This is a genomic window from Leifsonia sp. 1010, assembly GCF_031455295.1.
GTDB lineage: Bacteria > Actinomycetota > Actinomycetes > Actinomycetales > Microbacteriaceae > Leifsonia.
In genome coordinates this window covers 396,505-453,392 of sequence record NZ_JAVDSL010000003.1, presented here as the reverse complement: position 1 = coordinate 453,392, position 56,888 = coordinate 396,505, and the positions used below count along the sequence as shown (strand labels likewise).

General features: G+C 70.0%; 55 protein-coding genes (2 of these 55 only partly in view). 44 read left to right on the top strand and 11 right to left on the bottom strand.

What is annotated here, in order from left to right:
• Positions 1–142, top strand: the 3' portion of a protein-coding gene (locus J2Y42_RS15725; RefSeq protein WP_309860378.1) for an MFS transporter. 1,160 nt of this gene lie to the left of the window's left edge; 142 of the gene's 1,302 nt are visible here — the last part of the coding sequence; its start codon lies off the left edge, out of view; it ends in the stop codon at positions 140–142.
• A 73-nt stretch (positions 143–215) separates the two neighbouring features.
• Here the strand turns inward: J2Y42_RS15725 and J2Y42_RS15720 are convergent, their stop codons facing one another.
• The gene (locus tag J2Y42_RS15720; RefSeq protein ID WP_309860342.1) at positions 216–2,660 is read right to left on the bottom strand and encodes an ATP-dependent DNA ligase; all 2,445 of its coding nucleotides are present in this window, start codon (positions 2,658–2,660) and stop codon (positions 216–218) included.
• A gap of 99 nt (positions 2,661–2,759) precedes the next feature.
• Between J2Y42_RS15720 and J2Y42_RS15715 the strand changes: the two genes are divergently transcribed.
• Together J2Y42_RS15715 and J2Y42_RS15710 are read left to right on the top strand one after the other, a co-directional pair.
• On the top strand, positions 2,760–3,692 hold the full coding sequence (locus tag J2Y42_RS15715) for a Ku protein (protein ID WP_309860340.1): 933 nt from the start codon (positions 2,760–2,762) through the stop codon (positions 3,690–3,692).
• The gene (locus J2Y42_RS15710; protein ID WP_309860338.1) at positions 3,689–4,660 is read left to right on the top strand and encodes a DNA topoisomerase IB; all 972 of its coding nucleotides are present in this window, start codon (positions 3,689–3,691) and stop codon (positions 4,658–4,660) included. Before J2Y42_RS15715 ends, J2Y42_RS15710 begins: the two co-directional genes overlap by 4 nt.
• A 93-nt stretch (positions 4,661–4,753) precedes the next feature.
• Here the strand turns inward: J2Y42_RS15710 and J2Y42_RS15705 are convergent, their stop codons facing one another.
• Positions 4,754–6,175: an MFS transporter gene (locus J2Y42_RS15705; RefSeq protein WP_309860376.1), complete on the bottom strand. Its 1,422-nt coding sequence runs from the start codon at positions 6,173–6,175 to the stop codon at positions 4,754–4,756.
• Between the two features lie 307 nt (positions 6,176–6,482).
• Here J2Y42_RS15705 and J2Y42_RS15700 point away from each other — a divergent pair, with 307 nt between their 5' ends.
• Positions 6,483–7,394 (top strand): sigma-70 family RNA polymerase sigma factor, encoded by a 912-nt coding sequence (locus J2Y42_RS15700; protein WP_309860336.1) that lies wholly within the window; start codon positions 6,483–6,485, stop codon positions 7,392–7,394.
• Positions 7,395–7,461: 67 nt separating this feature from the next.
• Here J2Y42_RS15700 and J2Y42_RS15695 read toward each other — a convergent pair whose 3' ends face one another.
• A complete protein-coding gene (locus tag J2Y42_RS15695; protein ID WP_309860334.1) occupies positions 7,462–7,803 on the bottom strand; it encodes an ATP-dependent DNA ligase in 342 nt (113 codons plus the stop codon).
• Between the two features lie 91 nt (positions 7,804–7,894).
• Between J2Y42_RS15695 and J2Y42_RS15690 the strand changes: the two genes are divergently transcribed.
• On the top strand, positions 7,895–9,475 hold the full coding sequence (locus tag J2Y42_RS15690) for an SDR family oxidoreductase (protein WP_309860374.1): 1,581 nt from the start codon (positions 7,895–7,897) through the stop codon (positions 9,473–9,475).
• Here J2Y42_RS15690 and J2Y42_RS15685 read toward each other — a convergent pair.
• Complete coding sequence (locus J2Y42_RS15685; protein WP_309860332.1) at positions 9,363–10,010, bottom strand: MarR family transcriptional regulator; 648 nt, start codon at positions 10,008–10,010, stop codon at positions 9,363–9,365. The genes J2Y42_RS15690 and J2Y42_RS15685 overlap by 113 nt on opposite strands.
• Positions 10,011–10,168: 158 nt before the next feature.
• Between J2Y42_RS15685 and J2Y42_RS15680 the strand changes: the two genes are divergently transcribed.
• From J2Y42_RS15680 to J2Y42_RS15655, 6 genes are read left to right on the top strand one after another with little or no spacing between them, the layout of a single operon-like run.
• Positions 10,169–11,242, top strand: a complete 1,074-nt coding sequence (locus J2Y42_RS15680; protein ID WP_309860330.1) for a polyprenyl synthetase family protein — start codon at positions 10,169–10,171, stop codon at positions 11,240–11,242.
• Entirely contained in the window at positions 11,239–12,162 is a 924-nt protein-coding gene (locus J2Y42_RS15675) for a phytoene/squalene synthase family protein (RefSeq protein WP_309860328.1), read from the top strand. The genes J2Y42_RS15680 and J2Y42_RS15675 overlap by 4 nt, the downstream gene beginning before the upstream one ends.
• Positions 12,159–13,751 carry a phytoene desaturase family protein gene (gene crtI / locus J2Y42_RS15670; RefSeq protein ID WP_309860326.1) on the top strand — a complete coding sequence of 531 codons (1,593 nt, stop codon included), beginning with the start codon at positions 12,159–12,161 and terminating at the stop codon, positions 13,749–13,751. The genes J2Y42_RS15675 and crtI overlap by 4 nt, the downstream gene beginning before the upstream one ends.
• The gene (locus J2Y42_RS15665) at positions 13,748–14,107 is read left to right on the top strand and encodes a lycopene cyclase domain-containing protein (RefSeq protein WP_309860324.1); all 360 of its coding nucleotides are present in this window, start codon (positions 13,748–13,750) and stop codon (positions 14,105–14,107) included. The genes crtI and J2Y42_RS15665 overlap by 4 nt, the downstream gene beginning before the upstream one ends.
• Positions 14,104–14,442, top strand: a complete 339-nt coding sequence (locus tag J2Y42_RS15660; protein ID WP_309860322.1) for a lycopene cyclase domain-containing protein — start codon at positions 14,104–14,106, stop codon at positions 14,440–14,442. Before J2Y42_RS15665 ends, J2Y42_RS15660 begins: the two co-directional genes overlap by 4 nt.
• A 5-nt stretch (positions 14,443–14,447) precedes the next feature.
• Positions 14,448–15,320, top strand: coding sequence for a prenyltransferase (locus J2Y42_RS15655; RefSeq protein ID WP_396427166.1), 873 nt, complete (start codon positions 14,448–14,450; stop codon positions 15,318–15,320).
• Positions 15,321–15,429: 109 nt separating this feature from the next.
• Here J2Y42_RS15655 and J2Y42_RS15650 read toward each other — a convergent pair whose 3' ends face one another.
• Complete coding sequence (locus J2Y42_RS15650) at positions 15,430–15,810, bottom strand: glyoxalase superfamily protein (RefSeq protein ID WP_309860318.1); 381 nt, start codon at positions 15,808–15,810, stop codon at positions 15,430–15,432.
• A gap of 147 nt (positions 15,811–15,957) precedes the next feature.
• Between J2Y42_RS15650 and J2Y42_RS15645 the strand changes: the two genes are divergently transcribed.
• Together J2Y42_RS15645 and J2Y42_RS15640 are read left to right on the top strand one after the other, a co-directional pair.
• Entirely contained in the window at positions 15,958–16,905 is a 948-nt protein-coding gene (locus tag J2Y42_RS15645) for a DnaJ domain-containing protein (RefSeq protein ID WP_309860316.1), read from the top strand.
• Positions 16,906–16,950: 45 nt separating this feature from the next.
• Positions 16,951–17,340 (top strand): VOC family protein, encoded by a 390-nt coding sequence (locus J2Y42_RS15640; RefSeq protein ID WP_309860314.1) that lies wholly within the window; start codon positions 16,951–16,953, stop codon positions 17,338–17,340.
• A gap of 20 nt (positions 17,341–17,360) precedes the next feature.
• On the opposite strand, the gene J2Y42_RS15635 is transcribed toward J2Y42_RS15640, so the two are convergent.
• Positions 17,361–17,660 (bottom strand): hypothetical protein, encoded by a 300-nt coding sequence (locus tag J2Y42_RS15635; RefSeq protein WP_309860312.1) that lies wholly within the window; start codon positions 17,658–17,660, stop codon positions 17,361–17,363.
• A 102-nt stretch (positions 17,661–17,762) separates the two neighbouring features.
• On the opposite strand from J2Y42_RS15635, the gene J2Y42_RS15630 reads away from it, so the two are divergent.
• From J2Y42_RS15630 to J2Y42_RS15595, 8 genes are all read left to right on the top strand, one after another.
• Positions 17,763–18,605, top strand: coding sequence for a DUF1295 domain-containing protein (locus J2Y42_RS15630; RefSeq protein ID WP_309860310.1), 843 nt, complete (start codon positions 17,763–17,765; stop codon positions 18,603–18,605).
• Positions 18,606–18,647: 42 nt separating this feature from the next.
• Positions 18,648–19,130, top strand: coding sequence for a hypothetical protein (locus J2Y42_RS15625; protein WP_309860308.1), 483 nt, complete (start codon positions 18,648–18,650; stop codon positions 19,128–19,130).
• Between the two features lies 1 nt (position 19,131).
• Positions 19,132–19,533 carry a S4 domain-containing protein gene (locus J2Y42_RS15620; RefSeq protein ID WP_309860306.1) on the top strand — a complete coding sequence of 134 codons (402 nt, stop codon included), beginning with the start codon at positions 19,132–19,134 and terminating at the stop codon, positions 19,531–19,533.
• Positions 19,533–20,363 carry a DUF72 domain-containing protein gene (locus J2Y42_RS15615; protein ID WP_309860305.1) on the top strand — a complete coding sequence of 277 codons (831 nt, stop codon included), beginning with the start codon at positions 19,533–19,535 and terminating at the stop codon, positions 20,361–20,363. The genes J2Y42_RS15620 and J2Y42_RS15615 overlap by 1 nt, the downstream gene beginning before the upstream one ends.
• A 10-nt stretch (positions 20,364–20,373) precedes the next feature.
• On the top strand, positions 20,374–21,006 hold the full coding sequence (locus J2Y42_RS15610) for a CDP-alcohol phosphatidyltransferase family protein (protein ID WP_309860303.1): 633 nt from the start codon (positions 20,374–20,376) through the stop codon (positions 21,004–21,006).
• Positions 20,999–21,505, top strand: coding sequence for an FHA domain-containing protein (locus J2Y42_RS15605; protein ID WP_018191396.1), 507 nt, complete (start codon positions 20,999–21,001; stop codon positions 21,503–21,505). The genes J2Y42_RS15610 and J2Y42_RS15605 overlap by 8 nt, the downstream gene beginning before the upstream one ends.
• Positions 21,505–22,197 carry a MerR family transcriptional regulator gene (locus J2Y42_RS15600; protein WP_309860301.1) on the top strand — a complete coding sequence of 231 codons (693 nt, stop codon included), beginning with the start codon at positions 21,505–21,507 and terminating at the stop codon, positions 22,195–22,197. The genes J2Y42_RS15605 and J2Y42_RS15600 overlap by 1 nt, the downstream gene beginning before the upstream one ends.
• Before the next feature lie 132 nt (positions 22,198–22,329).
• Positions 22,330–22,881 (top strand): MerR family transcriptional regulator, encoded by a 552-nt coding sequence (locus J2Y42_RS15595; RefSeq protein WP_018191394.1) that lies wholly within the window; start codon positions 22,330–22,332, stop codon positions 22,879–22,881.
• Positions 22,882–22,985: 104 nt separating this feature from the next.
• Here the strand turns inward: J2Y42_RS15595 and J2Y42_RS15590 are convergent, their stop codons facing one another.
• Complete coding sequence (locus J2Y42_RS15590) at positions 22,986–23,795, bottom strand: ParA family protein (RefSeq protein WP_026307211.1); 810 nt, start codon at positions 23,793–23,795, stop codon at positions 22,986–22,988.
• A 79-nt stretch (positions 23,796–23,874) separates the two neighbouring features.
• On the opposite strand from J2Y42_RS15590, the gene J2Y42_RS15585 reads away from it, so the two are divergent.
• The 5 genes from J2Y42_RS15585 (at position 23,875) to J2Y42_RS15565 (ending at position 31,255) form a co-directional block, all read left to right on the top strand.
• Complete coding sequence (locus J2Y42_RS15585; RefSeq protein WP_309860298.1) at positions 23,875–27,279, top strand: pyruvate carboxylase; 3,405 nt, start codon at positions 23,875–23,877, stop codon at positions 27,277–27,279.
• 88 nt (positions 27,280–27,367) lie between these two features.
• Entirely contained in the window at positions 27,368–28,738 is a 1,371-nt protein-coding gene (locus J2Y42_RS15580) for an AAA family ATPase (protein ID WP_309860297.1), read from the top strand.
• Positions 28,739–28,776: 38 nt separating this feature from the next.
• Complete coding sequence (gene def, locus J2Y42_RS15575) at positions 28,777–29,268, top strand: peptide deformylase (RefSeq protein WP_309860294.1); 492 nt, start codon at positions 28,777–28,779, stop codon at positions 29,266–29,268.
• A 35-nt stretch (positions 29,269–29,303) separates the two neighbouring features.
• Entirely contained in the window at positions 29,304–30,149 is an 846-nt protein-coding gene (locus J2Y42_RS15570; protein WP_309860292.1) for an NAD(P)-dependent oxidoreductase, read from the top strand.
• A gap of 173 nt (positions 30,150–30,322) precedes the next feature.
• Positions 30,323–31,255 carry a hypothetical protein gene (locus J2Y42_RS15565; protein ID WP_309860290.1) on the top strand — a complete coding sequence of 311 codons (933 nt, stop codon included), beginning with the start codon at positions 30,323–30,325 and terminating at the stop codon, positions 31,253–31,255.
• Positions 31,256–31,268: 13 nt separating this feature from the next.
• Here J2Y42_RS15565 and J2Y42_RS15560 read toward each other — a convergent pair whose 3' ends face one another.
• Positions 31,269–33,098 (bottom strand): AMP-dependent synthetase/ligase, encoded by a 1,830-nt coding sequence (locus tag J2Y42_RS15560; protein WP_309860288.1) that lies wholly within the window; start codon positions 33,096–33,098, stop codon positions 31,269–31,271.
• Positions 33,099–33,246: 148 nt separating this feature from the next.
• Here J2Y42_RS15560 and J2Y42_RS15555 point away from each other — a divergent pair, with 148 nt between their 5' ends.
• The 3 genes from J2Y42_RS15555 (at position 33,247) to J2Y42_RS15545 (ending at position 36,358) form a co-directional block, all read left to right on the top strand.
• The gene (locus tag J2Y42_RS15555; protein WP_309860286.1) at positions 33,247–34,197 is read left to right on the top strand and encodes an ROK family glucokinase; all 951 of its coding nucleotides are present in this window, start codon (positions 33,247–33,249) and stop codon (positions 34,195–34,197) included.
• 28 nt (positions 34,198–34,225) lie between these two features.
• Positions 34,226–34,915, top strand: coding sequence for a 1-acyl-sn-glycerol-3-phosphate acyltransferase (locus J2Y42_RS15550; RefSeq protein ID WP_018191385.1), 690 nt, complete (start codon positions 34,226–34,228; stop codon positions 34,913–34,915).
• Positions 34,916–35,023: 108 nt separating this feature from the next.
• Positions 35,024–36,358, top strand: a complete 1,335-nt coding sequence (locus tag J2Y42_RS15545) for a class II 3-deoxy-7-phosphoheptulonate synthase (protein WP_309860372.1) — start codon at positions 35,024–35,026, stop codon at positions 36,356–36,358.
• A 165-nt stretch (positions 36,359–36,523) separates the two neighbouring features.
• Here the strand turns inward: J2Y42_RS15545 and pknB are convergent, their stop codons facing one another.
• Both pknB and J2Y42_RS15535 read right to left on the bottom strand, forming a co-directional pair.
• The gene (pknB, locus tag J2Y42_RS15540) at positions 36,524–38,425 is read right to left on the bottom strand and encodes a Stk1 family PASTA domain-containing Ser/Thr kinase (protein ID WP_309860283.1); all 1,902 of its coding nucleotides are present in this window, start codon (positions 38,423–38,425) and stop codon (positions 36,524–36,526) included.
• A gap of 86 nt (positions 38,426–38,511) precedes the next feature.
• Positions 38,512–39,645 carry a LysM peptidoglycan-binding domain-containing protein gene (locus J2Y42_RS15535; RefSeq protein ID WP_309860281.1) on the bottom strand — a complete coding sequence of 378 codons (1,134 nt, stop codon included), beginning with the start codon at positions 39,643–39,645 and terminating at the stop codon, positions 38,512–38,514.
• 150 nt (positions 39,646–39,795) lie between these two features.
• Between J2Y42_RS15535 and J2Y42_RS15530 the strand changes: the two genes are divergently transcribed.
• Positions 39,796–40,137 (top strand): Rv2175c family DNA-binding protein, encoded by a 342-nt coding sequence (locus J2Y42_RS15530; protein WP_018191377.1) that lies wholly within the window; start codon positions 39,796–39,798, stop codon positions 40,135–40,137.
• 24 nt (positions 40,138–40,161) lie between these two features.
• Here the strand turns inward: J2Y42_RS15530 and J2Y42_RS15525 are convergent, their stop codons facing one another.
• Positions 40,162–41,292: a polyprenyl synthetase family protein gene (locus J2Y42_RS15525; RefSeq protein ID WP_309860278.1), complete on the bottom strand. Its 1,131-nt coding sequence runs from the start codon at positions 41,290–41,292 to the stop codon at positions 40,162–40,164.
• A gap of 80 nt (positions 41,293–41,372) precedes the next feature.
• Between J2Y42_RS15525 and J2Y42_RS15520 the strand changes: the two genes are divergently transcribed.
• The 14 genes from J2Y42_RS15520 to ftsZ form a co-directional block, all read left to right on the top strand.
• Entirely contained in the window at positions 41,373–41,753 is a 381-nt protein-coding gene (locus tag J2Y42_RS15520; protein WP_309860276.1) for a DUF3040 domain-containing protein, read from the top strand.
• Between the two features lie 239 nt (positions 41,754–41,992).
• Positions 41,993–42,424: a division/cell wall cluster transcriptional repressor MraZ gene (gene mraZ, locus J2Y42_RS15515; RefSeq protein ID WP_018191374.1), complete on the top strand. Its 432-nt coding sequence runs from the start codon at positions 41,993–41,995 to the stop codon at positions 42,422–42,424.
• A gap of 115 nt (positions 42,425–42,539) precedes the next feature.
• Positions 42,540–43,544 carry a 16S rRNA (cytosine(1402)-N(4))-methyltransferase RsmH gene (rsmH, locus tag J2Y42_RS15510; protein WP_309860274.1) on the top strand — a complete coding sequence of 335 codons (1,005 nt, stop codon included), beginning with the start codon at positions 42,540–42,542 and terminating at the stop codon, positions 43,542–43,544.
• A complete protein-coding gene (locus J2Y42_RS15505; protein ID WP_309860272.1) occupies positions 43,541–44,212 on the top strand; it encodes a hypothetical protein in 672 nt (223 codons plus the stop codon). The genes rsmH and J2Y42_RS15505 overlap by 4 nt, the downstream gene beginning before the upstream one ends.
• 20 nt (positions 44,213–44,232) lie before the next feature.
• On the top strand, positions 44,233–45,975 hold the full coding sequence (locus tag J2Y42_RS15500; RefSeq protein ID WP_309860270.1) for a penicillin-binding protein 2: 1,743 nt from the start codon (positions 44,233–44,235) through the stop codon (positions 45,973–45,975).
• 27 nt (positions 45,976–46,002) lie between these two features.
• A complete protein-coding gene (locus J2Y42_RS15495; protein ID WP_309860269.1) occupies positions 46,003–47,547 on the top strand; it encodes a UDP-N-acetylmuramoyl-L-alanyl-D-glutamate--2,6-diaminopimelate ligase in 1,545 nt (514 codons plus the stop codon).
• Positions 47,548–48,987, top strand: a complete 1,440-nt coding sequence (murF, locus tag J2Y42_RS15490; RefSeq protein ID WP_309860268.1) for a UDP-N-acetylmuramoyl-tripeptide--D-alanyl-D-alanine ligase — start codon at positions 47,548–47,550, stop codon at positions 48,985–48,987.
• Positions 48,984–50,099, top strand: coding sequence for a phospho-N-acetylmuramoyl-pentapeptide-transferase (gene mraY, locus J2Y42_RS15485; protein WP_018191368.1), 1,116 nt, complete (start codon positions 48,984–48,986; stop codon positions 50,097–50,099). The genes murF and mraY overlap by 4 nt, the downstream gene beginning before the upstream one ends.
• Positions 50,096–51,676, top strand: coding sequence for a UDP-N-acetylmuramoyl-L-alanine--D-glutamate ligase (murD, locus tag J2Y42_RS15480; protein ID WP_309860267.1), 1,581 nt, complete (start codon positions 50,096–50,098; stop codon positions 51,674–51,676). Before mraY ends, murD begins: the two co-directional genes overlap by 4 nt.
• A complete protein-coding gene (gene ftsW / locus J2Y42_RS15475; protein WP_309860266.1) occupies positions 51,639–52,925 on the top strand; it encodes a putative lipid II flippase FtsW in 1,287 nt (428 codons plus the stop codon). Before murD ends, ftsW begins: the two co-directional genes overlap by 38 nt.
• Positions 52,922–53,989: a UDP-N-acetylglucosamine--N-acetylmuramyl-(pentapeptide) pyrophosphoryl-undecaprenol N-acetylglucosamine transferase gene (locus tag J2Y42_RS15470; protein ID WP_309860265.1), complete on the top strand. Its 1,068-nt coding sequence runs from the start codon at positions 52,922–52,924 to the stop codon at positions 53,987–53,989. The genes ftsW and J2Y42_RS15470 overlap by 4 nt, the downstream gene beginning before the upstream one ends.
• 167 nt (positions 53,990–54,156) lie before the next feature.
• Positions 54,157–55,584, top strand: a complete 1,428-nt coding sequence (murC, locus tag J2Y42_RS15465; RefSeq protein WP_309860263.1) for a UDP-N-acetylmuramate--L-alanine ligase — start codon at positions 54,157–54,159, stop codon at positions 55,582–55,584.
• A gap of 11 nt (positions 55,585–55,595) precedes the next feature.
• Positions 55,596–56,636 carry an FtsQ-type POTRA domain-containing protein gene (locus J2Y42_RS15460; protein ID WP_309860262.1) on the top strand — a complete coding sequence of 347 codons (1,041 nt, stop codon included), beginning with the start codon at positions 55,596–55,598 and terminating at the stop codon, positions 56,634–56,636.
• A 142-nt stretch (positions 56,637–56,778) separates the two neighbouring features.
• Positions 56,779–56,888, top strand: partial view of a cell division protein FtsZ gene (gene ftsZ, locus J2Y42_RS15455; RefSeq protein ID WP_309860260.1) — the 5' portion only. 1,072 nt of this gene lie beyond the right edge of the window; only the first 110 of its 1,182 coding nucleotides appear in the window; the start codon lies at positions 56,779–56,781; the stop codon falls past the right edge of the window.

Sequence of the window (56,888 nt, the reverse complement as noted above, 5' to 3'; positions counted from 1 at the left end):
CTACATCGGTGTGCTCGCCGTGACCGGAGCCCTCTGGTTCCCGCCGCTCCTCGGCGGCCTGCTGATCGTCGTACTGGTCGGAGTGATCGCCCGCATCCAGGGCTCGTTCCGCCGCTACGACGCGCTCGCGCCCACCCCCTGAATCCCTCGTCGAAGTGCACGTAGTGGTCGCTACTCGCGCGAAATAGCCGCCACGACGTGCACTTCGACGGTGGTCAGGACTCGCGCACGACCTGGTCGGGCCGCTTGTCGGGGCGGAGTCCGCGCCAGGACGGCTGGCGCAGCCGCCCAGGGCCGGTCCACTCGGCGAACTCGACCTCGCCGACGAGCTCCGGCCGCACCCAGTGCGCGCCCCGTGCGTCGGCGGACGGCACGCCCTCCAGCGGCGGCGTCTTGCGCTCGTGCGCTCCGAGCTTGGCGGCGAGATCGTCCAGCACCCGGTCGGTGAACCCGGTCCCGACCTTGCCGACGTAGCGCAGGGTGTCGCCGTCCGGGATGCCGAGCAGCAGTGCGCCGATGGTGTTCGCGCGGCGGCCGTTGCCCGGCGTCCACCCGCCGATGACGACCTCCTGCGTGAGATGGTGCTTGATCTTAATCCAGGAGCGCGAGCGGCGGCCGGTCGCGTAGGTGCTGTCGCGACGCTTGGCCATGACTCCTTCGAGCCCGAGTTCCCGGCTGGATGCGATGGCGTGGTCGAGGTCGCCGTCGAACGCCGGCGGCACCTGCACCGGGTCGCCTCGACCCGGCCGCAGCACCTCGGTGAGGAGCTCGCGACGCTCGTCGTAGGTGTCGCGTGTGTGCTTCTTCCCGTCGACCTCCAGGACGTCGAACACCATGTAGTGCGCGGGCGCCCGCTTGAGCGCGGCCTGAACGTCGCCGGGCCGGGTCAGTCCCATCCGCGTCTGCAGCAGCCCGAAGTCGGGCCGCCCTTTCGGATTGAGGGTGACGATCTCGCCGTCGAGGACGAGGTCGTGGTCGCCCGCGAGGTCGACGAGCCCGGCGAGGTCGGGATAGGTCACGGTCACGTCGTTGCCGTTGCGGGTGGTCAGCCGCAGCCGGCCGCCGCGCACCTCCGCAATGGCCCGGATGCCGTCCCACTTCATCTCGAACGCCCACTCGTCCTCGTCTGTCACGTCCGCCTGCGAGCCGAGCGTGGCGAGCATGGGGGAGACGGGGTCGCCGGTGATCGCGGGGCCGGGGTCGCGCGAGGAGGCAGCGGAGGAACGCTTCGGCTCCGACTCCGGCTCCGCGTGCCCGTCCTGCCCCTCCGTCTTCATGAGGTGGATGAGCCAGTTCTTCTCGTCGCCGCCCTGCGCCGTGCGGATGAGCGCGAACTTGCGCGGCTCCCCGCCGAGCCCGCCGTCCGGCTGGCCGTGCAGCGTGGCGATCACCTCGTCGTCGCGCCACTTCTCCAGCTCGTAGTCGCCCTGGTCCCAGATGTCGACGTGGCCGGCCCCGTACTCGCCGTGCGGGATGTCGCCCGCGAAGCTCCCGTACTCGAGCGGATGGTCCTCGGTGTGCACCGCGAGGTGGTTCTGCTTGGTGTCGGTCGGTGTGCCCTTCGGCAGCGCCCAGCTGACCAGCACGCCGTCGTTCTCGAGCCGGAAGTCCCAGTGCAGGCGCCGGGCGTGGTGCTCCTGGATGACGAACGAGCGTCCCTCCCGGGCAGCGGGCCGCTCGGCCGGCACCGGCTCGGGCGTCTTGGTCGCATCCCTCATCGAGCGGTAGGTGGACAGCCGGTCGGGCTCCGACGCGTGGCTCCCGTGGCCGGCGGAGAGCTCCGCCAGCGGGTCGCCGCGGCGCTTGAGGCGCTGCATGACCTCGCGATAGTCGAGGTGCTCCAGGCTCTTGGAGGCGAGTTCGCGCCAGGTGCGCGGGGCCGCCACGGTGGGATGGAACCGGCCGCGCAGCGAGTACGGCGCGATCGTCGTCTTCGCGCCGTTGTTCTGACTCCAGTCGACGAGCACCTTGCCCGCGCGCAGCGACTTCTTCATGTCGCTCACGACGAGGTCGGGATGGTCGGCTTCGAGAGCGCGTGCCAGCTCGTGCGCCACCGCACTGATCTGGTCGCTGGTCTGCGACCCGTCGAGGGCGGCGTAGAGGTGGATGCCCTTGGAGCCGGACGTGACCGGCATCGGGTCGAGCCCCATGTCGGTGAGGATGGCGCGGGCCAGCCGGGCGACCTCCGCGCAGTCGACGAGGGTGACGCCTTCGCCGGGATCGAGGTCGAGCACCAGGCGGTCGGGGTTCTTCCGCTCGCCGCCGCGCCCGACCCGCCACTGCGGCACGTGGATCTCGAGCGACGCGATCTGCGCCAGCCAGATGAGCGTCGCACGGTCGTTGACCAACGGGTACGTGTTGGTGCTGGTCTTGTGCGTGATGGACGCCTGGCGCACCCAGTCCGGGGTGGAGGACGGGTCGAGGTTCTTCTGGAAGAACACCTCCGCCGGGTCGTCGGGCGTCCCCACCCCGTGCACCCAGCGCTTGCGGGTCGCGATCCGGTCCCGGATGTGCGGGATCATCGCGTCGGCGACGGCGTTGTAGTAGCCGAAGATGTCGGCCTTCGTCGTCCCCGTCTCCGGGTACATGACCTTGTCGAGGTTGGTCAGCTTGAGGCGGTGGCCGTCGATTTCGACGACCTCGGTGTCCTGGGCGGCCATGCCCTCACCGTACGCCCGGGCCGTGCGGTCGCGGATGCGTTCCGGCGCATTCCCTGATCATGGCTTGAAAATGCGACACTTGCCGGACACGATGGGCACATGAGGGCCATTTGGACGGGCGCGATCACCTTCGGTCTGGTCAACGTTCCGGTGAAGGTATACAGCGCGACCGAGGATCACGACGTCCCGTTGCACCAGGTGCACGACGCGGACGGCGGCCGCATCCGCTATCAGCGGCGCTGCGAGATCGACGGCAAGGTGATCCCGTACGAGCACATCGTGAAGGCGTACGACGACGGGGAGCGCACCGTCATCCTGACCGCCGAGGATATGGCCTCGCTGCCCTCGGAGCGCAGCCGTGAGATCGATGTGGTGGAGTTCGTCCCGAACGACCAGCTCGACCCGCTGATGTTCGACCGCAGCTACTACCTGGAGCCGGACTCCAAGTCGCTGAAGGCGTACGCGCTGCTGCGGAAGACGTTGGAGGACGAGGAGCGCACCGCGATCGTGGAGTTCGCCCTCCGCCAGAAGACCCGGCTCGGCGCCCTGCGCGTTCGCGGCAACGTGCTCGTGCTGCAGACGCTGCTCTGGCACGACGAGATCCGGGCGGCCGACTTCCCGGCGCTCGATCAGACCCCGCGCATCTCGGACCGCGAGCTGCAGCTGTCGAGCGCGCTGATGGAGAGTTTCGCCGGCGACTTCCAGCCGGAGAAGTTCAGCGACGAGTACCAGGACGAGCTGCGCAAGCTCATCGACGCCAAGCTGGAGCAGGGGGAGAGCGTCGACACCGCCGCCACCTTCGGCGAGGAGGAGGAGAAGAAGGGCGGCGGCGAGGTCATCGACCTGATGGAGGCTCTGCAGCGCAGCGTCGAGCGCAGCCGCTCGTCGAAGTCCTCCGGCGACAAGTCCGGCGAGAAGAAGCCGGCGGCGCGGAAGAGTTCCGCCTCCGGGTCGAAGTCCGCCTCGTCGAAGTCGTCCACCGCATCCACGCGCAAGGCCCCGGCCAAGAAGTCTGCGAAGAAGCCCGCGTGACGCGGCTGAAGCGCAGCAACCCGTCCGGCCCCGGCTACCACCGGCGGATGACGGATTCGGGACCGGTGTACGAGGACGAGGCGGGCAACACGATCGTCGACGAGCGGGAGCTGGAGCGCATCCGGTCGCTCGTGCTCCCTCCCGCCTGGCAGGATGTGTGGATCTCGCCGGACGCCCGCGGGCACATCCAGGCGGTCGGCACGGACCAGGCCGGCCGCCGCCAGTACCGCTATCACGACTCGTGGAGGCTGCACCAGGACCGCGTCAAGTTCGAGCGGGCCGCGCAGCTGGCCGAGACCCTCCCGTCGGCGCGCCGCAAGGTGACCATGGACCTCCGTGAGGAGGGGTTCGGCCGCGACCGCATCCTCGCCGCCGCCTTCCGCATCATCGACCTCGGCAGCGTCCGGATCGGCAGCGAGGAGTACCTGCACGCCAATGGCAGCCGCGGGCTGACGACCCTGCTCTGCCGTCACGCGCGCATCGAGGACGACGACATCACGCTGACGTTCCCCGCGAAGTCGGCGCAGAAGTGGACGAGCACGATCACCGACGCCGACCTGGCGGAGCTGCTGCGGCAGATCCAGGCGCTCCGCGGCCAGCGCTCGCGGCTGCTGTCGTGGAAGGACACCACCTGGCACGCGATCCGCCCGGCGTCTCTGAACGAGTACATCCGGCGGCAGACGCGCGGCGAGTTCACCGCGAAGGACTTCCGGACGCTGCACGGCACGATCGTCGCGGCGGAGGCGCTCGCCGAGCTGGGTGTCGCCGGCTCCGACTCGCAGAGGAAGAAGCGGATCAGCGCCGCCGTGAACGAGGCGGCCGCCGCCCTCGGCAACACCCCGGCGATCGCGCGGAACAGCTACATCGACCCGCGCATCTTCGACCGCTATCGCAGCGGCGAGGTCATCGACACGTCCGGTGGCCGCGCTCCCGAGCCCGCCCTCCTCGAGCTCCTCTCGACCAGCTGACACGCCCCTCACACGCCAACAGCTCCTGAGTTTTTCCTCGCGACACGCCGTCGCGGGGGCGAAAAACTCAGGAGCTGGCGGCTGGGGACGGGGTCAGCGCTTGGAGGGCTCCTGCGCCTTCGTCGAGGCGGAGAGCGGGGACGCGATCTCCTCGAGCGACTTGCCCTCCGCGTTCACGCCGAGGAACAGTTCCACGAGCCCGGCCGCGATCATCAGCCCGGCCCCGATGTAGTACCCGATCACCACCGAGTGGATGCCGCCCTCGATCAGGTTCCCGAACAGGATCGGGCCGATGATGCCGCCGATGCCGGTTCCGACCGCGTAGAAGAACGCGATCGCCATGGCCCGGGTCTCCATCGGGAAGATCTCGCTGACGGTGAGGTACGCCGCGCTGGCACCGGCCGACGCGAAGAAGAACACGACCATCCAGCACGCGGTGAGCCAGAACGCGTCCAGCACCCCGGAGTCGAACAGGATGGCCGTCCCGACCAGCAGGACGCCGCTGCCGACGTACGAGAGGGTGATCATGAACTTCCGGCCGACCGTGTCGAACAGGTGCCCGAGCAGGAACGGCCCGAGGAAGTTGCCGATCGCGATCGGGACGAGCGCCCAGGGCGCCACGTCGTCCGGCACGTTGAGCAGCTTGGTGAGCACCAGCGAGTAGGTGAAGAACACGGCGTTGTAGAGGAACGCCTGGCCGATGAACAGCGAGAGTCCGAGCACGAACCGCTTCGGGTACTGGGTGATCGCGACCCGGACGATCTCGCCGAAACCGGTGGACCGGCGCTGGTGGATCTCGATCTCGCGATCGCGGGGCACGGCCTCGAGCTTCTGGTGGGTGTCCTTCTCGACGCTCTCCTCGATCTCGTCGACGAGCTTCTCGGCCTCCTCGTCGCGGCCGTGGATGAACATCCACCTCGGCGACTCCGGCACATTGCGGCGGACCAGCAGGATGACGAGGCCGAGCACCGCGCCGAGACCGAACGCGATCCGCCAGCCGATGTTCGGGGCGAAGATGTCGGTGTTCAGCAGGAACACGGTGAGGATGGCGCCGAACGCGGTGCCGAGCCAGTACGACCCGTTGATGGCGAGGTCGACCAGTCCGCGCCGGCGGGCGGGGATGAGCTCGTCGATCGCGGAGTTGATGGCCGCGTACTCGCCGCCGATGCCCGCGCCGGTGAAGAACCGGAACAGGAAGAACATCCACGGGGTGACGGCGAACGCGGTCAGCACCGTCGCCACCAGGTAGAGGCCCAGGGTGATGATGAACAGCTTCTTCCGGCCGAACCGGTCAGTGAGATAGCCGAACACCAGCGAGCCCGTACAGGCTCCGGCGACGTAGATGGCCGCCGCGAGTCCGACCTGGGCGGTGGTGAGGCCGAGGCCGCTGTCCGGTTCGGTCAGGCGGCTTCCGATGGCTCCGACGATGGTCACCTCGAGGCCGTCCAGGATCCACACGGTCCCGAGTCCGACGACGACGAGCCAGTGGAAGCGGGACCAGGGGAGGCGGTCCATGCGAGCGGGGATGGCTGTGCGGATCGTCTTCAGCGACGCCGCGTTCCTCTGCGATGTGTGAGCTGTCACTCGGGGGACTGTACGGGTGCTGTGTATCCGAAGGGAGAGCCTTGACAAACCGAGATTGATTTGCTCCAACGGCAGGTAGCGCACCGTCGGTGCCCCTGTCAACCCCTTGTTGGGGTACGGGGTCCATTGCTTATCGTGGCTAACGAACCACCGACCCGGAAGGCGACGTGGGACACCCGAACTGAGAGCACTTAAAACGAGGTCGCCCGTGCGTACACGGGCTGAATGGGATGACACGATGACGACGCTCGAAGTTACCAGCGACCCGGTACGGGACTACCTCAACGCCATCGGCCGCACGCGGCTGCTGACCGCCGACGAGGAAGTCGCCCTGGCCAAGAGGATCGAGGTGGGAGTGCTGGCCGGAGAACGGCTGGCGATCCGCCCGAACCTGACCCCCCGCGAAAAGCGCGAACTGCAGTACCTCGCCGATGACGGCAAGCGTGCGTTCGAGCGCTTCATCGAGGCGAACCTCCGCCTGGTGGTGAGCATCGCCAAGCGCTACGCCGGCCGCGGCCTCCCCGTGATGGACCTCATCCAGGAGGGCAACCTCGGTCTCGTCCGCGCCGTCGAGAAGTTCGACTACCGCACGGGCAACAAGTTCTCCACCTACGCCACCTGGTGGATCCGCCAGTCGATCCTCCGCGGGATCGCCGACACGGCCCGCCTCATCCGCATCCCCGTGCACACGGTGGAGAAGATCGACAAGCTGGACCGCATCCGCCGCGACCTGGGCGGGGAGCTGGGCCGCACGCCCACCCTGGAGGAGATGGCCGAGGCCTCGAACCTCGACCCCGCCGAAGTCCACAAGCTGCAGATGAGCGACTCGGAGACCGTCTCGCTGGCCGTGCCGGTCGGCGAGAACGAGGGCGCCGAGCTCGGCGACCTGATCGAGGACGGGGACTTCGCCGGCCCGCCGGAGGCCGTCGAGGTGGAGTTCCGTCACCGCGACCTGGAGGAGCGCCTCCGCGAGCTGCCGCCGCGCGACGCCAAGGTGGTGCGCATGCGCTTCGGTCTCGACGGGCAGAAGCCGATGACCCTCGACGAGGTCGGCGAGGTGTACGGCATCACCCGTGAGCGCGTCCGTCAGCTCGAGACCCGCAGCCTCAAGCGCCTCCGCTGCCCGGAGCTGCTCGAGTACCTGCGCTAGAGCGAGAGCACGAGAAGAAGGACCCTGCATCCGATCGGATGCGGGGTCCTTCCGCGTGCGGATGCGCTCAGCGCCCCGGAGGCGAGTCCGCGTCGACCTCGTCGGCGCCCAGCGCGCCGATCTCCTCGGTCAGCTGAAGGCCCTGCGAGCTGTTCGACGACGCCGTCAGCTGCTCCAGCCAGGTCTTGTTGATGCGCGGGTACCGGCCTCCGCTGTAGCGGAAGAGCAGCGGGATGGCCGGGTCGATCCAGATCGCGCTCCGACCGTCGCCGACGCCCTGCTCGTCGCGCCAGGAGAAGAAGAAGCCCTCCTTGCGGCGGAGCTTCAGGCCGATGACGATCTGCAGGTGCGCCAGAACCCTGTCCTCGAAACCGATCTCGGTGGTGCCACCGTAGACGAGCTTTCCCATAGCAAAAACGTACAGGATGGTCACCCCGGTTCTGGCGACGGCATACGGCTGCCACACCCGGATGTTCGCCCACGGGCGTACTGTCGGCAGCATGAGCCCGTCCCGCATCCTGGTCACCGGCGCCACCGGTTATATCGGAGGTCGCCTGGTCCCGAGGCTGCTCGCCCGCGGCCACGATGTGCGGGTGCTGGCGCGCTCGCCGCAGAAGCTGACGGATGTGCCCTGGGCGGGCGACGTGGAGGTGATGGAGGGCGACCTCCACGACGCCGACGCCGTCGCGCGGGCCGTCCGGGATGTCGACGTCGTCTACTACCTCGTCCACTCGATGCGGGCTCGCGGCGACTTCGATGAGGAGGAGTCCGCCGCCGCCCGCACGGTCGCCGAGGCGGCGGGGGCGGCCGGCGTGCGACGCATCGTGTACCTCGGCGCCCTGCACCCGGACGGCGAGCTCTCGCGGCACCTGCGCTCGCGGGTGGCCGTCGGCCGCATCCTGCTCGACTCCGGCGTCCCGACCGTCGTGTTCCAGGCGGGCGTGGTGATCGGTTCCGGGTCCGCGTCGTTCGAGATGATCCGGCACCTGACGGAGGTGCTGCCGTACATGCCGGCGCCGCGCTGGGTGCGCAACCGCATCCAGCCGATCGCCATCCGCGACGTCCTGCACTATCTGCTCGAGGCGGCGGAGCTCCCGCCGGACGTGTCGCGCGCCTTCGACATCGGCGGACCGGACATCCTGCGCTACGGCCAGATGATGAACGCGTACGCCCTGGAGGCGGGGCTGCCGCAACGGCCGATCGCCTCCCTCCCGGTGTTCACGCCGTGGCTGGCGTCGCAGTGGGTCAACCTGGTCACGCCCATCCCGCGCAGTCTCGCCGTGCCCATCATCGAGTCGCTGCAGTACGACTGCGTGATGCGCGAGCACGACATCGACGCCGTCATCCCGCCGCCGCCGGAGGGTCTGACGCCCTACCGCAGGGCCGTGCGGCTCGCCCTGGCGCGCGAACGGTCGGGGGAGGTGGAGACCAGCTGGCAGGACGCCTCGGTGGCCGGAGCACCCAGCGATCCGCTGCCGAGCGACCCCGAGTGGTCGGGCCACACCGTCTACACCGACCTGCGCGAGCGCGACTCGACCGCCGATCCCGAGATGCTGTGGCGCGTCGTCGAGGGGATCGGCGGGGAGCGCGGCTGGTACTCGTTCCCGCTCGCCTGGGCGCTGCGCGGCTGGGCGGACAAGCTGGTCGGAGGCGTCGGCCTCCGCCGCGGACGCCGCGACGCCGATCACCTGAACACCGGCGACGCGCTCGACTGGTGGCGGGTCGAGCGGATCGAGCGGGGGAGGAGTCTCCGGCTGCGCGCCGAGATGCGGGTCCCCGGGCGTGCCTGGCTGGAGCTCGCGGTCCGTCCGCGCGAGGGTGGGGGATCGCAGTATCGCCAACGCGCGGTGTTCTTCCCGCGCGGTCTCTCCGGCCGCCTCTACTGGTTCGCGATCCTGCCGTTCCACGGCGTGATCTTCAACGGGATGGCCAACCGCATCGTGTACGAGGCGGAGCACCCGAAGGCGGCTAGCCGCGTCGCGCGTCCGATGCGGCAGCAGAATGCGGATCCGAGTCCTGCGCAGCCGTCTCCGGGTCGCCCGAACCCGCAGCAGGAACCGACGCCAGCGTCGTCTCGCTGAGGTCGCGAAGGAAGCGGGTCACCGTGTCACGGTCCTGGGGGCTGAGCGAACGCACCACCTCGAAGCGGCGGGCGTGCTGCAGCCCCATGGTCCGCCGGACCTCGCGGTGCGTCTCCGGCGTGATCTCGACGGTGACGGCACGACGGTCGGTGGGGTGCGGGCGCCGGACGACGTGGCCCGCGCGCTCCAGGCGGTCGAGCAGCTTCGTCGTGGACGCCGTCGAGATGTGCAGGTGGTCGGACAGTGCCCCGGCGGTGACCGGGACGTCGGCGTTCATCGACGCGATGATGTACCGCAGGGCCCGCATGTCGGTCTCGTTGAGCTTCATGTGGGTGCGCGATTCGAAGCTGAGCCGCTGGTCGGCGTCGCGCCACTCGCGCATCGCCGCGAGCAGCCGGACGATCTGCGCCAGCTCCTCCTCGCTCAGGTCGTCGTGGCGGACGAGCTCCTGGCGCGGGTCGATGACGCGCGGATCGGTGAGGGAAGCGGAGATGCGGCGTGCGTCGCGTCGCGCGTCATCCCGAGCCGGTGTCATGCGGACATCCTATTCCTATCCGTAAGAATCGTGCTAGGTTATTTGCTACCCAAGCTAGACAAGGGAGCCCGGGTATGACACAGCTGCACCCCGAGACACAGACTCCTGACGTACACACTCCTGACGCACAGACTGCTGAGGCACAGACTGCCGACGAGGTGACCGCCGCGCCGGCGGACACTCTGGCGGACGACCTCGCATCGGTCGAGCAGCGCATCGACCGCTTCTTCACCGAGCGCATCTCGGCCGCCTCCGCCTACGACCCCTCGTACCGCCGCCTGTGGGAGTCGGCCCGGGATGCGGCGGACGGCGGAAAGCGCATCCGCCCGCGCTTCGTCCTCCTCGCGTACCGCGGACTCGGGGGCGTCGAGCGCGACGTCGCGTGCACCGCGGCGGTGGCGTACGAGCTGCTGCACACCGCGTTCCTGCTCCACGACGACGTGATCGACGGCGACACCGTCCGCCGCGGCCGGCCGAACACGGCGGGCGAGTTCGCCGCGGACGCCGTCACCCGTGGGGCGAGCGCCCTCCGCGCTCGCCGCTGGGGCGAGTCTGGAGCGATCCTGGCCGGTGATCTGCTGCTTCACGCCGCATCCACCGTCCTCGCCCGTGCCGACACCGACGAGTGGACGCGCGAGCGTCTCCTCGACATCCTCGACCACAGCGTCTTCGTCACGGCCGCGGGAGAACTCGCCGACGTGGCCCTCTCGGAGCGGCTGGGCGACGACGCCCCTGCGCTCGAGGACGTGCTGGCCATGACCGAGCACAAGACCGCCGCCTACTCGGTCTCCGGCCCCCTGATGACGGGCGCGCTGCTCGCCGGCGGGGGAGAGGACGTGCTCGCGTCGCTGGCCGAGTACGGCCGGCTCGTCGGCATCGCCTTCCAGCTCGGCGACGACCTGCTCGGCGTCTTCGGCGCGGAGGACGTCACCGGCAAGAGCATCGTCAGCGATCTCCGGCAGGGCAAGGAGACCTCGCTCATCGCGTACGCCCGAGGCACCGCCCGGTGGGAGGAGGTCGCGCCCGCCCTCGGCCGCGGCGACCTCGCGCCGCACGAGGCCGGACGGCTCGCCACGGTGCTCGAGGAGTGCGGCGCCCGCCGGTTCGTCGAGCGGCTGCTCGCCGACCATGTCGACCGCGCCGTCGCGCTGCTCGACTCCCCGTCCATCCCGCCGGCACTGGCCGAACCCCTCGCCGACGTGGCACGCTCCTGCATCGGGAGGATCGCATGACCCGAGCGCCCGAGGCACCCACGGCCACCGTGCCGACCGACCTCGCCACTTACACGGACGCGGCGCACGCCGGCGCGGCCACCATCATCCACGCCTACTCGACGTCGTTCGGGATGGCGACCCGCCTCCTCGCCGCGCAGATCCGTCCGCGTGTGGAGGATGTGTACGCCCTGGTCCGCGTCGCCGACGAGATCGTCGACGGGGCCGCGGCCGAAGCCGGGCTCGACGTCGACGACCAGCGCGAGCTGCTCGACGCCCTGGAGGCCGACACCGAGCGTGCGATGCGCACCGGGTACAGCGCCAACGTCGTCGTGCACTCGTTCGCGGTGACCGCCCGGGCGACGGGCATCGGGGTCGACCTGACCCGTCCGTTCTTCGCGTCCATGCGCCGAGACCTCAGCCCCGTCGACTTCACGGCGGAGGAGCTGCGCGAGTACGTCTACGGCTCGGCCGAGGTCGTCGGCCTGATGTGTCTCAAGGTCTTCCTGGCCGATCGTCCGGTGACGGACGACACGCGCCGGCGGCTGGAGGCGGGCGCCCGACGGCTCGGCGCCGCCTTCCAGAAGATCAACTTCCTCCGCGACCTGGCGGTCGACTGGACCGAGCTCGGCCGCAGCTACTTCCCGGGCATCGACCCGGCGCGGCTGACGGAGCGGCAGAAGCTCGCCCTGGTCGTCGACATCGACTGCGACCTCGGGGCGGCGGCCGACGTCATCCCGGAGCTCCCGGACAACTGCCGCAGGGCGATCATCGCCGCGCACGGCCTGTTCGCGGAGCTGAGCGACCGCATCCGCGCGACGCCAGCGAGCGAACTGCTGACCCGCCGCATCAGCGTTCCGACCCGGGTGAAGCTCGGCATCCTGACGCGCGCGACCGTCTCGGCCGCACTCCCGCGCTCGCCGCAGGGGGAACGACCATGACTGGGCAGACCGCGGTCGTCATCGGCGGCGGGATCGCGGGACTCGCCACGGCGGCGCTACTCGCCCGCGAGGGCTACCGGGTCACGCTGCTGGAGCAGAACGCGACCCTCGGCGGCCGCGCCGGCTCGTGGGAGCACGACGGCTTCCGTTTCGACACCGGGCCCTCCTGGTACCTCATGCCGGAGGTCTTCGACCACTTCTTCCGGCTGATGGGCACCTCCACCGAGGAGCAGCTCGACCTCGTCACGCTCGATCCGGGTTACCGCGTGTTCTCGGAGGACGGCCGGCCGCCGCTCGACATCCTAGCCGACGGCGCGGCCAACCGCGCGGTGTTCGAACGGGAGGAGCCGGGAGCGGGTGCGGCACTCGACCGGTACCTCACCGGCGCGGCCGAGACGTACCGTCTGGCCGTCGACCGCTTCCTGTACAGCACCTTCGCCGATCTGCGGCCGCTGTTCGCCTCCGACCTGATCCGCCGGCTTCCGCGCCTCGCCCGCCTGCTCCTCGAACCGCTCGACCGCTACGCCGCACGCTTCGTCCGCGATGTCCGGCTGCGCCAGGTGCTCGGCTATCCCGCGGTGTTCCTGGGCACCTCACCGGACCGCGCGCCGAGCATGTACCACCTGATGAGCCACCTCGACCTCGACGACGGGGTGCGCTATCCGCTCGGCGGCTTCGCGGCGCTGATCGACCGGGTGGCCGCGCTCGCGGAGGGCGCCGGCGCCCGGCTGGTGACCGGAGCGCGGGTCACCGCGATCCGCACGACCGACGCCACACCCCGTCCGCGCGCGTCCGGCGTCGAGTACCGGGATGCGGCCGGCGGCGTGCACACCGTCGACGCCGACGTGGTCGTGTCCGGCGCCGACCTGCACCACACCGAGACCGCGTTGCTGCCCGAGGGGCTGCGGACGCATCCCGAGAAGAAGTGGGAGCGCCGCAACCCGGGCCCCGGCGTCGTGCTCGCCATGCTGGGCGTGCGCGGCCGGCTCCCGGAACTCACCCACCACAACCTGTTCTTCACCACCGACTGGGAGGCGAACTTCCAGACCATCTACGGGCCGAACCCCGGCATCCCGGACCCGGCATCGCTGTACGTCTGCATGCCGAGCACGACCGACCCGGACGTCGCGCCGGAGGGGTACGAGAACCTGTTCGTGCTCATCCCGGTGCCGGCGGATGTCTCGCTCGGAGCCGGTGGACTGAACGGCGCGGGCGACCGCGCGATCGAGCGGGCCGCCGACGCGGCGATCGCTCAGATCTCCGCCTGGGCGGGCATCCCGGACCTCGCCGACCGGATCGTGCTCCGCCGGACCGTCGGACCGGAGGACTTCGCCACCGAGCTGAACGCCTGGAGCGGCGGTGCTCTCGGCCCGGCGCACACGCTGCGGCAGAGTGCGTTCTTCCGTCCGGGCAACGCCTCGGCCAAGGTCGACAACCTGCTCTATGCCGGCTGCTCCACGATCCCCGGCATCGGCCTCCCGATGTGCCTGATCAGCGCCGAGCTGGTGCTGAAGCGGCTGCGCGGCGATGGTGGGGCCGGTCCTCTGCCCGAACCGCTTCCCGCCCCCGAGGCGGAGCGGGTGTCGTGACCTTCGTCTATCTCGGCTGCCTGCTCGTATCCCTGGCGGCGATGGTGCTGCTCGACGCCCGCTTCCGCCTGGTGTTCTGGCGGGATGCGCGCCGCGCGACGATCGTGCTCCTCCTCGGCCTCGCCTTCTTCCTGGCGTGGGATGCTGCCGGTATCCTGCTCGGCGTGTTCGCCCGGGGAGAGTCGCCGCTGATGACCGGCGTCGAGCTCGCCCCGGAGCTGCCGCTGGAGGAGGTCTTCTTCCTGCTCTTCCTCTGCTACCTCACCCTGGTCGCCGTGTTCGGCGCGCGGGCCCTGATGGATGCGCGGAGCCGGCCGTCCCGCCAGGAAGCGCGCGAGAGCGAGCGTGCCCGGTGACCTACGCGCTGCTCAGCCTGGTGTTCCTCGCGATCGCGGCGGCCGTCCTCGTGGTCGCGCTGGCGACCGCCCGCGACCGGGCACGGCTGGTGCGTCGCTGGTGGGCGCCGATCGGCATCGCGGCCGTCGCCATCCTGCTGTTGACCGCGGTCTTCGACAACCTGATGATCCGCGCGGGATTCATGACGTATCAGGAGTCGCAGATCAGCGGGGTCCGGCTGGGCATCGTGCCGCTCGAGGACTTCGCGTACCCGATCGCCGGTCTTCTGCTGCTGCCCGCCCTGTGGCTGCTGACGCGGCGGCGGGGGAGCCGGCGGCGCGGGAGCCGGTCGTGACCGCCGTGGCGCCCGCAGCCCCGTTCCGGCAGCTGGTGCTGGCATCGCGTCCCCTCAGCTGGATCAACACGGCCTTCCCGTTCGCCGCCGCCTACCTGCTGACGACCGGCCGCGTCGACGCGACGTTCGTCATCGGCACGCTCTTCTTCCTCATCCCGTACAACCTCGCGATGTACGGCATCAACGACGTCTTCGACTACGAGTCCGACCTGCGCAACCCGCGGAAGGGCGGTGCCGAGGGTGCGCTGCTCGACCGGTCGGCGCATCGCCGCACCCTGATCGCGGCGGCCGTGACGACCATCCCGTTCGTCGTGTACCTCGTGATCGTCGGGTCGCCGCTGTCGTGGCTGGTGCTCGCGTTCTCGCTGTTCGCGGTGCTGGCGTACTCGGTGAAGGGCCTTCGCTTCAAGGAGGTGCCGTTCGTCGACTCGGCCACCTCGAGCGTCCACTTCGTCAGCCCCGCCCTGTACGGACTGGTGCTCGCGGGTGCGACCTTCACCCCGCAGCTCTGGCTGGTGCTGCTCGCGTTCTTCCTGTGGGGCGTCGGCAGCCACGCGTTCGGCGCCGTTCAGGATGTTGTGCCCGACCGCGAAGGCGGCATCTCATCCATCGCGACCGCCATCGGCGCGGCGGCGACCGTCCGCCTCGCGATCGTCGCCTGGGCCGCGGCCGGCGTCGCCATGCTCTTCACCGCGTGGCCGGGTCCACTCGCCGCGGTGCTGGCCCTCCCGTACATCGCCGCCGCCGCCCCGTTCTGGTCGGTGACCGACGCCGACTCCAGCACCGCGAACCGCGGCTGGCGCCGCTTCCTCTGGATCAACTACGCCTGCGGCTTCGTCGTGACGATGCTCCTCATCCTCTGGGCCTCCCTCCGCTGACGTGCCCGCCCACTGCCGAATCCGCAAAAACTGCACGCCGATCGGGCGGTCGGCGTGCAATTTGTGCGGACTCGACGGTGGGCGGAGGCGCCACGAGAGACGGAGGGCGCTAGTCGCGCTTCGGGAGCTGCTGCAGCGTCCAGGCGTTGCCGTCGGGGTCGGTGAAGTCGACGAAGCGGCCCCAGGCGAGGTCGTTCACGCCGCGCGCCTCGATGCCGTGCTCCGTGAGGTGCGCGAGGGCCGCGTCGGCGTCGGGCACGACGATCTGGAGGCCCTTCATCGTGCCGGGCGCCATGTCGGTGAGGCCCTCGCCGAACGCGATCGAGCACGCCGATCCGGGAGGGGTGATCTGCACGAAGCGGAGCTCCGGCGAGACGCGCTGGTCGTGGTCGGCGTTCCAGCCGAGCGCGTCGACGTAGAACGCCTTCGCCCGGTCGACGTCCGTGACGGGGAGGATGATGAGCTCGATGCGCCAGTCGGTGATGGTCATGGTGACACCCTTTCGTGATCGGATGATTCCAGGCTAGAGCGCGATGCGGTCAGTTTCCGGCCGCAATATGATTTCGGCATTTTCGCGGTCGCGCGCGCTATCGTCGTAATCTCCGCCCCCGCCAGAACCGAAAGCGACGCCCCAGCGATGAGCGACTCCCCGGCCGCCCCGAGCCCCTACGAGGTCCTCGGCGTCCGTCCGGATGTGAGCCACGACGACCTGCGCCGCGCGTACCGGCGTCTGCTCCGAGAGACGCATCCCGACACCGGCGGCACTGCGGCCGCGTTCCAGGCCGTGCAGCAGGCGTGGGAGCTCATCGGCGACCCGGAGGACCGTGCGCGGTACGACCGCGGCGAGAGCATCACGGTGGATGCGGTGGCCGGCGACTCCGCCGGCGGCGGCTTCAGTGCGACCTTCCACACCTCGCGCGGGACGTCGCGCGGCGCGACCGTCCGCGCCCGCAGCTACGGGCATCCCGGCGGCCGCTCGCGCGAGCGCTTCCTCTCCCTCATGCGCGAGTGGATGGGCCGGGGCACCGACGACCGCGACCCTTATGATCCCGCCCTGGTGCGCTCCGCACCGCGCGAGATCCGTCAGCTGCTCGCGGTCGCGCTGGCCGAGGAGGCGACGGCACGCGCCGTCTCCGGGCTGGGCATCGGCTTCACGATCTGGAACGACGTGGCCGTGCATCCCTCGACCGACGCGAAGATCGACCACATCGTGCTCGGTCCGGCCGGACTGTTCGCCATCCGCTCGGCGGACTGGGGCGCTCCCGTGAAGCTCGCCAAGGGCGAGGTGGTGGGCGAGGGCCTCGCGCCCGACGAGGAGCCCTTCCACGACCTGTACCACGCGGCGAAGAGCTTCGGACGGCAGGCCGGGGTGCGGTTCACCGGCTACATCGTCGTGGTGCCGGACGACGACCTCGACGTGCCCTTCGACGTCGTGCGGCGCGGCCGGCTGAGCGGTTCGATGCTCGTGCGCCGGTCGCTCCTCCCGCGGCTGCTGCGCGACGGGGCCAACGCGGCGGGACGCGAGAGCGTCGACCGCGCGTTCGAACTGCGGACCCGGCTGCAGGAGGCCGTGCGGTTCGTCTGAACCCGCTCTAGACACGGCGCGACCGGCGCGAGCAGAGTGGACGCCATGGTCACCCCACTCGAGATCTTCAGCGGCTTCAGCGTCGACGACATCGCGGCAGCCAAATCCTTCTACGGCGACACCCTCGGGCTCGCGATCAGCGACGGCCCGATGGGCAACCTCGACCTCCAGCTGCCCTCCGGCGGTCACGTGTTCATCTACCCGAAGCCCGACCACTCGCCGGCGACGTTCACGATCTTGAACCTGGTCGTCGAGGACATCGATGCAGCGGTCGACGACCTCAACTCCCGCGGAGTGGCGACCGCCATCTACGACGATCCGTCGCTTCCGACCGATGAGAAGGGCGTCCTCCGGGGCCGCGCGGCCGACCGGGGACCGGACATTGCCTGGTTCCGCGACCCCGCAGGCAACGTGATCTCCGTGCTGCAGAACTGATCAGACGGGATCAGGCGGGGTCAGGCGCGTTCGTCGTCGCTGTCGAGGTCGCTGCTCTGCTCCAGGTCGCGCTCGTGCTCCGGCAGGTCGTCGGTGGAACGCGGGACGGTCGACACGAGCTGGAACGTCGCCTCCTCCGGCCACGCCCGGTCGTCGACGAGTTCGTAGACGTCGAACGCCGATGCGCCGACGAAGTCGGACGGCACGCGGATGCGGCTCGGCGGCACTTCCACGTCGCTGGGCAGCGTGAGCGTGCGCGCGGGCTCCCCGTTGTCACGGAGGAGCACGGCGCGAAACGCGTGGGGACCGGAAATCGACACGGTCACACGTTAGGCGTGTCGCGCTGAGAGTTCGAGTACTCCTCGGCTTTCATTCAGCAGCATCCCGACGAAGTCACGGCGACCGCACGGGAGTTCTACACTGTGCACGTGGAGCCCTTCATCGTCTGTCTCTGGATCCTGGCCGCCGCCTGCCTGGCGACCTGGGTGCTGTCCCTCATCACCAACGAGCACTCCTGGGTGGACCGCATCTGGTCGATCGTGCCGGTGGTGTACGTATGGGTCTTCGCAGGCGCGGCCGGCCTCGCCGACGTGCGCCTCGACCTCATGGCGATCCTGGTGACGCTGTGGGGAGCCCGGCTCACCTTCAACTTCGCCCGGAAGGGCGGCTATGCGCCCGGGGGAGAGGACTACCGCTGGGTGGTGCTGCGCGGCCGGATGGGCGCGGCGGCGTTCCAGGTCTTCAACCTGTTCTTCATCGTGATCTACCAGAACATGCTGCTGCTCCTCATCGCCCTGCCCGCGTGGACGGCGTTCCAGCACCGCACGCCGCTGAACGCGCTCGACGTCATCCTCGCCGCCGTGTTCCTCTTCTTCCTCACCGGCGAGACGATCGCCGACCAGCAGCAGTGGAACTTCCACCGCTGGAAGAAGCTGGAGGTGGCGGCCGGCCGCGAGCCGTCGCCGCGCTTCCTGCAGGCGGGACTGTTCCGCTTCTCGCGGCATCCCAACTTCTTCTTCGAGCAGGCGCAGTGGTGGGTGCTCTTCCTGTTCGGATGCGTCGCCGCCGGATCCCTCCTGCAGTGGACGGTCATCGGGCCGTTGCTGCTCACCGGCCTGTTCATCGGCTCGACGGTGTTCACCGAGAGCATCAGCCGGTCGCGGTACCCGGAGTATGCGGAGTACCAGGCGCGCACCTCGCCCGTGATCCCGTGGTTCCCCGGCCGCGGGGCCGGAGCGGCGCGCGTGTCGCCCGAATCGCGGTGACGCACCCCGCCTGAGGCTGACGACCGGGGCTACGGTGGAGGCATGTCCTGCATTCGGTTCAACACCCCCGCCCAGCGTAAGGCCATGCGGAACCACCGGCCGGCCATGCTGACCGCCGAAGAGGCGGCCGCGCTGCACCCCGCACCCGAGGTGACGGAGAGCAAACTCCGACGCCTGCGGCTGCTCGCCGCCGACCCGAACCCGAAGATCCGGGAAGCGGTTGCCAGCAGCTACAACACCCCGGCGGACCTGTTCGAGACGCTCGCGAAGGACCCCGACGACGGGGTGCGCGGCTGCGTCGCGAAGAACGAGGCGACGCCCTGCGACATCCTGCGCGCACTCGCCGACGACCGCTCCGAGACCGTGCGCGGCTGGGTGGCCGTCAACTACTTCGTCCCGGCGGATGTGATGGAGAAGCTGGCGTCCGACCGCAGCCGGACCGTCCGGAGCCTGGTGAAGTGGAAGGCATCGCTGGCGGAGGAGACGCAGCCGGCCACCGAGAGCCGCCCGGTCCCGGTGCCCTGACATGGCCGGCTCCACCCCGCACGCGACGCCGGACGGCGGCCGCTCCAGCGTCCGCGTCGACTCGTGGGCCTGGGCGGTGCGGCTCTTCAAGACGCGCTCCGCAGCCTCCGACGCGTGCAAGGCGGGCCACCTGAAGGTGAACGGCGACCGCGCGAAGCCCGCCCAGCCGGTGAAGGTCGGCGACGAGGTGCGCGCGCTCGTCGGCGGCGTCGAGCGCATCTACATCGCGCGCCGCCTCATCACCAAGCGGCTGAGCGCCGCGGCGGCCGCCGACTGCTTCGAGGACCGCACACCGCCGCCGCCGCCGCGCACCGAGGCACCGGCCGCTGTGCTGCGCGAGCGCGGCGCGGGTCGCCCGACCAAGCGCGAACGACGACTGCTCGAGCAGCTCCGGGGCCGCTGATGGCGTTCGCGCGCATCGGCATCTCCGGCTGGACCTACGCACCCTGGCGGGGCGTGTTCTACCCGCCGAAGCTGCCGCACCGCCTCGAGCTGGAGTACGCCGCCGAGCGGCTGGACTCCATCGAGATCAACGGCAGCTTCTACTCGCTGCAGCGTCCGACGAGCTACCGGATGTGGGCGGAGCGGACCCCGGACGAGTTCGTGTTCTCGGTCAAAGGCGGCCGCTACATCACCCACATCCTGCGCCTGAAGAACGCCCGCGGGGCCGTCGCCAACTTCTTCGCCTCCGGCGTGCTCGCGCTCGGCCCGAAGCTCGGGCCGCTGCTGTGGCAATTGCCGCCGACCCTGCAGTTCGATGCGGGCGAGGTGGATGCGTTCCTCGGCATGCTGCCGCGCACCACGACCGAGGCGGCGGCGCTGGCCCGCGAGACGACGCTGAAGGAGGACCGCACGCACCTGGCCGCGGGGGAGGAGCGACCGCTGCGGCACGCGGTGGAGGTGCGCCACGCCTCCTTCGACGTCCCGGAGTTCACCGCGCTCGCCCGCGCGCACGGCGTCGCGATCGTGCTGGCGGACACCGCCGGGCGGTATCCGGTCATCCGTGAGGCCACCGCCGGATTCGTCTACGTGCGGCTGCACGGCGACGAGGAGCTGTACACCAGCGGGTACACCGACGAGTCGCTCGATCGCTGGGCGGCCGAACTCGGGGCCCATCTCGGCGAGGGGCGGGATGTGTACGCCTACTTCGACAACGACGTGAAGGTGCGTGCGCCCTACGACGCCATGGGCCTGCGTGACCGCCTTGCCGAGTGGACGCCGCGTCCTCACTAGACTCGGGAGCGTGCAGGGTGAGACCGCCGTGGTGAGTTCGCGGGTGTGGACGATCCCCAACGTGCTCAGCTTCTTCCGGCTCGCGCTGGTCCCCGTGTTCCTGTGGCTGATCATCGTCGGGGAGGACGGCCTCGCCCTCCTCGTGCTGGTCTTCTCCAGCGTGACCGACTTCCTCGACGGCTTCCTCGCCCGCCGCCTGCACCAGGAGTCCCGTCTCGGGCAGCTGCTCGATCCGGCCGCCGACCGGCTCTACATCTTCGCGGCCCTGATCGGCTTGTGCTGGCGCGAGGTCATCCCCTGGTGGCTCTTCGTGGTCATCGTGGCGCGGGATGTGATGCTCGCCGTCCTCGGCGTCATCCTCGCGAACCACGGGTTCGGCCCGCTTCCCGTGCACCACCTGGGAAAAGTGGCCACCTTCTGCCTGTTCTGGGCCCTCCCGCTGCTGATGCTGGGCGAGGCGTTCGAGCCGCTCGCGCCCTTCTCCCTCCCGCTGGGCTGGGCCTTCGCGCTGTGGGGCGCATTCCTCTACTGGTGGGCCGGCATCGTGTACATCCGGGAGACGGCACGGGTAATCCGCCTTCCGGCCGATGACAGGGGCCCACGATCGGATACGCTGGACGGCAAGGAGGTTGACGGTGCCTGAAGACATTAACCCGAACGGCCCGGCCGACGGAGCCGACGACGCCGCCAAGGGCCCCCTGCGGGACGCGGCGGGCAACGAGGACACGACCGCGCGTTTCGGCGAGGAGTTCATCTCGAAGATGTACCCCTCGGGCGAGGTGTCGCCGGAGGAGCAGGAGGCCATCGCCGCCCTGCCGTCCGGCTCCGCCCTGCTGATCGTGCGACGGGGGCCGAACTCGGGCGCCCGCTTCCTCCTCGACGCCGACGTCACGACGGCCGGTCGCCATCCCAATGCGGACATCTTCCTCGACGACGTGACGGTCTCGCGTCGTCACGCGGAGTTCACCCGCCGCGGCACCTCCTTCGAGGTCCGCGACCTGGGCTCTCTGAACGGGACGTACTACGACGGCGTCCGGATCGAGAGCGCGCTCCTCTCCGACTCGGCCGAGGTGCAGATCGGCAAGTTCCGCCTCACCTTCTACGCCTCGCGTCACGACCTCGCCGCAGCGGCGAACGGCTAGTGGCCCGGCCGGCCACCAGGGCCGCCGACGGCGCTCCGGCCCTGCTCAGCATCGGCCAGGTCCTCGCGCGGCTCACTCCCGAGTTCCCGGACCTGTCGTCGTCGAAGCTGCGCTTCCTGGAGGAGCGCGGGCTGGTGTCGCCGGCCCGCACGGCCTCGGGCTACCGCAAGTTCTCGCCGGCCGATGTGGAGCGGCTGCGCGCCGTGCTCGCGATGCAGCGCGACCACTACCTCCCGCTGAAGGTCATCAAGAAGTACTTCGCCGACCTGGATGCGGGGCTCGATCCCGCGTTCCCCGGCACCGCGCCTGCGGGGTCCATCCTCGCCGGCACGCGCCGCTACCGGCGCGACGAGCTGCTGCGCGAGGCCGGCGCCGACGTGGAACTGCTGCAGGATGCCGTGAGCGCCTCGCTGCTCCCCGCCTCGGACGTGTACGGCGACGAGGCGCTGACCGTGCTCCGCGCCCTCGCCGAGCTCCGCCGCAGCGGGATCGAGCCGCGGCACCTCCGCGGTTTCCGTGCGGCGGCCGAGCGCGAGATCGGGCTGATCGAGACCGCGCTCGTCCCCATCGCCCGCCGCAACGACGTGAGCAGCAAGGCCCGCACGGCCGAACTCGCCCGCGAGATCGCGGCACAGCTCGACGTGGTGCGCGGCAGCATCATCCGCTCATCCATCGCCCGGCTGCGTCCGTGACGGCCCCGTCGCCTCGACACGCCGAAACCGAAAGGGCGGATGTCGTTGCCCGGCGACCGCCGCATGGGTACCGTGGATGAAGCGACGCGGATGCGACGCGCGATCCACAACCCGGGGTGAGAGGCGAACAACATGAGCGAACTGAGTCGTGAAGACGGCGTCGCCCGGTACGACCTCGGACTCCTCTTCACCGACGGCCTCCCCGAGATGGACGACGTGAACGGCTACCGCGGTGCGGTCGCCGCCCGTGCGGCCGGCATCTCGTATCGCCAGCTCGACTACTGGGCGCGCACCGGACTGGTCGAGCCGACCGTCCGCGGTGCCGCGGGTTCCGGGTCGCAGCGCCTGTACGGCTTCCGCGACATCCTCGTCCTCAAGCTCGTGAAGCGTCTTCTCGACACCGGCATCTCGCTGCAGCAGATCCGTACCGCGGTCAACCAGCTGCGCGAGTCGGGCGTGAACGACCTCGCCCAGACGACGCTGATGAGCGACGGCGCGAGCGTCTACCTCTGCACGTCGAACGACGAGGTCATCGACCTCGTCAGCCGCGGGCAGGGCGTCTTCGGCATCGCGGTCGGCAAGGTGCTGCGCGAGGTCGAGTCGAGCCTCGTCGAGCTCGACACGCAGACCGACGCCATGGACGAACTCGCCGCTCGCCGCGCCGCGCGCACCCGCGCTTCCTAAACTCCCGCGCCACCCCGCGTTCCAAGCCAACAGCTCCTGACTTTTTCGCGCTCAAACGATGTTTTGAGCGGAAAAACTCAGGAGCTGATTGCTTCTTAGCCGGGTCAGGACTGGGCGGTCGCGTACTCGCCGATGCGGGCGGTGCGCAGCACACGCTCCAGCAGCAGGTCGAAGTTGTGCGCCATCTCCTGAGCGCTCTCGCCCGGCCAGACGTGTAGAGGCTTCGCCGCGCCCTGCGCCTGCTGCAGAGACGTGCGCTCCGGCAGCTGGGGCGACAGCACGAGCGGCCCGAACATGTCGCGCAGCTCCTTGATGCGGAACTGGTGCTCGAGTGACTGGACGCGCGCGCGGTTCACGATGATGCCGAGCGGCTGGAGGCGCGGCGAGAGCCCGCGGCGGATCTCCTCGATCGCACGCAGTGCGCGGTCGGCCGCGGCGACCGAGAACAGGCCGGGCTCGGTCACGACGGCCACACGGTCGCTCGCAGCCCACGCCGTACGGGTGAGCGCGTTGAGCGACGGGGCGCAGTCGATGAGGACCAGCTCGTAGTCGTGCTCGACGTTGGCGAGCGCCTCCTCGAGCTTCCAGATGTCGCGGATGCTCGGGTGCGGTCCGTCGAAGTTGATCGCGGACGGGCTGCCGATCATGACGTCGATCGTGCCGGAACGGCCCTTCGTCCAGCCGGAAGGGGCGATCGCGGCGCGCACGATCTTCTCCTTGGGCGACGCGAGCACATCGGCGACATTGAGGTGACCGGCGACCTGGATGTCCATGCCGGTCGAGACATCCGATTGCGGATCGAGGTCCACCACCAGCGTCCGGAGGCCCTTCGCGAACGCCGCCGACGCCAGACCGAGCGTCACCGTCGTCTTTCCGACACCGCCCTTGAGGGAGCTAACGCTGAGTACGTGCACGAGAGCCACGTTACCTTCACTAGTCTTAGAGAACCTAACCGTTTGCTGTGTGGTGTCGACCCCTGCTCGAAAGGTCCCCATGTTCCGAAAGATCCTCGTTGCCAACCGCGGTGAAATCGCCATCCGAGCCTTCCGGGCCGCGTACGAGCTCGGCGCCGAAACGGTCGCCGTCTTCCCGTATGAAGATCGCAACTCGATGCACCGCTTGAAGGCTGACGAGGCTTACCAGATCGGCGAGCCGGGCCACCCGGTCCGCGCCTACCTGGATGTGGACGAGATCATCCGCGTCGCGAAGGAGTCCGGCGCGGACGCCATCTACCCCGGCTACGGCTTCCTGTCCGAGAACCCGGACCTGGCCGAAGCGGCCCGCGCGGCCGGCATCACCTTCATCGGCCCGTCCGCCTCCGTGCTGGAGATGGCCGGGAACAAGGTCACGGCGAAGGAGCACGCGATCGCCGCGGGCGTCCCCGTCCTCAAGTCCACCCCGCCGTCGCGCGACATCGACGAGCTTCTCGCGGGCGCCGATGCGATCGGCTTCCCCATCTTCGCGAAGGCGGTCGCCGGTGGCGGTGGCCGCGGGATGCGCCGCGTCAGCAGCAAGGACGAGCTCCGTCCGGCGCTCGAGGAGGCCATGCGCGAGGCGGACAGCGCCTTCGGCGACCCCACCATGTTCCTGGAGCAGGCCGTGCTCCGCCCGCGTCACATCGAGGTGCAGATCCTCGCCGACGGCACCGGCGAGACGATGCACCTGTTCGAGCGCGACTGCTCCGTGCAGCGCCGCCACCAGAAGGTCGTCGAGATCGCTCCGGCACCGAACCTGTCGGAGGACATCCGTCAGGCGCTGTACCGCGACGCCGTCGCGTTCGCCCGCTCGATCGGCTACCAGAACGCCGGCACCGTCGAGTTCCTGCTCGACACCGCGGGAGAGCGCGCCGGACAGCACGTGTTCATCGAGATGAACCCGCGCATCCAGGTGGAGCACACGGTCACCGAGGAGATCACCGACGTCGACCTCGTCCAGTCGCAGATCCGCATCGCGGCGGGGGAGACGCTGGCCGACCTCGGCCTCAGCCAGGAGACGGTGCACATCCGGGGCGCGGCGCTGCAGTGCCGCATCACCACGGAGGACCCGACGGCCGGCTTCCGTCCCGACACCGGCAAGATCACGACCTACCGCTCTCCGGGCGGTGCGGGCATCCGCCTCGACGGCGGCACGATCAACCCGGGCGCGCAGATCAGCCCGCACTTCGACTCGATGCTCGCGAAGCTCATCTGCCGCGGACGCGACTTCCCGGCCGCCGTGCTGCGCGCCCGCCGCGCGCTGGCCGAGTTCCGCGTGCGCGGTGTCGCCACGAACATCCCGTTCCTGCAGGCGGTCATGGAGGACCCGGACTTCATCGCCGGCAACGTCTCCACCTCCTTCATCGAGGAGCGCCCGGAGCTGTTCAAGGGGCGTGCATCGAAGGACCGCGGCACCAAGGTGCTCAACTGGCTCGCCGATGTCACGGTGAACCAGCCCAATGGCCCGCGCCCGATCAGCGCCGACCCGGCGGAGAAGCTGCCGAAGATCGACCTGAGCGCGCCGGCCCCCGCCGGCTCGCGTCAGCGTCTGCTGGAGCTCGGCCCGGCCGGGTTCGCGGAGGCCCTGCGTGCGCAGAAGGCGCTCGCGGTCACCGAGACCACGTTCCGCGACGCGCACCAGTCGCTGCTGGCCACCCGCGTCCGCACTCGCGATCTCGTCGCCGTCGCGCCCTATGTCGCGCGGATGACGCCGGAGCTCCTCTCGGTGGAGGCCTGGGGCGGCGCGACCTACGACGTCGCGCTCCGCTTCCTGGGCGAGGACCCGTGGGAGCGTCTCGCAACCCTCCGCGAGGCACTGCCGAACATCAACATCCAGATGCTGCTGCGCGGTCGCAACACCGTCGGGTACACGCCGTACCCGACGCAGGTGACCGACGCCTTCGTGCAGGAGGCCGCCGCGACCGGTGTGGACATCTTCCGCATCTTCGACGCCCTCAACGACGTGTCGCAGATGCGCCCGGCCATCGAGTCCGTGCTCGCCACCGGCTCCGCGATCGCCGAGGTCGCGGTCTGCTACACCGGCGACCTGCTCGACCCGGCGGAAGACCTGTACACGCTCGACTACTACCTCCGCCTCGCCGAGCAGATCGTCGAGTCGGGCGCGCACATCCTCGCCATCAAGGACATGGCCGGACTGCTGCGTCCGTCGGCCGCCGAGAAGCTCGTCGCCGCCTTCCGCGAGCGGTTCGACCTCCCGGTCCACGTGCACACCCACGACACCCCGGGCGGCCAGCTCGCCACGCTGCTCGCCGCCTCGCGCGCGGGTGCGGACGCTGTGGATGTGGCCAGCGCCCCCATGGCCGGAACGACCAGCCAGCCGAGCGCCTCCGCTCTGGTGGCCGCCCTCGCCCACACCGAGCGCGACACCGGCATCTCCCTCAGTGCGGTCGAAGACCTCGAGCCGTACTGGGAGGCGGTCCGCCAGGTCTACCGCCCGTTCGAGTCGGGTCTGCCCGGCCCCACGGGTCGTGTCTACAAGCACGAGATCCCCGGCGGCCAGCTCTCCAACCTGCGTCAGCAGGCGAAGGCGCTGGGCCTCGCGGAGGACTTCGAGCTCGTCGAGGACATGTACGCGGCGGCCAACCGCATCCTGGGCCGCATCCCGAAGGTGACGCCGTCGTCGAAGGTCGTCGGCGACCTGGCCCTGCACCTCGCGGCGGTCAAGGCCGACCCGGACGACTTCGCCGAGAACCCGCAGAACTACGACATCCCGGACTCGGTGGTCGGCTTCATGGCGGGCGAGCTGGGCGAGCTGCCCGGTGGATGGCCGGAGCCGTTCCGCACGAAGGTGCTGGCGGGCAAGACGGTCAAGGTCGGCGTCGAGGACCTCTCGGCCGACGACCGAAGCGCGCTGGAGGGATCGAGCGAGGAGCGTCGCGCGACCCTCAACCGCCTCCTCTTCCCGGCTCCCACCCGCATCTACGAGCAGATGCGCGAGCTGTTCGGCGACCTCTCCGTCGTCGACACGCTCGACTACCTGTACGGGCTCAAGCAGGGATCGGAGCACGTCATCGAGTTCAGCCGCGGCGTGCGCCTGTACGTCGGGCTGGAGGCCATCGGCGAGGCGGACGAGAAGGGCATGCGCACGGTCATGACCACGCTCAACGGCCAGTTGCGGCCGGTGTTCGTGCGCGACCGCAGCATCGTCGTCGAGACCAAGGCGGCCGAGAAGGCCGATTCCGCGAACCCGGGCCAGGTGGCCGCGCCGTTCTCCGGCGTCGTCACCCTCCAGGTCGCGGTCGGCGACACGGTCACGGCGGGTCAGGCGGTCGCCTCGATCGAGGCGATGAAGATGGAGGCCGCCATCACGGCTCCCATCGCCGGGACCATCGAGCGGCTCGCCATCCCGAAGACCCAGCAGGTCGACGCGGGCGACCTGCTCGTGGTGATCCAGCCGGCCTGAGCGGGCGCTGATCGGCCGCCCCGGCCCGGGGCGGCCTACAATGACGAGTCGGCGGGACACTCCCGCGACAGAAGGAGGACGAGACGACGTGGCTGACAGGTCCGACGCCGACGCGCCCGAGGAGCACGCCCCGCGCGACCTCGTGCCCGCGGATGACGAGCTGACGCCCGCGCGCTCGTTCGAGCCGTCGCCGTCGCCGTCGCCGTCGCGCGAGCCGGTGCTGGATGTGGAGTCGACGCTGAGCATCGCCGTCGACCTCCCGCCGACGCCGCCGCGCGAGATCCCGGAGGACGAGGCCGCCGTCGCGATCGACGAGGTCCCCGTCGACCCGGGGTTCGTCGCGTCGCCCGCGGAGCCGACCACCATGTCGGTCGCCATCGTCGCCTCCCGTCTCGCCACGACGCCCGAACCGCCGGAGGGTGCAGCGGCTCCCGCCGACGACGTGCCGCCGCTGCTGGCGTCCGACGCCTTCGCCGGCTCCCGCCGCGACCGGCTCCGCGGCGAGCAGTCCGGCCAGCCCGAGCCCGCCGCGATGCTGACCGCCGACCGCCTCCTCGAGGTCAATCGCAAGACGCGTCCCGGTCCGGAGGGGCCGTGGCAGCGCTTCGTCTACAACGTCACCTTCCGCACCGTGAACCTCGGCGACTCCGCCAAGGTGCGGGCGCGCAAGGAGCTCGACCACCGCATCCAGAAGCACCTGGAGGGCGGCGCGCGCTTCGTGCCCGTGCTCACCCGCAAGGGCGGCGTCGGCAAGACCACCGTCACCACGCTGCTCGGGATGGCGCTGGCGTCGGCCCGCGAGGACCGCATCATCGCGATCGACGCGAACCCGGACCGCGGGACGCTGTCCGAGCGCGTGCCGCGCCAGACCCGTTCGACCGTGCGGGACGTGGTGCACAAGGCCGCAAGCATCGGCGGCTTCACCGACTTCTCGGCACTCGTGTCGCGCGATGAGACGCGTCTCGACATCCTCGCGTCCGACACCGACCCGATGCTCTCGGAGGCGTTCGACGAGAACGACTACAACGTCGTCGCCGACCTCTCCGCACGGTTCTACTCGATCGTGCTCACGGACTGCGGCACCGGTATCGTCCACTCGGTCATGCGCGCGACGCTGCAGCGGGCGGATTCGCTCGTCATCGTGTCCGGCGGCAGTGTGGATGAGGCCCGCCTGGCCTCCGAGACGCTCACCTGGCTGGAGGCGAACGGCTACGGCGAGCTCGTCCGCAACGCCGTCGTCGCACTGAACACCGCGACGCACGCCACCAACCTGGTGAAGCTGGAGGAGATCGAGGCGCACTTCCGTTCGCGGGTCCGCGAGATCGTCCGTGTCCCGTACGACCCGCAGCTGGCCGCCGGCTCCGTGGTGTCGTGGAAGGACCTCAAGCCGCTGACCCGCCTCTCGGCGCGTACGCTGGCCGCTCTCGTCGTCGAGGGCCTGCCCGCGGAGCGCGACTGAGCATCCCGACCGTCCGCCCGATCCACCGAGGAGCACTTGTGACCGAGCGTCAGATCCGCCTGTTCGGCGACCCCGTTCTGAAGACCCCGTCCGAGCCGATCGGGGAGATCGACGACGGCGTGCGCGGACTGGTCGAAGACCTCGTGGACAGCGTCCTCCCGCCGGGCCGCGCCGGCGTCGCCGCTCCGCAGATCGGCGTCAACGAGCGCGCATTCAGCTACAACGTCGACGGGAAGGTCGGGTACGTCATCAACCCCGTCCTCGTCGAGGTGTCGGGGGAGCCGGAGCTGATGGACGAGGGCTGCCTCTCCGTGCCGGGTCTCTGGTTCAAGACGCTGCGCTACCCGTTCGCCCGGGTGACGGGCCTCGACCTCGACGGCAACGAGATCGAGGTCTCCGGCACCGGTGTGCTCGCGCAGGCGCTGCAGCACGAGACCGACCACCTCGACGGAAAGCTCTACCTCGACCGGCTCGACAAGGAGAGCCGCCGGGAGGCGATGAAGCAGGTCCGCGAGTCGGACTGGTTCTGACGCCTCGCCGCCCGCGGCGCTCGTAGACTGGCCGCATGCGAATTGCGGTCACCGGAGGATCGGGCAAGCTCGGACGCACTGTCGTGCGCGAGCTGCGGAAGTCGGGAGACATCGTCGTCTCCCTCGACGCGGCGGGGGAGCGCGGTCCCGGTTTCGTCCGCGTCGACCTCACCGACTACGGGCAGACGGTGGATGCGATGCTCGGCGTCAACGACCAGCACGACGGTTTCGACGCGATCGTGCACCTGGCGGCCATCCCGGCGCCGGGCATCCTGAGCGATGTTGCGACGTTCCACAACAACATCCGCGTGACGTACAACGTGTTCCAGGCTGCGCGTCGCGCGGGCATCCGGAATGTCGTCTACGCGTCGAGCGAGACCGTGCTGGGCCTGCCGTTCGACGTGCCGCCGCCGTACATCCCCGTGGATGAGGACTACCCGGCCCGCCCGGAGAGCACCTACTCGCTGGTGAAGCACCTCGAGGAGCAGATGGCGATCGAGCTGGTGCGCTGGGATCCGGCGCTGAAGATCGTGGCGCTGCGCTTCTCGAACGTGATGGACCCGGAGGACTACGCGGCGTTCCCCGCGTTCGACGACGACCCGTGGGCGCGCAAATGGAACCTGTGGGGCTACATCGACGCGCGGGACGGCGCACAGGCGATCCGCCGCGCGCTGGAGTGGGACACGACCGGCTTCGACCGCTTCATCATCGCCGCCGCCGACACCGTGATGAGCCGCTCCAACGACGACCTGGTCGCCGAGGTGTTCCCCGGCGTGCCGCTGAAGCGCGAACTCGGCGTCAACGACACCCTCCTGTCGATCGACAAGGCCCGCCGCATCCTCGGCTACGCCCCCACCCACTCCTGGCGCGACGAGGTCTGACCCGCCGCCGCATCCGCCCTTCCTGAGATTTGCGCCAAATCTCGGTTATGTGGGCGTCAAAACCGCGATTTGGCGCAAATCTCAATCTGCGGTCAGGGTGTGGAGAACGCGCGCTGTCCACAGATCGGCGGGCTGCGGGGTCATGCGGCGGGCGTGTTCGGCATGATGACGGGATGCGAACCCCACCACCCCTCCCACGACCGCTCGTCGGTGTCCCTTTCACCCTGTCGCAGGCACAGCGGCACGGCGTCGACGCGTTGCGCTTGCGCGCCGGCGACATCCACCATCCGTTTCACGGCGTGAATCTGTCGTACGGTCCAGGTGAGCTGCAGGAACTGTGTCGGGCGTACCTGCGCGTCATGCCGATGCGTGCGTTCTTCAGTCACACCACGGCCGCTGAACTCCTCGGCATCCCGTTGCCGGCCGATGCGTCTCGTCGCCCCTTGCACGTGTCGGTGCTCTCTCCACGCACGGCCCCGCACGGTCGAGGCGTGACCGGGCACAGCTTGCGAGCGCTTGAAGGGATGGACGTCGCCGGCCTCCCGGTGTCCTTGCCCGCTCACGTGTGGTGCCAGCTCTCCGGAATGCTCGGGCCGAGCGATCTCGTCGCTGCCGGCGACCATCTCGTCGGCGCGCGAAACCGCCCTCCGATCGTCACGATCGATCAGTTGGCGGAGACCTCCGCCCGGGTTCGCCGGACGAAGGGAGGCAAGGCGCGCGCCTGGGCTCTGTCCCGCATCCGGTTCGGAACCGACTCCCGGCCGGAGAGCTTGCTGCGCCTGTTCCTGGCGGAGCTCGGCATCACGGGCCTCAGGGTGAACGAGCCCGTGCTGGTCGCCGACGGCCGGGTTCTGCACCCGGATCTTGCGCTACCCGACCGGCGCATCGCGTTCGAGTACGACGGCGACGCACACCGGGTCGAAAGGCGGCAGTGGTTCCTCGACATCAAACGGCACGACCTTCTCCTGGCCGCGGGCTGGCAGGTTCTCAGGATCACCGCCGACGACCTCTTCGCCGACCGAGCCGCATTCGTCCAACGCCTCCAACGATTTGCGCCAAATCTCGGTATTGCGACGCCGAAAACCGAGATTTGGCGCAAATCGTGAACGAGACGACGGGTCAGTGGGCGAGGGAGAAGCCCTCGGTGCGGGGGTTGTCGCTGTAGATGCCGTCGATCACGTCCGCGAAGTCGGCGAGGATGACGTTGCGCTTGATGCTCATCTTGGGCGTCAGGTGGCCGCTCGCCTCGCTCAGCTCCGTCGCGAGCACCACGAACTTGCGGACGCTCTCGGCGCGCGAGACACCGGCGTTGGCGTGGTCGATGGCGCGCTGGATCTCGGCGTGGACGGCCGGATTGACCGACGCCTCGGCGAGGGTCATGTCCTTGTCCTCGCCGTTGTTGGCGAGCCACGTGGGCAGCATCTCGGTGTCGAGGGTGATGAGGGCGGAGATGAACGGCTTCTGGTCGCCCACCACGATCACCTGGCTCACGAGCGGGTTCGAGCGGATGGGGTCCTCGAGCGCGGCGGGGGAGACGTTCTTGCCACCGGCCGTGACGATGATCTCCTTCTTGCGGCCGGTGATCGTGAGGAAGCCGTCCTCATCGAACGAGCCGAGGTCGCCGGTCTTGAACCAGCCGTCGTGGAACGCCGCGGCGGTCGCCTCCGGGTTCTTCCAATACTCCTTGAAGACGTTGATGCCGCGCACCTCGATCTCGCCGTCGTCGGCGAGACGCAGGTCGACGCCCGGGAGCGCCGGACCGACGGTGCCGATCCGGAACGTGTCCGGCCGGTTCACGGTCGCGGGCGCGGTGGTCTCGGTGAGCCCGTAGCCCTCCAGGACCTTGATGCCGAGGCTGTGGTAGAAGTGACCGAGGTGCGAGCCGAGCGGCGCGGAGCCGGACACCGCGAACTTCACGCGGCCGCCCATCGCGGCACGGAGCTTCGAATACACCAGCCGGTCGTAGAGGGCGAACTTGAGCTTCAGTCCGAACGGCACCGAGCCGGCCTCGACGGCCTTCGAGTGCTCGACCGCGACGTCCGCGGCCGCGCGGAAGATCTTACCGCGTCCACCGGACTCGGCCTTCTGCTCGGCCGAGTTGTAGACCTTCTCGAACACGCGCGGCACCGCCAGCAGGAACGTCGGCTTGAAGCTCGCCAGCGCAGGCAGCAGCTGCTTGGTGTCGGCCTGGTGGCCGACCTTGACGCCGCCGGTGACACAGAGCACGGCGATGAAGCGGGCGAACACGTGCGCGGTGGTGATGAAGAGCAGAGTGGATGCGCCGCCCGGCTGCTGCACGACCTGCTTGAGCGCCTCGGCCGAGTTGCGCGAGAGCTCGACGAAGTTCGAGTGCGTGAGGACGCATCCCTTCGGCCGCCCGGTCGAGCCCGAGGTGTAGATCAGCGTCCCGATGTCGGAGCCCTTGGCGATGCGGCGGCGCCGCTCGATCTCCTCGTCGGGCACGTCGACACCCGCGGCGGCGAGCTTGTCGAGGTCGCCGAGGTGCAGCTGCCAGACGGTGCGGATGTCGGGGAGCTCCGGGTGCACCTCGTCGAAGCGCGCGTGCATCTCGGCGTTCTCCAGGAACACCGCCATGGCGCCGGAGTCGGACATGTTCCACTGGATCTGGGTGGGGGAGGACGTCTCGTAGATCGGCACGAGAACCGCGCCGGCGAACCACACGGCGAAGTCGATGAGAGTCCACTCGTACCGGGTCTTCGACATCAGCCCGATCTTGTCGCCGGGCTCGATGCCCGCGGCGACCAGGCCCTTCGCGAGGGCGATCACCTGGCGGTGGAACTCCGCCGCCGACACGTCGCGCCAGCCGTCGCCGTCCGGGAGGCTGAACAGCGGCTGGTCCGGCGTCTGCGCAACGCGGTCGACGAGCAGGCCGGTGGCGTTGGCGTCCGGGTCCGCAGGGACGATCGCGGGGGTAAGGATCTGTTTCACGGTAGCTCCCTCGATACCGGTGGGCGGGCGTGCGGCCGAATGGCTCGGGGCGATTCGGTTGATTACACTCTAGATGGTCCCGCCACGGCTCGCCCGAGACCCGGCCAGACCGCCCCTCCCTCTCACCATCCCTCCAGGAAGGCCCCACGTGCACGCCATCGGCATCGACATCGGAGGGACCAAGATCGCCGGAGCCCTCGTCGACGAGCTCGGGACGATCGTCCGGGAGGATCGCGTCCCCACCGATGCGACGCGTCCGGAGGAGATCGAGAACGCCGTCGTCGCGATGATCCGCCGCCTCAGCGACGGCCCGGAGGAGATCGCCGGTGCGGGAGTCGCCGCGGCCGGCTTCATCGACGCCGCGCAGTCGACCGTCTACTATGCGCCGAACATCAACTGGCGCCACGAGCCGTTCCGGGAGAAGCTCGAGGAGCGCCTCGACATCCCCGTGATCATCGAGAACGACGCCAACGCGGCCGGCTGGGCGGAGTTCCGCTACGGTGCCGGCCGGCTCGTCTCCGACATGGTGGTGCTCACCATCGGGACCGGTGTGGGCGGTGCGATCGTCAGCAACGACCGGCTCTTCCGCGGCGGTTTCGGCGCGGGAGCGGAGATCGGCCACATGCGCGTCGTCCCGGGCGGCCTTCCCTGCGGCTGCGGCGCGCACGGCTGCATCGAGCAGTACGGTTCCGGCCGCGCCCTGCAGCGCATGGCGAACGAGCTCGCGGACGCGGGCGGGATCGGCCAGGGACTCGCGGATGTGCGCAGCCGCACCGGCGCGCTCACCGGGCACGACATCAGCGCCCTGATCACCGCGGGCGACCCGGGAGCGCTCGCCGCCCTCCGCCAGCTCGGCGACTGGCTCGGGCAGGCGTGCGCGAGCCTGGGCGCCATCCTCGACCCGCAGCTCTTCGTCTTCGGCGGCGGCGTCGCCCAGGCCGGCGAGCTGCTGCTGGAGCCCATCCGGCTGGCGTATCTGGAGAATCTTCCCGCCCGCGGCTTCCACCCGGAGCCCGAGTTCGCGATCGCCGAGCTGGTGAACGACGCCGGGGTGGTCGGAGCGGCCGACCTGGCGCGACTGCACGCATCCTCGCTCTAGGGGCAGCGCGGGGATAGGCTTCGGTTCGATGTTCTACTGGCTGATGAAGTACGTGATCGTGGGACCGCTGCTGCGCGGTATCTTCCGGCCGTGGGTCGTCGGCCTCGAGAACATCCCCACCGACGGTCCGGTCATCCTCGCGAGCAACCATCTGTCGTTCATCGACTCGATCTTCCTGCCGCTCGAGGTCGACCGGCACGTGTCCTTCCTCGCCAAGAGCGACTACTTCACCCGCAGGGGCCTGAAGGGATGGGCGACCAAGGCGTTCATGAACGCCACCGGCCAGCTGCCCATCGACCGCTCCGGCGGCAAGGCGTCGGAGGCGTCGCTCAACACCGGGCTCGCAGTCCTCGCTCGCGGCGAGATCCTCGGCATCTACCCGGAGGGCACCCGCAGCCCGGACGGCAAGCTGTACCGCGGTCGCACGGGCGTCGCGCGGATGATCCTGGAGGCCGGCGTCCCGGTCGTCCCCGTCGCGATGGTGGATACGGCCAAGATCATGCCGATCGGCAAGCGGCTCCCGAAGATCGGACGCATCGGCATCATCGTGGGGGAGCCGCTCGACTTCTCCCGGTTCGACGGGATGGAGGGCGACCGCTTCATCCTGCGCTCGGTCACCGACGAGATCATGTACGAGCTGCAGCGCCTCGGCGACCAGGAGTACGTCGACGTGTACGCCAGCACGGTCAAGGAGAAGCGGGCGACGCTGTCACAGTAGGACGGCCGCATCGGCTTTCGCGATAGGCTCGGATATCCCATCCAACCTCGAGTGAGCGGAAGACCAGTGCTACAGACCACAGAGCCCGTCGTGCGACCTGACGAGTCCGTGATCGAGGGCCTGGAGTATTGGCGCACGCTCCCGATCAAGCAGCAGCCGGCCTGGCCGGACCCGGAGGCGGCCGCCGCCGCGTCCGCCGAGATCGCCACCCTTCCGCCGCTGGTGTTCGCCGGCGAGGTCGACCAGCTGCGGACGCGGCTGGCCCGCGCCGCCGAGGGCAAGGCGTTCCTGCTGCAGGGCGGCGACTGCGCCGAGACGTTCGCCGGAGCGACGGCCGACGCCATCCGCAACCGTGTCAAGACGGTGCTGCAGATGGCCGTCGTGCTGACCTACGGCGCCTCCGTGCCCGTGATCAAGATGGGCCGCATGGCCGGGCAGTTCGCCAAGCCGCGCTCCAGTGACACCGAGACGCGCAACGGTGTCACCCTGCCCGCCTACCGCGGCGACATCGTCAACGGCTACGATTTCACGCCCGAGTCGCGCCAGGCCGACCCGCGCCGGCTGGTGCAGGGGTACCACACCGCCGCATCCACGCTGAACCTCATCCGCGCCTTCACCCAGGGTGGATTCGCCGACCTGCGCCAGGTGCACAGCTGGAACCGCGGCTTCGCCGCGAACCCGGCCAACCAGCGCTACGAGGGCCTCGCCCGCGAGATCGACCGCGCCATCAAGTTCATGGAGGCGGCGGGCGCCGACTTCGACGAGCTCACGCGGGTGGAGTTCTACTCCAGCCACGAGGCGCTGCTCATGGACTACGAGCGGCCGATGACGCGCATCGACTCCCGCACCGGCACGCCGTACAACACGTCGGCGCACTTCGTCTGGATCGGCGAGCGGACGCGCGAGCTCGACGGCGCGCACGTCGACTTCCTGTCGCGCGTGCGCAACCCGATCGGCGTGAAGCTCGGGCCGACCACCTCCCGTGACGACATGCTCCGCCTCATCGACAAGCTCGATCCCGAGCGTGAGCCCGGCCGCCTGACCTTCATCACGCGCATGGGCGCCGGGAAGATCCGGGACGCGCTGCCGCCGCTGCTCGAAGCGATCAAGCGTTCGGACGCGAAGCCGCTCTGGGTCACCGACCCGATGCACGGCAACGGTCTCACCACGCCGACCGGCTACAAGACGCGCCGTTTCGACGACATCGTCGACGAGGTGAAGGGCTTCTTCGAGGCGCACCGCGCTGCCGGCACCAACCCGGGCGGCATCCACGTGGAGCTCACCGGCGACGACGTGACCGAGTGCCTGGGCGGTTCCGAGCACATCGACGAGGAGACGCTGGCGACCCGCTACGAGTCGCTCTGCGACCCGCGCCTGAACCACCAGCAGTCGCTGGAGCTGGCCTTCCTGGTTGCCGAGGAGCTCTCGGCCGCTGCCCGCTGATACCGGCTCGCAGCACCTCCACCCTCCGCAGAAACGGAGGAGCCCACGGCCCCACGGCCGCGGTGCTCCTCCGCTTTCTGCGTTGACGGACGCGGCGAAGCGGTATCTCCTCCGTTCCGACGCGCGGCAGCGCAGGCAGACCGCGCCGGTTGCGGCGGCAGTCGCTCAGAACCCGGCGAAGTTGACCGTGATCGTCGAGCCCTTGGGCGCCTGGGTCCCGCCGGCCGGCGACACCTTCGACACGACGAACGCGTTCGGTGCGACGTCGGCGATGGCGCTGTACTTGAGCTTGAAGCCGGCGTCCGTGAGCGCCTTCTTGGCCACATCCCACGTCTTGCCGGCGACATCGGGGATGGTGACGGGCTCCGGTCCCTTCGACGTCTCCAGCAGCAGTGTGTCGCCGGGGCGGACGGGCTCGTGCTGCGGCTGCGCGGAGATCACGTCGCCGTCTTCGACCGTGTCGCTGTAGCTCTCGGGGCCGGCGGAGGTGAGGAGCTTGACCTTGCTCAGGATGGCCGAGGCGTCTTCCACGGACTTGCCGGCGACATCCGGGATGGCGCCGACCGAGACGACGAGGTTCACCGCCGCGGCCTCGAAGTAGTTGCCGCCGCCGGAGATGTCCGCGCCGTTGTCGGCGCGCGTCGCCGAGATGACGGTGTTGGCGGGCACCTTGGCGTCGAATTGCTCCGCGACCGTTCCGACCTTCGCCCCGACGCCGGTGATGGCGCTCTTGGCCGTGTCGATGGTCGTGCCGGCGAGGGGCGGGATGGTCACCGGCTTCGGCCCCTGCGAGACACGCAGCGTCACCGTGCTACCGCGCCCGGCGGGGACGCCGGCTCCGGGGTCCGTGCTCGATACCATCCCGGCCGCGACGGTCGTGCTGTATTCGGGCGCCTGAGCCGTCTTGAAACCGAGCTTCTGCAGCTGCGAGACCGCCGCATCCGGCGCCTTGTTGACGACGTTCGGGACGGCGACCAGCGAGCCGGGGCCCGCACCGAAGTACCAGCCGGTGCCTGCAGCGACGCCGGCGAGCACGAGGACGAGCGCGAACAGCCACCAGCCCTTCGAGCGCCGCTTGGCGGCAGCCGCTGTGAGTGTCGTCGCCGCGGCCGGCGTGCTGGACGCGACCTGCTGGCGGATCGCCGGGTTGATGATCTGGGTGTCGCCCTGGTCGATTTCGTACGCGGGCGGGAGCACCATCGTCGGCTGCAGAACGGCCTCGCCGCGGAGCGCCTTCTCGGCCTCCAGCAGGCGATCGAGCATCTCCCGCGCGTCGCGGGGCCGTCGGTCCGGGTCCTTCTCCGTCGCCCAGAGGACGAGCTCATCCAGCTCTGCGGGCACGGCCGGGTTCTTGCTGCTCGGCGCGGGCACGGCGTCGTTCGCGTGCTGGTAGGCGATCTGCATCGGCTGCTCGCCCTGGAACGGCTGCTGGCCGGTGAGCATCTCGTACATCATGATGCCGAGCGCGTAGATGTCGCTGCGGGCGTCGGCGACGCCGCGGGTGACGAGCTCGGGGGAGAGGTACGCGATCGTGCCGAGCAGCGCCTGGCCGGTGGCCGTGTTGGCGCTGGCCGCACGGGCGAGCCCGAAGTCGCCGATCTTGATGCGCCCGTCGTCGGCGAGCAGCACGTTCTCCGGCTTGAGGTCGCGGTGGACGATGCCCGCCTTGTGCGCCGCGGCGAGGCCGGAGAGCACCGCCTCCATGATGTCGATGGTCTGCTCGGGCGTCAGCTTGCCGTAGTCCTTGAGCAGGTCGCGCAGGGTGATGCCGGGCAGGTACTCCATGACCAGGTAGGCCATGTCGGAGTCCTGGCCCTGGTCGAAGACGTTGACGACGTTGGGATGCGCGAGCCGAGCGGCCGAGCGGGCCTCCTGCACGAAGCGGCTCTTGAACGTGGAGTCGTCGGCGAGGTGGCCGTGCATGATCTTGATCGCGACGCGGCGCTCGAGGCGCAGGTCGGTCGCGAGGTAGACGGTCGCCATGCCGCCTCGGGCGATCCGCGAGCGCACCTGATAGCGGCCGTCGATGAGACGGCCGATCATCGGGTCGGTCTGGCTCGTGGTCACGGATCGAGTCTAGGGAACGAGCCGGGCGAGAACCCTGCAAAACACCGGTGGACGCGGTGGCTGTGATCGGGCTGTGACATTCCGGCTCAGCCGAGCTGGGCCAGCCAGGTGCGCGCCGACGTCTCCCACTTGGCGTAGGCGTCGGGGAACGCCGAGATCTGCACGGCCTGCGCCGCTTGCGTCACGCTCATCCGCGTCCATCCGGGGATGTCGAGGAGGCCGCGGGTGCGGCCGGCGTTGGGGTTTCCCGCTCCGCCGTAGAACGCGAGCGTCGCGCGCGTCGGGTCGAGCACCTGCTCCGGCGTCCCCCATCCGGTGCTCGGCCGCTGCTGGAACAGCCCGAGGGAGTCGCGGTCGCCATAGCGGACATTGCGGAGGCCGGATTCCTGTGCGGCGGCGGCGAGAGCGATGACGATGCCCTGGTCCGGAACGCCCTGCTGGCGGCCGATGCGGATGATCAGCTGGGCATTCGCGCGCATCTCGTCGGTGAGGGCGACCACCTGACCGGCGGACGCGGTCGGCAGCGGTGCCGGCGCGGCGACGGGCGCCGGAGCGGCGACGGGCGCCGGTGCCGGTGCCGGTGCCGGGGTGTTGAGCGCGGCGGTCGTCATGCCCGGGATGCGGATCTTCTGCCCGGGGAAGATTAGGCTGGACGTGCTCAGGCCGTTCGCGGCGAGCACCGCGCGGGTGGTGACGCCGAAACGGCCGGCGATGCCGCTGATCGTGTCGCCGCGCACCACGGAGTACACCGTGGCGGCGGGAGCCGGCGCGGGAGCCGCGGGGGCGGGAGCCGGGGCCGGCGCGGCCGCGGGTGCGGCCTGCGCGAGGGCGAGCACCTGGCCCGGGAAGATGAGGCTCTTCCAGCTGAGGCCGTTCATCGCGAGGACGGCTGCTGTCGAGAGTCCGAAACGGGCCGCGATGCCGGAGATGGTGTCGCCCGACTGCACGCGGTAGGTCGCGGGTGCTGCCGCGACGGAGGTGAGCGGAGCGGACGTGCTCGACGTCGATCCGCTGGGCGTCATCCCGATGGTGCTGCCGAGCGCCGCGCGCTCGAGAGGACTGATCTCGCCGGTGTCGCCGGAGTGGTCGGTCGCGCGGTCCTCCTGGGGCGCCGCCTGTGCGGGCGTGACCAGGTTCAGGGTCACCGCGAGCGAGCTCGCGACCGCGATCGGGACGGTGCCCAGGATGCTGCGCGATCTGCCGGTGTCTGCCAGAGCCATGTGACCCCCTCTTCGAGTGACACGTCGCCCATCACGCTGACACACAAGGAGAGAGGAGTCAACAGGAGTGACGGATGTGACACGGGTTTACATGATCGTAACAATTACTCCCGCTTCTCGCCGGACGGCAATCCGTGGCACGCTGGTGGGGTGACCGAGCACGTCCAGACCACCGAGTGGTTGACCGTACCCGACCTCGTCGAGCTGATGGGACTGAGCGTGAGCCGCGTCCGTCGGCTCATCGAGGACCGCCACCTGGGAGCCAAGCGCGTCGACGGCGTGCTCAAGGTGCCCGCGTCCTTCCTCAAGGACGGCCAGCCGCTCAGCGAGCTGCGGGGAACCCTGATCGTCCTGGCGGACGACGGCTTCAGCGACGACGAGTCCGTGGATTGGCTGCTGACGGAGGAGGAGAGCCTCGGCACATCGCCGATCGAGGCTCTGCGCGCCGGCCGCAAGGCCGAGGTGCGCCGCGTGGCCCAAGCGCTGGCCTGAATCGCTCCAGGCTCGCGATGGGGCCTATGCGCTCCGGCGCGTGACCGCGATCGCGAGCTCGCGGAGCTGGCCCTTCGCGGCTGCCCCGAGCGGTGCTGCATCCAGCGCGTCAATGGCGCGCGCGACGTTGTCGGCGATCATCCGCTCCACCGTGTCGACGGCCCCGGACTCCCGGATGGTCAGCTGCATCGTCCGGATCTGCTCCGGCGTGAGCTCCGGGTCGCCGAGCAGCTCGTCCAGCGCGGCACGCGCTCCTGACGGGATGGCCTGGCGCGTGAGCGCGATGAGGACTGTCCGCTTGCCCTCCCGGAGGTCGTCTCCACTGGGCTTCCCCGTCACATCGGCGTCTCCGAAGACACCGAGCAGGTCGTCGCGCAGCTGGTAGGCGATGCCGAGGGGGAGCCCGAACGCCCGGAGCGACTCCAGCTGACCCACGGTCGCTCCCGCCAGGCTCGCTCCGATGAGCAGAGGGGACTCGATCGAGTACTTGGCCGACTTGTAGACGATGACGCGCTCGGCGCGCTCCAGCTGCTCCGAGTCGGGGCGGCCCGACCAGCCGATCTCCTCGAAGATGTCGAGGTACTGGCCCGCCGTGACGTCGATCCGCATCCGGTTGAACTCGGCTCGCGTCGCCCGCCGCGCCGGGGCGCTCACCAGCTGGGCGAGCCCCTCGTCGAACAGCTCGTCGCTGAGGATGAGCAGCAGGTCGCCGAGGAGGGTCGCCGCGCCCGTGCCGAACGTGGCGCCGGAGCCACCCCATCCCTCGCTCAGGTGGAGGTGCTCGAAGCGCTTGTGGGCGGCGGGCTTGCCGCGCCGGGTGTCCGAGTTGTCGATCAGGTCGTCGTGGACCAGCGCGGCGGCGTGGAACAGCTCGAGGGCGCTGGCGACGGAGACCACGGCGTCGAGGGCGCCGCCGGCCGTGACCGCGCCGCTGTCCGACTCGTCGTCGCCCTCGTCTCCCGCGGTGCGGACGGCCTGCCATCCCCAGAAGCAGAACAGGGCGCGGAAGCGCTTGCCGCCGCTGAGAAATTCCCTTGAGAACGCCGCTACGGGAGAGAGCTCATCGGCGATCGAGACGAGAATGGAGGCACGCGCATCGAAGAATCCATCGATTCTTGACTGGATGAGGTCGACGAATCGGATGCTTTCAGACACACGCCTAGCCTAGCCAGACACGTGAGGTCTAGAATCGACCTCACTGAAGCCTCGAACCCGCGAGAAAGAGGGGGAATCGGATGCCGCTTTCGGAACATGAGCAGCGCCTCCTCGAAGAGATGGAACGCAGTCTCTATCAGAACGACGCAGACTTCGTCGCGAAGGTCGGGGGCAAGCGGGCACGTCCCGCCTACCGGTCGATCGTGCTCGGCATCCTGCTCGCCGTCGTCGGCGTCGGCGTGCTGATCGCCGGCGTCTACTACCAGCAGCCGATCGTCGGCGTCCTGGGCTTCGTGGTGATGTTCGCGGGTGTCCTCGTGGCCATCGCGCCGGGCAAGCGCGTCGCGGTCGAGCCGGGCGCCGCCGAGCCGAAGAAGGCGAAGGCGCGTGGCGGTCAGACGGGCTTCATGGACCGCATGAACGACCGCTGGGACAAGCGCAACGACGGCGGCGAGGGCTAACCCTCCACTCCGCTCCACCCGTTCTTCGACGAAGGGCCGATCTTCTGATCGGCCCTTTTCTGTTGCTCCTGGGACTCCCCATGCGCTCCACTTTCCTCCACCAGCTACTTCCGCGTGTTTTCGGGCTTCGGCGTACCCATTTCGGGGCAATCTGTCCTCAATGCGAGATTTTGTGGATGGAAGTGGAGTAAAGTGGAGCCACACCGCAACCTGGGCCAGGAGAGTGGGGGTGGCAGCCGATGTTCCTCGGTACGCACGCCCCCAAGCTGGACGAGAAGGGGCGCATCATCCTGCCGGCAAAATTCCGGGATGAGCTCGCGTCCGGCCTCGTCCTCACCCGCGGCCAGGAGCACTGCGTCTACGTCTTCTCGCAGCGCGAGTTCGAATCGCTCCACGAGAAGATCCGCCAGGCGCCGGTGACGAGCAAGCAGGCCCGTGACTACCTGCGCGTCTTCCTCTCGGGGGCGAGCGCAGAGGTCCCGGACAAGCAGAACCGGGTGACCATCCCGTCCGCGCTCCGCTCGTATGCGGGACTCGATCGCGACCTGGTCGTGATCGGCGCGGGCAGCCGCGCGGAGATCTGGGACGCCCAGGCCTGGGAGACCTACCTGGCCGAACAGGAAGCAGCATTCGCGAACACGGAGGAGGAGGTGATCCCGGGACTCTTCTGAGCCCGCGTCCCTGGCGCCGGACTCCCAGCCATACGCCCTGACACCACTTCCCCGGTGCCAGGTCGGAATGGATGGGGATCCGGAATCAGGGGCAGGCGGCCCGTCCCGATCGACCATGACCGACTCCGAAGACACCTCCCGCATCCACACTCCGGTCCTCCTGGAGCGCTGCATCGAGCTGCTCGGCCCCGCGCTGACGCGGCCCGGCGCCGTCTTCGTCGATGCGACGCTCGGGATGGGCGGCCACTCCGCCGGCATCCTCGAGCGATTTCCCGACGTCACCCTGGTCGGGCTCGACCGCGACCCCGAGGCCCTGGCGATCGCGGGGGAGCGCCTGGAGCGTTTCGGTAACCGCGTGCACCTCGTCCACACGGTGTACGACGGCATCCGCGAGGCCATCGAGGGGCTCGGCTTCGACGCGGTCGACGGCGTGCTGTTCGACCTCGGCGTCTCCTCCCTCCAGCTCGACCGGGTGGAGCGGGGCTTCTCCTACTCGAAGGACGCGCCGCTCGACATGCGGATGGACGGCACGAGCGAGCTCACCGCCGCGACCGTCCTCGCGGAGTACTCCGAGTCCGACCTCCGGCGCATCTTCCGCGAGTACGGCGAAGAGAAGCTGGCGGGGCGCTACGCCTCCCGGATCGTGGAGTCGCGCGAGCGCGAGCCGCTCGTTCGCTCCGGCCAGCTGGTCGACCTGATCATCAAGGCGACGCCGGTGGCCCTGCAGCGGCAGGGGCATCCCGCCAAACGCGTCTTCCAGGCCCTGCGCATCGAGGTCAACCAGGAGCTGGCGGTGCTGCAGCGGGCGATCCCCGCGGCCATCGACGCGCTGTCGGTGGGCGGCCGGATCGTCGTGGAGGCGTATCAGTCGCTCGAGGACCGCATCGTGAAGCGCGAGCTGCAGGCCCGCTCCACGTCGAGTGCTCCCGCAGGGCTGCCCGTCGAACTTCCCGAGCACCGGCCGGAGCTGAAGCTCCTCATCCGCGGTGCGGAGCTGGCCGACGACGACGAGAAGGCCGCCAACCCGAGGGCCACCCCGGTGCGCCTGCGGGCGGCCGAGCGGGTGCGCCCGGCGAGTGGCGCATCCACCAGCAAGGACGAGACGAGGAGGCGTTCGTGAGCGGCAATCTGGCAGAGGCGGCCCCGGTCATCGGGCGCAGGCCGACAGCGGCACGGCGTCCGGCGGCGCTGTGGCGCGGCGGCGCCCTCCCCGCACCGGTGGAGGAGCCGAAGCGGACGCACCTCGAGGTCGTCCCGACCCGGTCGCAGCGGCGGGCACGTCCGCGGGCCCTGTACGCGGGGATCGCGGTCGCCACGCTGCTGGCGGTCGTCGTTGCGCAGCTCCTCCTCAGCATCGGGATCTCGCAGGGCGCCTACCAGCTGCAGACGCTGGAGTCGAAGCAGACCGAGCTCCAGCGTTCGTATCAGGCGGTGTCGCAGGACCTCAACCGGGTCGCCTCGCCGCAGAACCTCGCCGCCAACGCCAACGCGCTCGGAATGGTCAGCAACAGCAACCCCGCGTACCTGCGCCTGTCCGACGGAGCGGTGCTGGGCGCGCCGCTCCCGGCGAGCGGGGCGGCGGGCACGGTCACCGGCACGCAGGGCAATCTCGTGCCGAACTCGCTGCTCGCGGGCGTCTCCCTGGTGACGCAGCCGCAGCAGACGGCGAATCCGTCCACAGCGGCGGGGCAGGCTGGGAATTCCACAACTTCGGGTGGGGCTACCGGCTCCGGTGCCACGCCGACCGTACCGTTGCAGGGAGCGTTGCCGACTCCGGTGACGCACTGACGACGGGACGGATGCGGGGCATGGTCAGCAAGAAGATGCTGCGGCGGCGGACCGCCGTGACGGTCCTCGCCGTCGCGGCGACCGTCGGCATCCTGGGCGCCAAGCTGGTCGACATCCAGGTGGTCCGGGCGGATGCGCTGCAGCGGCAGTCGGTGACCGCCAAAGAGGTGTCGACGCCGCTGCTGGGCAACCGCGGCGACATCATCGACACCGACGGCACGGTGCTGGCCACCACGATCTACACGTACACGGCAGCGGCCTCGCCGAAGGATGCGATCGCCGGCGGGCGGGCGAAGATGGTCGAAGCCGCCGCGAAGATCGGTGCGATCACCGGCCAGGGCGGCGATGCGGTCGTCGCGCTCCTCGATGCGGCCCTCAAAGAGAATCCGAAGTCGCAGTACGTCCTCATCAAGGCCGGTATGGATGTCGGGACGTTCGACAAGCTCGACAAGCTCCCGTACCCGTGGCTCACCTTCACCAAGAAGCAGGCGCGCAGCTACCCGAACGGCGCCGTCGCCGGCAACCTGCTCGGCTACCTCTCGCAGGGCGGCGACGCGGGGCTGGAGGCCAGCGAGAACGGCTGTCTGGCAGGGGAGAACGGCGAGGAGACCTACCAGCGCGGGGCCGACGGCGTCGCCATCCCCGGCAGTACCGTCGTGCAGAAGCAGGCGAAGGACGGCGGCACGCTCAAGCTGACCATCGACTCGGACCTCCAGTGGTTCGCGCAGCAGACCCTGGCGCAGCAGGTCGCCGCGACCGGGTCCAAGTTCGGCTTCGTGACCGTGGCGGAGGCGAAGACCGGCAAGATCAAGGCGATCGCGCAGGTGCCGTCGCTCGACCCCAACAACATCGATGCGACGGATCCGTCGTTCTGGCGGCTCCAGCCGCTCACCGACCCGCGGGAGCCCGGCTCGACCTTCAAGGCGCTGACGGCCGCGATGCTCATCGACCAGGGCAAGGCGACGCCGACCTCGCAGGTGCTCGCCCCGTACTCCTGGCAGTCCGGCAACGGGGCCGACCTGCACGACTCGGGATTCCACGCACCGCTCCGGCTCACCCTGACCGGCGTGCTCATGATGTCGTCGAACACCGGCATGTCGCAGCTGGGCCGCGCGCTCAGCGACCAGACGCGGTACGACTACCTGAAGAAGTTCGGGATCGGCGATCCGACCGGTCTGCCGTACCCCGACGAGTCCGCCGGCGAGCTCCACCCGGTCAAGGACTGGGACGACCAGACCAAGTACGCGACGATGTTCGGCCAGGGCGTCTCGGCGACCCAGCTGCAGATGGTCGGGGCGTACCAGGCGCTCGCCAACGGCGGCACCCGCATCCCGCTGTCGCTGGTCGAGGGATGCGAGCACCCGGACGGCTCGGTCACGGACATCCCGAACAGCAAGCCGACGCCGGTCGTCTCCGCCCAGGCGGCGGCCACGACGCTCGGGATGATGGAGTCCGTCGTCACCGACGGCGAGCTCAAGAAGCAGCTGCAGATCCCCGGGTACCGCATCGCCGCGAAGACCGGAACGGCCCAGCAGCCGGACGGCAAAGGCGGGTACCTGCCGTCGTACTACGTGTCGGTCATGGGCGTCGCGCCGGTGGACGATCCGCAGTACGTCGTTTCGGTCAACCTCGGGTTCCCGACTACCATTACTTCGTCGGCAGCCGCCGCTCCGCTGTTCCACACGATCATGAGTCAGGTGCTGAAGACCTACCGGGTGAAGCCCTCCACGTCGAGCCCGGCGGACTATCCGCCCTACTACTAGAAACAGCGTCAACGGAAAGTGAGCCACGTGACAGGACCGGCGCCCTCTTCACTGCGCCCCGAGCATCCCGTCGCCCGCCCGCTCGCCCAGCTGGTAGCGGAGTTCGGGCTGGAATGCCGCGGCGACCTCGACGGGGTCGAGGTGACCGGTGCGGCTCTCGCGAGCTCCGCCGTCGAACCCGGTGACCTCTACGTCGGCGTACCCGGCCGCAACGCCCACGGCGCGACGTACGCGACCGCCGCGGCGGAGGCGGGAGCCGTCGCCGTGCTCACCGACGAGGAGGGTGCGGCCCTCGCGGCCGAGTCCGGCCTCCCGGTCATCGTCACGCCGGAGCCCCGGGCCGCGCTCGGCGCCGTCTCCGCCTGGATCTACCGCACCGACGAGAATTCGGCGACGCTGTTCGGCGTCACCGGCACCAACGGCAAGACCAGCGTCGTGTACCTGCTCAATGCCATCCTCGGGCAGCTCGGGGTCGTCTCCGGCCTCAGCTCGACGGCGGAGCGCCGCATCGGCGACACGGCGATCACGAGCAAGCTGACCACTCCCGAGGCGAGCGAGCTGCACGCGCTGCTGGCCCGGATGCGCGAGGAGGGCGTCCGCGCCGTCGCCATCGAGGTGTCGGCGCAGGCACTGACCCGCCACCGCGTCGACGGGATCGTGTTCGACGTCGTCGGCTTCACCAACCTCAGCCATGACCACCTCGACGACTACGCCGCGATGGACGACTACTTCGCGGCGAAGCTCGAGCTCTTCCAGCCCGACCGCGCCCGCCGCGGGGTCGTCACGGTCGACTCAGACTGGGGCCGCGCCCTGGTCGAGCAGTCGCGCATCCCGGTCGCCACGCTCTCCAGCTCGCCCGGGGCCGAATCCGAGTGGCTGCTCACCGTGCTCGAGGAGACGCTCACCCGCACCTCGTTCGCCCTCGAAGGCCCGGACGGACGCCGGCTGGAGACCAGCATCCCGCTGCTCGGCGCCTACAACGCGGCGAACGCGGCGCTCGCCATCGTCATGCTGGTCGAGTCGGGCTACGACCTCGACGCGATCGGAGCGGCACTGGAGCGCGACGGCGGGATCGACGCGTACATCCCGGGCCGCGCCGAGCGACTGTCGGGCGATCGCGGTCCCGTCGTCTTCATCGACTACGGCCACAGCCCCGATGCGTTCCTCTCGACCCTGAGCGCGCTGCGCAAGGTGACCGATGGCCGCATCGTCATGGTGTTCGGCGCCGACGGCGACCGCGACACCACGAAGCGCACCGACATGGGCGCCATCGCCGCCCGCGGGTCGGACGCCGTGGTCATCACCGACTTCCATCCGCGCTGGGAGGACCCGGCGAGCATTCGCGCCGCCCTCCTCGAGGGAGCGCGCAGCGCGGTCCCCGACCTCGAGCTGTACGAGGTGCCCGATCCGCGCGCCGCGTTCCGCACCGCGCTGTCCCTGGCGGACGAGGGCGATGTCGTCCTGTACGCCGGCCCCGGCCACGAGGACTACCAGGAGGTCGCCGGCCAGCGTCTGCCGTACTCGGCCCGTGACGACGTGCGCCTCGCGCTGCGAGAGGCCGGGTGGCTGTAGATGATCGCCCTCACCCTGGCCGAGATCGCCGAGGCCACCCGCGGCACCCTGCTGCTCGACGGCACCCACGTCTCCCCGGAGACGGTCGTCTCCGGGCTGTCCACGACCGACTCGCGCGAGGTCGTGCCCGGCAGCATCTTCTTCGCGAAGCCGGGGGAGGTGACCGACGGCCACCTCTTCGCCCCGCAGGCGGTCGAGGCGGGCGCCGCGCTCGTCGTCGTCGACCATCCACTCGAGCTGCCCGTCCCGCAGCTGCTGGTTGAGGACACCGTGGTCGCCCTCGGCGACCTCGCCACCGAGGTCATCGCCCGGGTCCGGGCGCTCGGACTGCTCAAGATCGTCGGCATCACCGGGTCCAACGGCAAGACCACGACGAAGAACCTGCTCCGCGCCGTGCTCGAGCAGGTCGGACCGACGATCGCGCCGCGCGCCTCCTTCAACAACGAGGTCGGCGCACCCGTGACCATGCTCCAGGTGACCGAGGAGACGCAGTTCCTCGTCGCCGAGATGGGCGCGAGCGGAATCGGCGAGATCGCCCGCCTGGTGCGCATGGCGCGCCCGGACGTCGGAGTCGTCCTCAAGGTCGGCCTCGCGCACGCCGGCGAGTTCGGCGGCATCGAGAAGACCCTGCAGGCGAAGACCGAGATGGTCACCGACCTGCTGGAGTCGGACGTCGCCGTGCTGAACATGGACGATCCGCGCGTCGCCACGATGTCGGATAAGACCGTCGCCCGCGTGCTCTGGTTCGGCCTGGACGAGCGCGCCGACGTGCGCGCGACCGACGTCGTCTCCGACCGGCGGGGCACGTCGTTCACGCTTCACCTCCCGCCGCGCAACGGGACCGACGGTCCCGGCTCCGAGGCGCAGTCGCGCCCGGTGCGGTTCCAGGTGCTCGGCGAGCACCACGTCATGAACGCCCTGGCCGCCGCGGCGTCCGCGTACGTGCTCGACGTCGACATCGACACCATCGTCTCCGCCCTCCAGACCGTGAAGACGGCCGAGCGGTGGCGGATGGAGGTCATGGGCGGCAGCGACGTGACGATCATCAACGACGCCTACAACGCGAGCCCGGACTCCATGGCCGCAGCGCTCAAGACCCTCGCGCAGATCGCCGAACCGGACGGCCGCACCATCGCCGTCCTGGGTGAGATGAGCGAGCTGGGGGAGGTCTCCGGTGAGGAGCACGACCGCATCGGTCTGCTCGCCGTCCGGCTCGGCATCGACCAGCTGGTGATCGTCGGACCGGCGGCGCGCCGGATGCACATCTCGGCGATCAACGAGGGCTCCTGGGACGGCGAATCCCTGTACTTCGACACGCAGGACGCCGCGTTCGAGCACCTGCGAGGTGCCCTGCGCCCGGGTGACACGGTCCTCGTGAAGTCCTCCAACTCGGCCGGGCTGCGCATCCTGGGCGACCGGCTAGGAGAATCGTTCTCGTGAGAGCCCTGCTGACATCCGGTGCGCTGTCGATGGCGTTCACGCTCTTCCTGACCCCGCTCTTCATCCGGCTCTTCCGCCGGCTGCAGTGGGGACAGTTCATCCGCGACGACGGACCGCAGAGCCACCACGCCAAGCGCGGCACCGCGACCATGGGCGGCATCGTCGTCATCCTCGGCACGCTGTTCGGCTACTTCACGGCCCTCCTGCTGACGGGCGACGAGACGAGCGTCTCTGCGCTCCTCGTGCTGTTCCTCATGGTCGGTCTGGGCGTGGTCGGGTTCATCGACGACTTCCTGAAGACCCGGCGCGAGCGCAGCCTCGGGCTCACCGGCTGGGCCAAGGTGGCCGGCCAGGTCATCGTCGCGACCGTCTGGGCGTTCCTCGCGATCCGCTTCCCGAACGGCAACGGCTACACGCCCGCGACGATGACGGTGTCCTTCATCCGCGACCTGCCGGCGATCGACTTCGGCGAGATCACCCGGTACGGCGCCATCGGCGTGATCGTCGGCTACGGCCTCTACCTGATCTGGATCAACTTCCTGGTCGCGGCGACCTCGAACGGCGTGAACGTCACGGACGGCCTCGACGGGCTCGCCTCCGGCGCGTCCATCCTCGCGATCGGCGCCTACATCATCATCGGCTTCTGGCAGTCGATCCAGTCGTGCGCGAGCATCAACCTGAACCCCGAGAACGTCGCGAAATGCTACGACGTGCGCGATCCGTTCGACCTCGCGATCGTCGCGACAGCGATCGTCGGCGCGGTCGTCGGCTTCCTCTGGTGGAACACCTCGCCCGCACAGATCTTCCTCGGCGACACCGGCTCGCTGGCGCTCGGCGGCGCGGTCGCGGCCCTCGCCATCCTGAGCCGCACCGAGCTGCTGCTCATCCTCATCGGCGGCATCTTCGTCATCGAGGCCGGGTCGGTGATCGTGCAGCGGGCGTACTTCAAGCTCACGCACGGCAAACGCATCTTCCTGATGAGCCCGATCCATCATCACTTCGAGCTGAAGGGATGGGCGGAGGTGACGGTCGTCGTGCGGTTCTGGATCATCGGCGGACTGCTCGTCGCCGCCGGCGTCGGGTCCTTCTACCTGGAGTGGCTGGCGACGTGACCGATTCCGACGACACCGCCCGCGCGGGCGACGCCCTGGCGGAGCGCCTGGCCGCTCTGACCAGCTGGCACCACGACTGGAGCGGCCTGCGGGTTGCGGTGTACGGCCTGGGCGTCACCGGCTTCTCGGTCGCGGACACGCTCGCCGAGCTGGGTGCCGACGTGCTGGTCGTCGCGGCGAAGGCCGACGACGAGCGGCGGATGCTGCTGGAGGTCATCGGCGCCGAGCTCCTCGAGGAGCCCGACCTCACCGCGCCGCCGGAGCGTCTCGTCGCGTTCGACCCCCAACTGGTCATCGCGTCGCCGGGCTTCCACTGGGATCACCCCCTGCTGCTGTGGGCGGAGGAGCGCGGCACGGCCGTGTGGGGCGACATCGAGCTCGCCTGGCGTCTGCGCGACAAGGTCGCCCGTCCCGACGGAGCCGAGGGCCCTGCCGACTGGATCTGCGTCACCGGCACCAACGGCAAGACGACCACCGTGCAGCTCACGGCGACGATGATCCTCGCCGGAGGCAACCGCGTCGCACCGTGCGGCAACATCGGCGTCCCGGTCCTCGACGCCATCCGCGATCCCGAGGGATTCGACGTGCTCGTGGTCGAGCTCTCCAGCTACCAGCTGCACTGGGTCAACCGGAACGCGGGCGGCGAGCTGTCGCCGTTCTCGGCGGCGTGCCTCAACATCGCCGACGACCACCTCGACTGGCACGGGTCGCTCGAGGCGTACATCGCCGCCAAAGCGAAGGTGTACGACAACACCCGCGTCGCCTGCGTCTACAACAAGGCCGACGAGAACACCCTGCACATGGTGGAGGAGGCGGAGGTCACCGAGGGCGCACGCGCCATCGGCTTCGGCCTCGGCGTGCCCGGCCCGAGCGACTTCGGGATCGTGGACGGCATCCTCTGCGACCGCGCCTTCCTCGACGACCGTGCGAACGCGGCGCTCGAGCTGACCACTCTCGACGAACTGCAGGAGGCCGGGCTCTCGGCGCCGCACGTCGTCGCGAACATCCTCGCCGCCAGCGCGCTCGCGCGGTCGTACGGGGTCGCTCCGCAGGTCATCCGCGACGTCCTGACGGCCTTCCGGCTCGATGCCCACCGCATCGAGCTGGTGCGCGTCCAGGCCGGAGTGAACTGGGTGGACGACTCCAAGGCGACGAACCCGCACGCGGCCGACGCCTCCCTCCGCGCCTACCCGTCGGTGGTGTGGCTGGTCGGCGGCCTGCTCAAGGGCGTCGACGTGGATGCGCTGGTCGGCCGGCACGTCGGGCGCCTTCGCGGCGCGGTGCTGATCGGCGTCGACCGGGAGCCGCTCCTCGCCGCATTCCGACGACACGCGCCGGACCTTCCGGTGCTGGAGGTCGTCGCCGACGAGACTGAAGAGGTCATGCCGACGGCGGTTCGGCTGGCCGGTGATCTCGCGCACGAAGGAGACACCGTGCTGCTCGCTCCGGCGGCGGCATCGATGGACCAGTTCGCCGACTACGCAGAACGAGGCCGCCGCTTCCAGTCGGCCGTGAACGAGTACTTGGGAGGTGAGGCGGATGACGAGTCCGCCCCGCGTCCCGACGCGCAGGACTGAGCGCCCGACCGCCGCAGGCCAGAACGCCGCCCAGCCGGCGTCGCGCCCCAGCGCCGCCGCACGCATCGGCGCGCTGACCACGCGCATCCAGCTGGGCCGGGGGATGACCTCCGAGTCGGCCAACTACTTCCTCCTGCTCGGCATCACGCTGTTCATGGTCGTCTTCGGCCTCGTGATGGTGCTGTCCTCCTCGTCGGTCGAGGCCCACAACGACGACGACAACTTCTTCTCCCGCTTCTGGTCGCAGGGCGCGTACACGCTGGTCGGCCTCCCGCTGATGTTCCTCGTTTCCCGCATCCCGCGCGGGTTCTGGAAGAAGACGATCTGGTTCTTCCTCGGCGCCGCCTGCTTCCTGCAGCTGCTCGTGCTGCTCACTCCGCTGGGCGTCGAGATCGGCGGCAACCGCAACTGGCTGCGCATCGGCTCGGTCACGGCGCAGCCGTCGGAGGCGATCAAGCTCGCTCTCGTCGTCTGGCTGGGCGTCGTCCTCGCACGCAAACGGGATGTGCTCGACCAGTGGAAGCACGTCGCCGTCCCGGTCGTCCCCATCGCGGGAGGCGCGGTCGCGCTCGTGCTGCTCGGCGGCGACCTGGGCACGACCATGATCATGGCGGCGCTCATCCTCGGCGCCCTCTACTTCGCCGGCGTGCGCCTCCGCTACCTCCTCACCGGTGTCGTCGCCGTCGGCGCCCTCGCGGTCGTGGTCGCGCTGTCGAGCGCGAGCCGTGTCGGCCGCATCGCCGCCTACTTCGGCGGGACGAGCGTCGCGAACCCGGACGTGGACTGGCAGATCAAGAACGGCTTCTACGCGCTGGCCTCGGGCGGCGTCTTCGGTGTCGGGCTCGGAAACTCCCACTCCAAGTGGTCGTGGCTGCCGGCAGCGGACACCGACTTCATCTTCGCGATCATCGGCGAGGAGCTCGGTCTCATCGGCGCGGTGGTCGTGCTCCTGCTCTTCGTGATGCTCGCGGTCGTCTTCCTGCGCATCATCCACGCGTCGACCGACCCGTTCGCGCGGGTGACGACGGCGGCGATCATGGTGTGGCTGATCGGCCAGGCGTTCGTCAACATCGCCGTGGTGCTGGGGGTGATCCCGGTGCTCGGCGTCCCGCTCCCACTGATCTCTGCGGGAGGGACTGCGATGATCAGTTCCATGATCGCCATCGGAATCGTGCTGTCGTTCGCGCGGCAGTCGCACCGTGACTCCCTGGCCGCCTCCGAGACCGGTTCGGCGGGCCGCCGGGCATGACGCGGTACCTTCTCGCCGGCGGGGGCACCGCCGGCCACGTGAACCCCCTGCTCGCCGTCGCCGATCGTCTGCGCCGTGACCAACCGGATGCCGAGGTGCTGGTGCTCGGGACGAAGGAGGGACTCGAAGCGCGTCTGGTCCCGCAGCGCGGCTACGAGCTCGCGACCATCCCGAAGCTCCCGTTCCCGCGCCGCCCGAACGCGGCCGCGCTGCGCTTCCCGGGCGAGTACCGGCGCAGCATCGCGACCGTCCGCGCCCTGATCCGCGACCGCGGGATCGACGCCGTCGTCGGCTTCGGCGGCTATGCCGCGGCCCCGGCCTACTCGGCGGCCCGACGCGAGGGCGTCCCGCTCGTCCTGCACGAGGCGAACGCGCGGCCGGGTCTCGCGAACCGGCTCGGCGCCCGCTACACACCCTGGGTCGGCGCGGCGTTCGAGGGCACGCCACTGCCGCATCCCACCTTCGTCGGCATGCCGCTGCGGGTGGAGATCGAGGAGCTGGATGCGGCCGCCGCGCGCCCGCAGGCCGCGGCCGAGTTCGGGCTCGACCCCGAACGTCCGACGCTGCTCGTCACGGGCGGCTCCCTCGGCGCGCGCCGGATCAACCAGACCGTCTTCGCGCGCGCCGCCGAGCTGACGGCCGCCGGCTGGCAGGTGCTGCACATCCAGGGCGGCCGCGGTGAACTGACGGACCCCGGAATCGAGCACTACCGCCTGCTGGACTACTGCGACCGCATGGATCTCGCCTTCGCGCTGACCGACGTCGCGGTCGCGCGCGCGGGCGCCGCGACGGTGTGCGAGTTCGCCGCGCTGGGCATCCCGGCGGTGTACGTCCCCTTCCCGATCGGCAACGGCGAGCAGCGGTTCAACGCGGCCGGCGTCGTCGAGGCGGGCGGCGGCGTGCTCGTCGACGACGCGGCCTTCACCCCGGACTGGGTGGACGGCGAGCTGCTTCCGCTGCTGTCCGACCGCGCCCGCGTGGCCGAGATGGCGCGCCGGGCCGCGTCGGTCGGGGTCCGCGACGGCTCCGACCGGATGGTCGCCCTCATCCGCTCGGCCCTCTGACACGGCTGTGGGTCGCGCGGCTGTGGGTCGCAACACGCCGTTCCGGCGTGAGCATAACGGCGTGTTGCGACCCACAGACCGCTCGGTGAGCCTCGGGCCGATCCGCAGGGTCGCCGCGTAGCCTCATACTGGATGGAGTCCCTCTCGCGTAACCGAAAGCTGTACCTGTGACGATCAAGCCCGACCTGACCCTCGCCCTCCCGGAGGAGCTCGGAAAGCTCCACTTCGTCGGCATCGGCGGTTCCGGGATGAGCGGCATCGCCCGCCTGTTCCTCGAGGCCGGCTACACCGTGACCGGATCGGACGTGCGGCACTCCGCGAACATCGACACCCTGCGGAACCTCGGTGCGACGATCGCCATCGGCCACGACGCCGCGAACGTCGGCGACGCCGACACGCTGGTCGTCACCGGCGCCCTCTGGCAGGACAACCCGGAGTACCAGCTGGCACTCGAGAAGGGCCTGCCGGTGCTGCACCGGTCGCAGGCGCTCGCCTGGCTGATCAACCGTTCGCGGCTGGTCGCCGTGGCCGGCGCGCACGGCAAGACGACCTCCACCGGCATGATCATCACCGGGCTGCTGGGCCTCGGCGAGGACCCGAGCTTCGTGAACGGCGGCGTCATCGCCTCCCTCGGCACGAGCTCGAAGACCGGTACCGGCGAGCTCTTCGTGGTGGAGGCGGACGAGTCGGACGGCTCGTTCCTGCTCTACGACACGGCCGTCGCCCTGATCACCAACGTCGACCCCGACCACCTCGACCACTACGGATCGCTGGAGGCGTTCGAGGACGCCTTCGTGTCGTTCGCCCGCGAGGCGGACGAGTTCGTCGTCGTCTCGTCCGACGACGCGGGAGCCGTGCACGTGACCGGCCGACTGCGCGAGCAGGCGCCCGACAAGCGGATCGTCACGTTCGGTGAGGCGGAGGACGCGGACGTCCGCGTCCACTCCATCGTGACCGACGGCCCGGTGTCGTTCACCCTGCGCTACCAGGGCGAGGACTACTCCGCACGGCTGCGCGTGCCCGGGCGGCACAACGCCATCAACGCCGGCGGCGCCTTCGCCGTGCTGACCGGCCTCGGATTCGACCCGGCCGCCTCCCTCGCCGCCATCGCCGAGTTCGGCGGCACCGAGCGCCGCTTCGAGCTGCACGGCACGGTGGGAGGCGTCAGCGTCTACGACGACTACGCCCACCACCCGACCGAGGTCGCCGCCGCGCTCTCCGCCGCCCGCACGGTCGTCGGAGACGGGCGCATCATCGCGGTCCACCAGCCGCACCTGTACAGCCGGACGCGTCTGTTCGCCCAGGAGTTCGCCGAGACGCTCGAGCGCTACGCCGACGAGACCGTCGTGCTCGACGTGTACGGAGCGCGCGAAGACCCGGAGCCCGGCGTGACGGGAGCGCTCGTCGCCGATCGCTTCGAGCATCCCGAGCGCGTGGCCTTCATCGCCGACTGGCAGCAGGCCGCCGACCACACCGCTCAGATCGCCCGGGAGGGCGACTTCGTGATCACCCTCGGCTGCGGCGACGTCTACCGCATCGTGCCCCAGCTGCTCGACTCGCTGCGCCGGGAGCACCCGGACGCCGCCGGCGTGTAGCGGGCCGCTCGGTGAAGCGTCCCCAGGGTTTCGACCGGCAGGAGGTGCCGGCGTCCGCGCCCGCTCCGCTGCGGCACGAGCCGGAGGCGCGCGACGAGCAGCGGCGGGAGGCTGCGCCCGCGCGCGGCGTCGGCACGGTGACCGAACCCATCCCGGTGATCGCCGATCCATCTGCCGCACAGGCCGCACCGGCGGCGCCGCCCGCCGAAGCCGAACCGGTCCGCACTCCGCGCACCGAAACCTCGACGGACACGTCCCCGTACTCCCGGCTCCCCACCAACCGGGAGATCGACAAGGCGCTGCGGGCGGCCCGCCGCGAGCGCAAACGGCTCGAGCGCGGCGAGGTGCGCCGCTTCACCAAGCGGTCGCGACGCCGTCGCATCATGTGGCTGGCCGCGGCCGCCGTCGTGGCGGGGCTCGTGCTCTCCGTCGCGCTCATCGCGTACTCGCCGCTGCTCGCGCTGAAGCACATCCAGGTGACCGGCACCTCCCGCCTGGACGCGAAGGCCGTCGAGAAGAAGCTCTCGGACCAGTTGGGCACCCCGCTGCCGCTGCTCGACCAGGCGGGCATCTCGAGCGACCTGGCCGCGTTCCCGCTCATCCGCAGCTACACGGTGGAGAGCCACCCGCCCGACTCGATCATCGTGCGCGTGGTGGAGCGGCAGCCGGTCGGCGTCATCCAGCGGGGGGCCGCGTACACGCTGGTGGACGCCGCGAAGGTGCCGATCTCGAGCAGCGAGAAGCGGCCGGACGGCTACCCGCTGATCGCGGCGAGCGGCGGGGCGGCCGACGTGGATGCCGACTCCGGGTTCGCCGCGGCGGCCAGCGTGCTGAGCGCCCTCCCGGCGGACGTGCTGGCGCAGGTCGACACCATCGCCGCCAAGACGAAGGACGACGTGAGCTTCACCCTCCGGGGCAACGGTGCGACCGTGGTCTGGGGGAGCGCGGAGGACTCGTCGCTGAAGGCGGCGGACCTGGGCGCGCTGCTGAAGAGCGCGCCGGGATCGTCGCGGTACGACGTCTCCTCGCCCCACAGTGTGACGACGGGATGACCGGGTTGGGCACGACTTTTCCGACACGCCTGACCGGATACCGGGGCGGCGGCCCGGCCCACCTAACGTCGGATCGAGAATTGCATACTCAGCAAGACTTTAAGCCTCAGCTAGAGGTTGAAGGTTCCAGTGGAGGCCGGACGTGACAGCACAACAGAACTACCTCGCCGTGATCAAGGTCGTCGGCATCGGCGGAGGCGGCGTCAACGCCGTCAACCGCATGATCGAGCTCGGCCTCCGCGGCGTCGAGTT

What these genes read in the sequence shown, in the direction of transcription:
- J2Y42_RS15720 (WP_309860342.1), bottom strand. Translation starts at nt 2,660, where the DNA reads ATGGCCGCCCAGGACACCGAGGTCGTCGAAATCGACGGCCACCGCCTC.
- J2Y42_RS15715 (WP_309860340.1), top strand. Translation starts at nt 2,760, where the DNA reads ATGAGGGCCATTTGGACGGGCGCGATCACCTTCGGTCTGGTCAACGTT.
- J2Y42_RS15705 (WP_309860376.1), bottom strand. Translation starts at nt 6,175, where the DNA reads ATGGACCGCCTCCCCTGGTCCCGCTTCCACTGGCTCGTCGTCGTCGGA.
- J2Y42_RS15700 (WP_309860336.1), top strand. Translation starts at nt 6,483, where the DNA reads ATGACGACGCTCGAAGTTACCAGCGACCCGGTACGGGACTACCTCAAC.
- J2Y42_RS15695 (WP_309860334.1), bottom strand. Translation starts at nt 7,803, where the DNA reads ATGGGAAAGCTCGTCTACGGTGGCACCACCGAGATCGGTTTCGAGGAC.
- J2Y42_RS15690 (WP_309860374.1), top strand. Translation starts at nt 7,895, where the DNA reads ATGAGCCCGTCCCGCATCCTGGTCACCGGCGCCACCGGTTATATCGGA.
- J2Y42_RS15685 (WP_309860332.1), bottom strand. Translation starts at nt 10,010, where the DNA reads ATGACACCGGCTCGGGATGACGCGCGACGCGACGCACGCCGCATCTCC.
- J2Y42_RS15675 (WP_309860328.1), top strand. Translation starts at nt 11,239, where the DNA reads ATGACCCGAGCGCCCGAGGCACCCACGGCCACCGTGCCGACCGACCTC.
- crtI (WP_309860326.1), top strand. Translation starts at nt 12,159, where the DNA reads ATGACTGGGCAGACCGCGGTCGTCATCGGCGGCGGGATCGCGGGACTC.
- J2Y42_RS15650 (WP_309860318.1), bottom strand. Translation starts at nt 15,810, where the DNA reads ATGACCATCACCGACTGGCGCATCGAGCTCATCATCCTCCCCGTCACG.
- J2Y42_RS15645 (WP_309860316.1), top strand. Translation starts at nt 15,958, where the DNA reads ATGAGCGACTCCCCGGCCGCCCCGAGCCCCTACGAGGTCCTCGGCGTC.
- J2Y42_RS15640 (WP_309860314.1), top strand. Translation starts at nt 16,951, where the DNA reads ATGGTCACCCCACTCGAGATCTTCAGCGGCTTCAGCGTCGACGACATC.
- J2Y42_RS15625 (WP_309860308.1), top strand. Translation starts at nt 18,648, where the DNA reads ATGTCCTGCATTCGGTTCAACACCCCCGCCCAGCGTAAGGCCATGCGG.
- J2Y42_RS15620 (WP_309860306.1), top strand. Translation starts at nt 19,132, where the DNA reads ATGGCCGGCTCCACCCCGCACGCGACGCCGGACGGCGGCCGCTCCAGC.
- J2Y42_RS15615 (WP_309860305.1), top strand. Translation starts at nt 19,533, where the DNA reads ATGGCGTTCGCGCGCATCGGCATCTCCGGCTGGACCTACGCACCCTGG.
- J2Y42_RS15595 (WP_018191394.1), top strand. Translation starts at nt 22,330, where the DNA reads ATGAGCGAACTGAGTCGTGAAGACGGCGTCGCCCGGTACGACCTCGGA.
- J2Y42_RS15585 (WP_309860298.1), top strand. Translation starts at nt 23,875, where the DNA reads ATGTTCCGAAAGATCCTCGTTGCCAACCGCGGTGAAATCGCCATCCGA.
- J2Y42_RS15570 (WP_309860292.1), top strand. Translation starts at nt 29,304, where the DNA reads ATGCGAATTGCGGTCACCGGAGGATCGGGCAAGCTCGGACGCACTGTC.
- J2Y42_RS15565 (WP_309860290.1), top strand. Translation starts at nt 30,323, where the DNA reads ATGCGAACCCCACCACCCCTCCCACGACCGCTCGTCGGTGTCCCTTTC.
- J2Y42_RS15550 (WP_018191385.1), top strand. Translation starts at nt 34,226, where the DNA reads ATGTTCTACTGGCTGATGAAGTACGTGATCGTGGGACCGCTGCTGCGC.
- J2Y42_RS15535 (WP_309860281.1), bottom strand. Translation starts at nt 39,645, where the DNA reads ATGGCTCTGGCAGACACCGGCAGATCGCGCAGCATCCTGGGCACCGTC.
- J2Y42_RS15520 (WP_309860276.1), top strand. Translation starts at nt 41,373, where the DNA reads ATGCCGCTTTCGGAACATGAGCAGCGCCTCCTCGAAGAGATGGAACGC.
- mraZ (WP_018191374.1), top strand. Translation starts at nt 41,993, where the DNA reads ATGTTCCTCGGTACGCACGCCCCCAAGCTGGACGAGAAGGGGCGCATC.
- rsmH (WP_309860274.1), top strand. Translation starts at nt 42,540, where the DNA reads ATGACCGACTCCGAAGACACCTCCCGCATCCACACTCCGGTCCTCCTG.
- J2Y42_RS15500 (WP_309860270.1), top strand. Translation starts at nt 44,233, where the DNA reads ATGGTCAGCAAGAAGATGCTGCGGCGGCGGACCGCCGTGACGGTCCTC.
- murF (WP_309860268.1), top strand. Translation starts at nt 47,548, where the DNA reads ATGATCGCCCTCACCCTGGCCGAGATCGCCGAGGCCACCCGCGGCACC.
- ftsW (WP_309860266.1), top strand. Translation starts at nt 51,639, where the DNA reads ATGACGAGTCCGCCCCGCGTCCCGACGCGCAGGACTGAGCGCCCGACC.
- J2Y42_RS15470 (WP_309860265.1), top strand. Translation starts at nt 52,922, where the DNA reads ATGACGCGGTACCTTCTCGCCGGCGGGGGCACCGCCGGCCACGTGAAC.